The sequence below is a fragment of the Pseudomonas sp. GG8 genome, from assembly GCF_052976945.1.
Window position 1 is genome coordinate 1,077,447 of sequence record NZ_JBRIIP010000001.1, and the last position, 57,061, is coordinate 1,134,507.

A 57,061-nucleotide genomic window follows, 5' to 3' on the forward strand; every position below is an offset into this window, starting at 1 on the left:
TTTGAGCAACAGCAGCGAGCGATCTTTGGGCGAGGTCTGTGACCAGCTTTCAAAGGCCGCATCGGCAGCCCGCACGGCGGCGTCGACCTGGGCTTCACTGGCTTCGTTGATTTCGACCAACACCCGACCCAAGGCTGGGTTGAAGACAGACTGGCTGGGACCTTCGCCAGCGACGAGATGGCCATTGATCAACAGTTTTGTTTGCATGGTTGATTCCTCTTCAGGCAATTATTGTCGTCGAGCAAAAAAACGGTAGAAGCCGCCGAAGGCCGTTCCGGCCTTATCGCAGCCTTCGGCAGCTCCTACAGGGGATTGTTGGTGTTCTTTATTTACCGCCACTGCCCGCCACGCTCTCGCCGCCGCGTGTCAGGTAATAGGCGCCGAGGATCGGCAGCATGGTCACCAGCATCACCAGCATGGCGACCACGTTGGTCACCGGTACGTCGCGTGGGCGACTGAGTTGGTTGAGCAGCCAGATCGGCAACGTGCGTTCATGGCCGGCGGTAAAGGTGGTCACGATGATTTCGTCGAACGACAGGGCGAACGCCAGCATCCCTCCGGCCAGCAATGCCGAACCGAGGTTGGGCATGATGATGTAGCGGAAGGTCTGCCAGCCGTCTGCACCCAGGTCCATCGACGCTTCGATCAGGCTGTGGGACGTGCGGCGCAAGCGGGCGATGACGTTGTTGTAGACAATCACCACGCAGAAGGTCGCGTGGCCGACGATGATGGTGAACATCCCCGGTTCGATTCCCAGGGTCTTGAAGGCCGAGAGCAGGGCGATACCGGTGATGATCCCCGGCAGGGCGATGGGCAGAATCAGCATCAGCGAAATGCCGTCCTTGCCGAAAAAATCCCGTCGGTACAGCGCAGCGGATGCCAGCGTGCCGAGGACCATGGCGATCAACGTGGCGATGCAGGCGATCTCCAGCGAGAGCTTGATGGACTCCAGCACATCGGGGCGCGAGAACGCCACGCTGAACCACTTCAGGGTGAAACCCTGGGGTGGGAAGCTGAAGGCGGCATCTTCGGTGTTGAAGGCGTACATGAAGATGATGAAAATCGGGAAGTGCAGGAACACCAGCCCACCCCATGCGGCCAGCTTCAGGCCAAGGGAGGCTTTTTCCCCCTGCAACGAAGGTTTAGAGCGCATCGAAGGCCCCCAGTCGTTTGACAATGGACAGATAAACAGCGATCAGCACGATGGGCACCAGAGTGAAGGCTGCGGCCATGGGCATGTTGCCGATAGCGCCTTGTTGGGCGTAGACCATGCTGCCGATGAAGTAGCCGGGTGGACCGATCAGCTGCGGCACGATGAAGTCGCCCAAGGTCAGGGAAAAGGTGAAAATTGAACCGGCAGCGATTCCTGGCACCGACAGCGGCAACGTCACGTTCATGAAGGTCTGGCGTGGCGTGGCGCCAAGGTCTGCGGAGGCTTGCAACAACGACGGGGGCAAGCGCTCCAGTGACGCCTGGATTGGCAGGATCATGAACGGCAGCCAGATGTAGACGAAGACCATGAAGCGCCCCAGGTGCGAGGTCGACAAGGTGCTACCGCCCACGCCGGGAATACCCAGGATGAACTGCAACACCGGTTCCAGCCCCATGTGCTGAACGAACCACTGCGCCACGCCGCCTTTGGCCAACAGCAGGGTCCAGGCATAGGCCTTGACGATGTAGCTGGCCCACATTGGCATCATCACGGCGATGTAGAAAAATGCCTTGGTCTTGCCCGTGGTGTAGCGCGCCATGTAATAGGCGATAGGGAACGCGACGATGCCGCTGGCAATAGACACCGCCACCGCCATGCCCAAGGTGCGCTTGATGATGTCGAAATTCGCCGGACTGAACAGGGCCGCGAAGTTGGCCAGGGTCAGTTCAGGAGTAACTGCCATGGTGAAGTCGTCGAAGGTATAGAAGCCCTGCCACAACAGGGTCAGCAGCGAACCGAGATAGACCGCGCCGAACCAGAGCAGTGGAGGGATCAGTAGCAGCGCAAGGTAGAGATTGGGGCGGCGATAGAGCAGGTTGGAGAAGCGCCGCAAGGGCGATTGTCCGGGCTGCGTCGCCGGGTGGGAGATGGCCTGGCTCATGGTCACAGACCCTCGCCCGCGGCCGGTTCGTGCAGCGTGATCATCGCCTCACGGGCCCAGCGTGCGGTGATTCGCTGACCGGTCTGGTAGTGCGTGCTGGTGTCCAGCCACTGGTTGTTGGCCTGGCTGATATTCAGGGTCTGGCCGTTGTCGAGGGTGAGTTCGTAGCGGGTGGCGCTGCCTTGATATTGAATATCGTGCAGCAGGCCGCTGACCTGGATCTCGTGACTGCCAACCTGGCCTTCGGCAAAGCGGATGTGTTCCGGGCGAATCGAAAACGGTTGAGCGATGCCGCTCAATTGCAGGGCCAGCTCGCCGTGCAATACGTTGGAGGTGCCAACGAACTCGGCGACAAAGGTGGTGGCCGGCTTCATGTACAGATTGCGTGGGGTATCGACCTGCTCGATGCGCCCTTTGTTGAACACCGCCACGCGGTCGGACATGGACAGGGCTTCGGTCTGATCGTGAGTGACGAAAATAAAGGTGATGCCGAGTTGGCGCTGGAGCTTCTTCAGCTCGCCTTGCATCTGTTCGCGCAGCTTCAAATCGAGGGCGCCCAGCGGCTCATCGAGCAGCAGCACGCGGGGCCGATTGACCAAGGCGCGTGCCAGTGCAACACGTTGACGCTGGCCGCCGGAGAGTTGCACCGGTTTGCGGTCGCCGTAGCCATTGAGCGCGACCATGGCCAAGGCTTCCTCGGCACGCTTGAGACGTTCGGCTTTACCGACGCCCTTGACCTTCAAGCCATAGGCAACGTTGTCCCGCACGTTCATGTGCGGGAACAACGCATAGTCCTGGAACACGGTGTTCACATCACGCTGATAGGGCGGCAGGCCTGCCGCCTCTTCGCCATGAATGCGGATTGAGCCTGCGCTCGGCTGCTCGAAACCGGCAATCAAGCGCAGACAGGTAGTTTTGCCCGAGCCCGACGGGCCCAGCATGGAAAAGAACTCACCGTCCTGAATATCAATGGAAACCCGGTCAACGGCTTTCACTTCGCCGAACTGACGGGAAACGTGGGTGAACTGGACTGCAAGCGTCATGGTGTGTAGCTCCGAAAATGCGGGTGAATCATTTGCGACTGCTTTGCAGTCGCTCGCGGGCAAGCCCGCTCCTACAGGGACAGCGCAGATTTTGTAGGAGCATGGTTTGCCTGCGGTAAGGTCCGCAGGACCTTCAGACGGACTCAGCGACCGCCCATGATCGCGATGTAATCCTGGGTCCAGCGGCTGTACGGCACGAACTTGCCGCCTTCAGCTTGCGGGGTTTTCCAGAAAGCGATCTTGTCGAACTGGTCGAAACCATTGGTCGCGCACCCTTCGGCACCCAGCAGTTCGCTGGCCTTGCACGCTGCGGGTACTGCTGGCAATGAACCGAACCAGGCGGCAACGTCGCCCTGGACTTTAGGTTGCAGCGACCAGTCCATCCACTTGTAGGCACAGTTCGGGTGCTTAGCGTCGGCGTGGAGCATGGTGGTGTCAGCCCAGCCGGTAGCGCCTTCTTTTGGAATGGTCGAGGCCACAGGCTGTTTGTCAGCCTTGAGGCCGTTGACCATGTAGCCCCATGAGCTGGAGGCCGCGACGCCTTCGTTCTTGACGTCACTCATCTGGACGGTGGCGTCGTGCCAATAACGGTGGATCAACGGCTGTTGTTTGCGCAGTAGGTCGAGGACCGCCTTGTACTGGGTTTCGTTGAGTTCATACGGGTTTTTAATCCCCAGTTCAGGCTGGGTCGACTTCAGGTACAGCGCGGCATCTGCGATATAGATCGGGCCGTCATAAGCCTGCACACGGCCTTTGTTGGGTTTGCCGTCTGGCAGGTTTTGCGCTTCGAATACCACGCTCCAGCTGACGGGCGCGACCTTGAACACAGTGGTGTTGTACATCAGCACGTTCGGGCCCCACTGATAAGGCGTGCCGTAGGTTTGTTTGTTGACCACGTACCAAGGACCGTTCGCCAGGCGCGGGTCGATGTTCTTCCAGTTCGGAATCAGCGCGGTGTTGATGGGCTGGACCCGCTTGCCGACGATCAGTCGCAGCGACGCATCGCCTGATGCCGTCACCAGGTCATAACCGCCCTTGGCCATCAAGCTGACCATCTCATCGGAGGTGGCGGCAGTTTTGACGCTGACCTTGCAGCCGGTCTCTTGCTCGAAGCCGGTTACCCAATCGTATGCCTTGTCGCTTTCACCCCGTTCGATGTAGCCCGGCCACGCGACAATATCGAGCTGGCCCTCGCCGTCGCCTACGGTTTTGAGCATCTCTGCCGCGGAGACACCGCAGCTGGTGAACATACCGGTGACTACAGCGCTGAGTACTGCGGTCTTGAGCACTGACATGGGATTCCCTCTTCTTTAATTATGGTCGGGGCAGTTTTGAACGGGTACGACATGCCCTTTTCGGGCTGATTATTAGAGTGCTGTAAAGCGTAGTGCAGTCATTCGTCTTGAGCGTTGTTCAGCTCAAGTCTTGCCCGTGACGCGCCATGATGTGGCGCACCACGCTGTAATCCTGCAACGAGTCGCTGGATAAATCCTTGCCATAACCCGAGCGCTTGAGGCCGCCGTGGGGCATTTCGCTGACCAGCATGAAATGGCTATTGATCCAGGTGCATCCGTACTGCAAGCGCGCGGCCACTTGCATGGCCTTGTCCAGATTCTGGGTCCAGATCGACGACGCCAGGCCGTATTCCGAGTCGTTGGCCCAGTCCACCGCTTGCTCAAGCTGATCGAAGCGGGTCACGGTGACGACCGGACCGAACACCTCGCGCTGGACGATCTCGTCGGTTTGTTTGCAGCCGGCGAGCAGGGTCGGCTGATAGTAGAAGCCTGCCCCGGAATGCACCGCTGCGCCCGTAATGCGCTCGATGTGTGGCTGGCCCAATGCACGCTCGACGAAGCTGGCGACCCGATCACGCTGGCGGGTGCTGATCAGCGGACCGATTTCATTGTCGGCGTCACGTTTGCCGGCAAAGCGCAGGCTGCTGACCGCCGCGCCGAGTTCGGCCACCAAGCGATCATGAATGCCTGTCTGTGCGTAGATTCGGCACGCGGCCGTGCAATCCTGCCCCGCGTTGTAGTAGCCGTAGGTGCGCACGCCCTCAACCACCGCCTGAATGTCAGCGTCGTTGCAGACGATGACCGGGGCTTTGCCGCCCAGTTCCAGGTGCGTGCGTTTGAGGGTTTTGGCGGCTGCCTGAAGGATTTTTTGTCCGGTAACGATGTCACCGGTCAGCGATACCATGCGTACTTTCGGGTGGCTGACTAAATGGCTACCGACACCTTCACCGCCGCCGCAGATGATATTGATGACCCCGCGCGGCAACAGCTCAGCCAGCGCCGGGGCCAGCGCCAGGATCGACAGTGGTGTGTGTTCGGACGGTTTGAACACCAACGTGTTGCCCGCCGCCAGTGCCGGGGCGATTTTCCAGGCGGCCATCATGATCGGGTAATTCCACGGCGCGATGGACGCCACCACGCCAATCGGGTCACGCCGAACCATGCTGGTGTAGCCTGGCAGGTATTCGCCGGAGAGTTGTCCTGTCTGGCAGCGCACGGCGCCAGCGAAAAAACGGAACACGTCGACCGTCGCGCTTAAGTCATCCTGGCGCGCCAGGTGCAGGGGCTTGCCGCAGTTCAGCGATTCCAGGCGGGCGAGCTGATCGGCTTGTTTTTCAATGACGTTGGCAATGGACAGCAGGATGTTCGAGCGTTGTTGCGGTGTGGTTCGAGACCAGCTGGCAAAGGCGCGGTGGGCGGCGAGGATTGCGGATTCGACTTGTTCAATGCTGGCTTCGGCAATATGAGTCAGTACTTCGCCGGTGGCTGGATTGAGGATCGGTTCGACGAAACCTTGGCCTGCGACCAGTTCACCGTCGATTAACAGTGCCGTGAACAATGGGGTCGGTTGCGCGCCGGGCATGTTGGGTGCTCTCTTTTTTTTTGTGGCCGTGGGGTCCATGGGCTTGCTCCTTGGCGCGCCCGGCCATCTATAGCCACAGAGACTAGTGCGCGGGCGAGAGGTCGACAAATGCTAAATACTGAAAGCTGCGTTCGATTAAATAGATAGCCTGCGCCCGGTATGAGGTTGCTCGCGGGCGACGCTCAAAAAGGGGTCGACCAACGCGGGTCGTGCCGTGCCTCGGCGCCATGCCAGGCCTACGTCCAGGGTCTGGCTGAGGTCCGCCAAGGGGCGCGCTTCGATGATGTCGCCCTCCAGCGACCAGGGCCGATAGGTCATGTCTGGCTGGATGGAAACCCCGAGTCCGGCTGCCACCAGGCTCCGGACGGCTTCGGTCGAAGCTGTGCGCAGTGTGATGTGCGGTTGCAGGCCGGCTCGCGACCACATGCGCTGGGCATTCATGTCCATTTCATCGACATTGAGCTGAATTAACGGCTCGCGAGCGACGTCTGCCAGGTTAATGCTGTCGTGTTCCAGCAGGGGGTGCTGCGCAGGCAGCCAGACCCGGTGCGGTGAGTGGGTGAGTACTTCGGTTTGCAGGGCGTAGCGGTCTTCGAGGTTGGACAGGATCAACACCCCGACATCAATCTCGCCGCTGACCAGCAAATGCTCGATATACGGGCGCTCGTCTTCCATTACGCGGATGTCGACGTTGGGGTAAGCACGCTGAAAACGAGTCAACAAGTCCGCCAGGTAATAGCCCGCCACCAGGCTGGTCACGCCGACAATCAACTGGCCTGCTACCTGGTCGGTGCTTTGTTGCAGGCTGCGCTTGGCGTTGTCCACCGTGGCCAGGATCAAGTGCGCCTGGCGCAGGAACTGGTGGCCCTGATGGGTCAGGCTCATGCCCTTGGCATGGCGGTTGAACAGCGTGACGCCGATTTCCTGTTCCAGTTGCTGGATCGCCAACGTCAGCGTGGACTGGGAAATGTACACCGCCTGTGCGGCGGCCGAGATCGAACCGGTTTCCGCGACCGCGATGAAGTGACGGATCTGGCGCAACGTCATCATGAGAGGGCAGCTCTGGCGAGGTTGTTGATTGGTTTTTTAGATGTTTCAGAGTGTATATCTTTTTAAACGATAGTTGAGCGAGTGACGCTGCCTGGAGGGCCATGCAACATTTCGAAGCACTCCTCAAACCTGCCAGGACACACTTCGTTCTACTCTGCTGGCCACGAAACGACTGACAAGTTCTGGAGGCTTTCCCATGAATACGCGTGGCTTACTCGATCAACTGCTTAAGTCCGGGCAGGACCTGCTACAGAACAAAACTGGCGTACGAACGGGCAATCATTCCGATAACAGCGCCCCCGCTGCGGGCGGTTCAGGGGGGTTAGGCGGTTTGCTCGGTGGGGCGGGCGGAGGGTTGGGTGGGTTCCTGTCCGGTGCGGGCGGCGGAGCATTGGCGGCTGGTGCGATGGGTTTGCTGATGGGTAATAAAACCGCACGCAAGGTGGGCGGCAAGGCGCTGACCTACGGTGGTCTCGCGGCGCTGGGGGTTTTGGCCTACAAAGCCTATGGCAATTGGCAAGCCAATCAAGGCACAGCCCCACACTCCGAGCCACAAACTATTGACCGGCTGCCAGCGCCGCAGGTAGAAGAGCACAGTCAGGCGATTCTCAAGGCACTGGTGGCTGCGGCCAAGGCGGACGGCCATGTTGATGACCGTGAGCGTCAGTTGATAGAGGGTGAATTCACCAAACTGACCAACGATCAGGAGCTGCGGCATTGGTTGCAGGCCGAACTCAACAAACCTCTCGATCCGGCAGAAGTCGCTCGAGCGGCGAACACGCCGGAAATGGCCGCCGAAATGTACATTGCCAGCGTGATGTTGGTGGATGAGGAGCACTTTATGGAGCGCGCCTATCTTGACGAACTTGCTCGCCAACTCAGGTTGGACCCTGCACTCAAGGTAGAGCTTGAGGCGCAGGTGCGGCAGGCTTCTGATAAAGGGTGAGCAACCAGCTGAAAGTATGTCGGAAACACCCGTATTAGCCTTAAGGGGGCTGGGCTATACTCAGCCTGCTTTGGGCCGTCTGTTGGTCCACTTCTTGAACTCGGCGGATGCTGCCGGTGTTGAACTCTTGAGGGCTGACTGTGAAGAACTGGACGTTGCGCCAACGGATTCTGGCGAGTTTCGCTGTGATCATCGCCATCATGTTGTTGATGGTTGTCGTGTCGTACTCCCGACTGCTTTCTATTCAGTCCAGCGAGGAGCAGGTCCGCACTGATGCTCTGCCGGGCCTTTATTACAGCACCACCATCCGCAATGCATGGGGCACTAGTTACGTTGTCACCTTGAAGCTGCTCGGCGAAGACGAAGGTCGGCCGCTTACGACGGCTGAACTTGAGCAGTTCAAGGCTAACGAAGCCATCCTCGAAAACGAAGTGAGCAACTATAAGAAAACCATTTTCAGCTCAGATGACCAGGTCCGCTTCGATTCATTTGAGAGGCAACATGAGGTTTATCGGAAAGCCCTCGATGACGTTCTCGCGCTTTATCAAGCCAATGATTTTATCAAGGCCCGCAGTGCGCTCAACACGCAGCTGTCCCCTGTCTGGAATCTGGGTCGCGATCTTATCAATACGTTGATCACCGAAAACAAGAAACTGGCTGACCATGCGGCCGAATCAATTAGCGTCTCGGTGACTGACGCGAAAATCAGCATGGGTATTTCCCTGCTGATCGCCCTGGCTGCTGCCGCGAGCTGTGGCTTGCTGTTAATGCGCGCAATCATGGCGCCGATGCAGCGCATCGTGCAGATTCTCGAGGTCATGCGCACCGGTGACTTGAGCAAGCGCCTGGACCTGGACCGCAAAGATGAGTTCGGTGCAGTCGAAACTGGCTTCAACGACATGATGACCGAGTTGACGGGCCTGGTTTCACAGGCCCAGCGTTCGTCGGTACAGGTCACCACCTCGGTGACCGAGATCGCCGCGACCTCCAGACAGCAACAGGCCACGGCCACCGAAACGGCTGCCACCACCACGGAAATCGGTGCGACCTCCAGAGAAATCGCCGCCACGTCCCGTGATCTGGTGCGCACCATGACCGAGGTCACCTCCGCCGCGGATCAGGCTTCGATCCTTGCAGGCACCGGCCAGCAAGGCCTGGCGCGTATGGAAGAGACCATGCATCAGGTCATGGGGGCTGCCGATCTGGTCAACGCCAAGTTGGCGATCCTCAATGAGAAGGCCGGCAACATCAATCAGGTGGTAGTGACCATCGTCAAAGTGGCCGACCAGACCAACCTCTTGTCGCTCAACGCAGCCATCGAAGCGGAAAAAGCGGGTGAGTATGGGCGCGGTTTTGCCGTGGTTGCGACTGAAGTACGTCGCTTGGCCGATCAGACCGCCGTGGCGACGTACGACATCGAGCAGATGGTTCGTGAGATTCAGTCGGCCGTGTCCGCAGGCGTGATGGGCATGGACAAGTTCTCCGAAGAAGTCCGTCGTGGCATGTTCGAAGTGACGCAGGTCGGCGAGCAGCTTTCGCAGATCATCTATCAGGTGCAGGCCTTGGCGCCGCGAGTCCTGATGGTTAACGAAGGCATGCAGGCGCAAGCCACCGGTGCCGAACAGATCAATCAGGCGCTGGTGCAACTGGGTGATGCCAGCAGCCAGACAGTTGAGTCGTTGCGTCAGGCCAGTTTCGCCATTGATGAGCTGAGCCAGGTGGCGGTGGGGCTGCGCAGCGGCGTCTCGCGTTTCAAAGTCTGAGACCGGACGATGATCGAGCACTCAGCCAAGCGTGGCGCCCCGGCGTTACCGCAGAACAAGCTGTTTTTGTTGTTTCACATAGGTGACGAGCGTTACGCCCTGGAGGCGGTCGAAATCGCCGAAGTACTCCCACGTTTGCATCTCAGACCCATCCCCCAGGCGCCACATTGGGTGGCCGGGGTGTTTGCGTACCGGGGCGTGGTGGTGCCGGTGATTGATCTCAGTGCGCTCACCTTTGGCCGCCCGGCACAGACTCGAACTAGTACCCGTCTGGTCCTGGTTCACTATCGCCCGGACGCTGACCGATCCGGTCAGTTGCTCGGCCTGATTCTGGAGCAGGCCACTGATACCCTGCGTTGCCCGCCTCGCGAGTTCAAGGAATACGGTCTGGATAATCGACTGTCACCCTATCTCGGCCCGGTACGCGAAGACAAACAAGGGTTGCTGCAATGGATTCGGGTCCAGGACCTGCTCAGTGATTCGGTGCGCGAGCTGCTTTATCCTGCCCAACCCTTGAATATCGAGCTGTTCGAGGAGGCGCCATGAGCAATGACGCGCGTTTCTTTTCCTTCCTCAAGGACCGCATCGGTCTGGACGTTGCCTCGGTCGGTGAAGCGATCATCGAGCGCGCCGTGCGCCAGCGTTGCGCCGCATCGAGCGCGCAGGACAGTGACGGCTATTGGCAGTTGTTGCAGACGTCGGCCAGCGAGCAGCAAGCGCTGATCGAAGCGGTGATTGTCCCCGAGACCTGGTTCTTTCGTTACCCGGAATCGTTTTCGACCCTGGGCAAGCTGGCGCAGACGCGACTGGCGGAACTGATGGGCTCGCGACCGCTGCGTATCCTCAGCCTGCCCTGTTCCACGGGCGAAGAACCCTATTCGATTGCCATGGCCCTATTCGATGCCGGGATTTGCCCGCAACAGTTTCAGGTCGATGGCATCGATATCAGTCCCTTGTCCATCGAGCGGGCAACGCGGGCGATTTATGGCAGAAACTCGTTTCGCGGTGAGCAAATAACCTTTCGTGACCAGTATTTCAGTGCTGAGGTCGATGGTTTTTTACTCAATGAACGGGTGTGTAACCAGGTCAACTTTCAGACGGGTAACGTGCTTGATCCGACGTTGTTGGCGGCGAGACCCGCTTATGACTTCGTGTTCTGCCGCAATCTGTTGATCTATTTCGATCTGGCGACCCAACAACGCGTTTTCGAGGTGCTCAAGCGCATGACCCGCGAAGAAGGCGTGTTGTTTATCGGTCCGGCCGAGGGCAGTCTGCTGGCGCGTTTGGGCATGCGTTCAATCGGTATTGCGCAGTCGTTTGCTTTTAGCCGCTGCGCGGAAAAAGCCGAAGTGCCGCCTGCTGCTGTTGTGCCCCTGTCGCTTCCAACCCCGGTGCCAGCGACCTTTACTCGTTCGCGGGCCAGTCTGCCGTTGCGGGCGAGCCCCCGATCGTTTGCGTCAAGCCCGCCGGTCCTTGCAAGCGCCAGAGCTGTACCCACTCCGGCAGGGGGCCTCGACAATGAAGCCGCCAGCTTGCTGGCAAACATCGCAAGCCTGGCCAACGAGGGTAAAAGTGCCGAGGCGCGCGCGGCCTGCGAGCGCTACCTGAAACTATATGAGCCGGTAGCCCAAGTGTTTTATTGGCTGGGACTGCTCAGCGATCTCGGCGGCCAGACGGCGGAGGCGCAGGGTTTGTATCGCAAAGCGTTGTACCTGCAGCCACAACATTCCGAGGCATTGGCGCAGTTGGCGACTCTGCTGGCCTCTCAAGGCGATACCGAAGGTGCCCGCCGTTTGCAGGACCGGGCTGCCCGTGGCCTGAGCAAGGAAGGACGTAATCGATGAGCGGCCAGCTGAGCGAACCAAGCCTGACCCAGCAAGACCTTCAGGTAATCGACGATTGCTGGAACCGTATTGGTATACATGGCGAGCGTTCTTGCCCATTGCTGGCCGAGCATATTCATTGCCGTAACTGTTCGGTGTATTCAGCTGCCGCCACGCGCCTGCTGGATCGCTACTCCCTGGCCCAGGAACATCGGGTGCAGGGCCATACCCTTGAGGCTCACAGCGAGATCAAGACCCGCTCGATCCTGGTGTTTCGTCTGGGCGAAGAATGGCTCGGGTTGCCCACCCGCTGTCTGGTCGAAGTGGCGCCGTTGCAGGCCATTCATTCTCTGCCGCATCAACGCTCGCGGGCGTTGCTTGGCGTCGCCAATGTACGGGGCGCGCTGGTGGCCTGCCTGTCGCTGGTTGAGTTGCTGGGCCTGGACAACTCGCCAGTGGTGACGCCCTCGGCGCGGATCATGCCGCGTATGCTGATCGTCGCCGCTCAGGGTGGCCCGGTCGTGGTGCCGGTGGACGAGGTCGATGGCATCCATGCCATGGATGAGCGTGAACTGGACTCGGCATCCGACGCGGGTCATCAGACCCATGCCAGATTTACCCAGGGCGTTCTGCAGTGGAAAGCGCGCAGTTTGCGCCTGCTCGATGAAGATCAACTGCTGTCGGCGGTGAACCGGAGCCTCACATGACCCCAGAACAAATGCGCGATGCCTCGCTGTTTGAGTTGTTCACGCTGGAAGCCGAAGCACAAACCCAGGTCCTCAGTGCCGGCTTGCTGGCGCTGGAACGCAATCCCGCGCAGGCAGAGCACCTGGAAGCCTGCATGCGCGCCGCCCATTCGCTCAAGGGCGCGGCGCGGATTGTCGGGGTCGATGCCGGGGTCAGCGTGGCCCATGTAATGGAAGATTGCCTGGTCAGCGCCCAAGAATTCAGGTTGCGCCTGCGGCCCGAGCATATCGATGCTTTGCTGCTGGGTACCGACTTGCTGATGCGCATCGCCACGCCAGGCAGTACGGGCGTTAGCCCTGCGGATATCGACGCGTATGTGCTGCAAATGAACGCGTTGCTGGCGCCAGGTGCCGCCACCGGCGATTCAGCGTCGGCAACGTCTGCACAGCCGTCGCTTGAATCGCTTCTGTCCATGCCCGAGATGACCACTATCGATTTATTGGCCGCTGCACTGCGCCTTGATACTCCTGCGCCGTACACCGAGCCGGACCCGGTTTCTGTCCTTGCTTCTGTCGTGGCTGAGGCGCCCCGTCAAAACCAACGGATCGCTGAAGGCGGTGAGCGCGTCTTGCGGGTGACGGCCGATCGCCTGAACAGCTTGCTCGACTTGTCGAGTAAGTCGCTGGTCGAAACTCAGCGGATCAAGCCGTATCTGGCGACAATGCAGCGGGTCAAGCGTCTGCAAAATAAAAGCGCGAGGACCCTCGACAGTCTGGATGTGAGCCTCAAAGAGTCCGGCGCAAGCGTCGAGGCCCTGGAAATACTCGAAGAAGCCCGGCGTTTGCTGTCCGAAGCCCAGGCGATGCTGACCCAGCAGACCTCTCAGTTGGATGAGTTCGGTTGGCAGGCCAGCCAGCGTGCGCAGTTGATGTACGACACTGCACTGGCCTGTCGGATGCGCCCCTTTGCCGATGTGCTGGTCGGTCAGGCGCGCATGGTCCGCGACCTGGGCCGCGAGTTGGGTAAGCCTGTGCGCCTGGAAATCGAAGGCGAAAAGACCCAGGTTGACCGTGACGTGCTGGAAAAGCTTGAAGCGCCCTTGACCCATTTGCTGCGCAACGCGGTGGATCATGGCATCGAATTGCCCGAGCAGCGGCTGCTGGCAGGTAAGCCTGCAGAAGGCGTCATCCGGCTCAGGGCGTCCCATCAGGCCGGCCTGTTGGTGGTGGAAGTCAGTGACGACGGCGCGGGTGTCGATCTCGATCAACTGCGTCGCAGCATCATCAAGCGCCAGTTGTCGCCCGCTGAAACCGCTGAGCAACTGAGTGAAGATGAGCTGCTGAGTTTTTTGTTCCTGCCCGGCTTCAGTCTGCGCGACAAAGTCACCGAAGTGTCCGGGCGTGGCGTTGGCCTGGACGCGGTGCAGCATATGGTCCGCCAACTTCGTGGGGCGATCGAAGTCGAACAGGGCGCAGGGCAGGGCAGCCGCTTCCAACTGACAGTGCCACTGACCCTGTCGGTGGTCCGCAGTCTGGTGGTCGACGTCGGTGGGGAGGCGTATGCATTCCCCTTGGCGCACATCGAACGCATGCGTGATGTGCAGGTCAGCGAAGTCGTGCAGTTGGAGGGGCGTCAGCATTTCTGGTACGACGACCGTCCCGTAGGACTGGTGGCCGCCAGCCAGTTGCTTCAGCGCCCGCAAAGCCAGCCTGTCGGTGACGTGCTCAAGGTCGTGATCATTCGTGAGCGGGATGCCGTATATGGCGTGGCGGTCGAGCGTTTTATCGGTGAGCGCACGCTGGTGGTGCTGCCCCTCGATCCGCGACTGGGCAAGGTCCAGGATATTTCAGCCGGGGCCTTGCTCGACGATGGCTCGGCGGTATTGATCATTGATGTGGACGATATGCTGCGTTCGGTGGAGAAACTGCTCAACACCGGACGTCTGGAGCGCATCGGCCGGGGCGGCCAGCAAGCCGATGCCGTAGCGCGCAAGCGGGTGTTGGTGGTCGATGACTCGCTGACGGTGCGTGAGCTGGAGCGCAAGTTGCTGCTCAATCGTGGGTATGAAGTGGTGGTGGCGGTGGATGGCATGGACGGCTGGAATGCCTTGCGTGCCGAAGACTTTGACTTGCTGATCACCGATATAGACATGCCGCGCATGGACGGTATCGAGCTGGTTACCCTGTTGCGTCGGGACAGTCGTTTGCAGTCCCTGCCGGTGATGGTGGTGTCATACAAGGACCGAGAAGAAGATCGCCGTCGAGGTCTGGATGCCGGTGCGGATTATTACTTGGCTAAAGCCAGCTTTCATGACGACGCTTTGCTCGATGCCGTGATGGAGTTGATCGGAGGTGCGCAGGGATGAAGATCGCTATCGTCAACGATATGCCCATGGCCGTGGAGGCCCTGCGCCGGGCCATCGCTTTCGAGCCCGCGCATCAGGTGGTCTGGGTCGCGGCCAATGGCGCCGAAGCCGTCGAGCGCTGTGCGCAGCTGACGCCGGACCTTATCCTGATGGACCTGATCATGCCGGTCATGGATGGCGTCGAAGCGACCCGACAGATCATGGCCGCTACACCGTGCGCCATCGTCATTGTTACCGTGGACCGACAGCAGAATGTCCATCGGGTGTTCGAAGCCATGGGGTACGGCGCGCTGGATGTGGTCGATACGCCCGCCCTGGGCGCAGGGAATCCCAAGGACGCAGCGGCCCCGCTATTGCGCAAGATCCTCAATATTGACTGGTTGATCGGTCAGCGCGACAGTTGCGTGCGCACGGTCGCCACGCCTTTGCGTGCGAGCGTACAGCGCCAGGGTCTGGTGGCTATCGGCTCTTCCGCGGGCGGCCCGGCAGCGCTGGAAGTTCTCCTGAAGGGCCTGCCCGCGTCATTTCCTGCGGCTGTTGTGCTGGTTCAGCATGTGGATCAGGTTTTTGCCGCCGGGATGGCTGAGTGGCTGGCCAGTGCGTCTGGTTTGCCCGTGCGTCTGGCCCGTGACGGCGAGCCGCCAGAGCGGGGAACAGTCTTGCTGGCGGGCACCAATCACCATATTCGCTTATTGAAAAACGGTAGTCTGGCGTACACCGCCGAGCCCGTAAACGAAATTTATCGGCCCTCGATCGACGTTTTTTTCGAGAGTGTGGCCAGCTATTGGAGTGGAGATGCGGTGGGTGTGTTGCTAACGGGGATGGGGCGCGATGGTGCTCAAGGGCTTAAGTTGATGCGACAGCAGGGGTTTTTGACCATCGCTCAGGATCAACACAGCTGTGCTGTGTATGGCATGCCCAAGGCGGCTGCCGCGATCGATGCAGCTGTCGAAATTCGGCCACTGGAAAAAATTGCGCCCAGATTGATCGAGGTGTTCGGCTAATGACTTTTCAGGCGTGTTCACGACCAGTCAGAGAGCAGGAGCCCCGGCATGCATGATTTGCAAATAGATGGTTTCAAGAAGACCGACGAGAACTCGGCGATGGTGCTGTTGGTCGACGATCAGGCAATGATTGGTGAAGCGGTGCGCCGTGGGCTGGCCAACGAAGATAACATCGATTTCCACTTCTGTGCCGACCCGCATCAGGCGATTGCCCAGGCTATTTTGATCAGGCCGACGGTGATTTTGCAGGATCTGGTCATGCCGGGCCTCGATGGTCTGACCCTGGTGCGTGAGTACCGCAACAACCCGCTGACCCGCGATATTCCGATCATCGTACTCTCGACCAAGGAAGACCCGCTGATCAAAAGCGCGGCCTTCGCGGCCGGTGCCAACGATTATCTGGTCAAGCTGCCGGACACCATCGAGTTGGTGGCGCGCATTCGTTACCACTCTCGCTCGTACATGACTCTGTTGCAGCGTGATGAAGCCTATAGAGCCTTGCGCGTCAGTCAGCAGCAGTTGCTCGATACCAATCTGGTGTTACAGCGCTTGATGAACTCGGACGGCTTGACTGGCCTGTCCAATCGTCGGCACTTCGACGAGTACCTGGAGCTGGAGTGGCGCCGGGCACTGCGTGAGCAAAGCCAGATCTCGTTGTTGATGATTGATGTGGACTACTTCAAGGCCTTCAATGACAACTTTGGCCATCTTGAAGGTGACGAAGCACTGCGTCAGGTCTCCAGTGCGATTCGCGAGAGTTGCGGTCGATCTTCCGATCTGCCAGCGCGTTACGGTGGGGAAGAGTTTGCCCTGGTGCTGCCAACCACCTCACCAGGCGGTGCGCGGCTGCTGGCCGAAAAGCTGCGCCAGACCGTGGAGGGCCTCAATATCCCGCACATTTTCCCTTTGCCGGGCTCGATCCTGACTATCAGCATCGGCTTAGCCACCATGATCCCGCAACCGGGCTCCAACAGTCGCCAACTGATCATGGACGCCGACAAGGGTTTATATTCCGCGAAGAACAATGGACGCAATCAGGTGGTGGTGGGGGTTAGCTGATCCGTTGCGGCATCGGCGGTGGAATCGTGCAGCGCAGAAACTCCCGTAAGGCCTGCCCAATGGACTGCCTTAGCGGTCGGTGGTGAGTTATACTCGTCGGCTTTCAAAAGTTCGCCTACGAGTGCTGCCCACCATGGAAATCAACCCGATCCTAAACAGCATCAAGGACCTGTCCGAGCGTTCTGAAACCATTCGGGGGTATCTTTGACTACGATCAAAAGCATGAGCGTCTGACTGAAGTCAATCGCGAGCTTGAAGATCCTGCTGTCTGGAACAACCCCGAGTACGCACAGAACCTGGGCCGCGAGCGTTCCTTGCTGGCGCAGATCGTCGACACCCTGGACGAAATGTCCTCTGGCCTGGTCGACGCCAAAGACCTGCTGTTGATGTCCGCCGAAGAAGAAGATCAGGCTGCCGTGGACGACGTGGCTGCTGAAGTCGAGCGCTTGCGCGAGTCGCTGGAGAAGCTGGAATTCCGTCGGATGTTCAGCGGCGAGATGGACGCCAACAACGCTTATCTGGATATTCAGGCCGGCTCTGGCGGTACAGAGGCTCAGGACTGGGCCAACATCCTGCTGCGCATGTACCTGCGCTGGGCGGATAAACGCGGTTTCGACGCCACCATCATGGAATTGTCCGCGGGTGAAGTCGCCGGGATCAAAGGCGCGACTCTGCACATCAAGGGTGAATACGCCTTTGGTTGGTTGCGCACCGAGATCGGTGTGCACCGCCTGGTGCGCAAGAGCCCGTTCGACTCGGGCAACCGTCGCCACACCTCGTTCTCGGCCGTGTTCGTGTCGCCGGAAATCGATGACAACATCGAAATCGACATCAACCCGTCGGACTTGCGAATCGACACCTACCGTTCCTCCGGTGCCGGTGGTCAGCACGTTAACACCACCGACTCGGCGGTACGGATTACGCACATACCGTCCAACACGGTGGTCTGCTGCCAGAACGAACGTTCCCAGCACGCGAACAAAGACACCGCGATGAAAATGTTGCGGGCACGCTTGTATGAGCAGGAAGTGCAGAAGCGCAATGCCGCTTCGCAGGCCCTGGAAGACACCAAGTCGGATATCGGCTGGGGTCATCAGATTCGCTCGTATGTGCTCGACCAGTCGCGGATCAAGGATCTGCGTACCGGTATCGAAAGAAGCGACTGCGTCAACGTGCTCGACGGCGATATCGATGAGTACCTTGTGGCCAGCCTCAAGCAAGGGCTGTAATCCCAAGCCCTGATACAGCAGCCCCGATTCAAGTCCCTCGTCCTGATGGCGAGGGCAACGAACCTGCGATGGAAAATTTAAGACATGAGCGACCAACAACTCGACCCGCAAGACCTGCAACAGGAAGAAAACAGCCTGATCGCCCTGCGCAAGGAAAAGCTTGCTGCCGAGCGCGCCAAGGGCCAGGCCTTCCCCAACGACTTCCGCCGCGACAGCTACTGCAATGATTTGCAGAAGCAGTATGTCGACAAGACCAAGGAAGAGCTGTTGGCTGCAGCGATTCCGGTCAAGGTCGCGGGTCGCCTCATGCTCAACCGTGGCTCGTTCATGGTGATTCAGGACATGACGGGTCGCATCCAGGTCTATGTCAACCGCAAGACGTTGCCAGAAGAAACCCTGGCGGCGGTCAAAACCTGGGACCTTGGTGACATCATCGCCGCCGAAGGCACCCTGGCGCGTTCCGGCAAGGGCGACCTGTATGTCGAAATGACCAACGTGCGGCTGCTGACCAAGTCCCTGCGCCCGCTGCCGGACAAGCACCATGGCCTGACCGATACCGAAACCCGCTATCGTCAGCGCTACGTTGACTTGATCGTCAACGAAGAAGTACGCCACACCTTCCGCGTTCGTTCGCAAGTCATTGCGCACATTCGCAGCTTCTTTATGCAGCGCGATTTCCTTGAAGTGGAAACGCCGATGTTGCAGACCATCCCGGGTGGTGCTGCGGCCAAGCCTTTCGAAACGCATCACAATGCACTCGACCTGGACATGTTCCTGCGTATCGCGCCAGAGCTGTTCCTCAAACGTCTGGTGGTGGGCGGGTTCGAGCGTGTATTCGAGATCAACCGCAACTTCCGTAACGAAGGCGTTTCGACTCGGCACAACCCCGAATTCACCATGCTTGAGTTCTATCAGGCATACGCTGATTACGAAGACAACATGGACCTCACCGAGGAGTTGTTCCGCGAGCTGGCACAGCTGGTTCTGAACAGTACCGACGTGCCTTATCAGGGCAAAGTGTTCCATTTCGGCGAACCGTTCCAGCGTATTTCGGTGTTCGCGTCGATCCTCAAGTACAACCCGGACATCACTGCGGCCGACCTTGAAGACATCGACAAGGCGCGTGCTATCGCCAAGAAAGCCGGTGCTGCCGTTAAAGGCTTCGAAGGTCTGGGCAAGTTGCAGACCATGATTTTCGAAGAGCTGGTCGAGCACCAACTGGAACAACCGACCTTCATCACCGAATACCCGTTCGAAGTGTCGCCGCTGGCACGTCGCAACAATAACAACCCGAACGTCACCGACCGCTTTGAGCTGTTCATCGGTGGCCGCGAAATCGCCAACGCCTACTCCGAGTTGAATGACGCGGAAGACCAGGCCGAGCGCTTCCAGGCTCAGGTTCGCGACAAGGATTCAGGGGACGATGAGGCCATGCATTACGATGCTGACTTCGTGCGTGCGCTGGAGTACGGCATGCCGCCAACGGCCGGTGAAGGTATCGGCATCGACCGGCTGGTGATGCTACTCACCGATGCACCGTCGATTCGTGACGTGATTCTGTTCCCGCACATGCGCCCACAAGCGTAAAAATGTGAAGAAGCCGCCTCGCAAGGGCGGCTTTTTTGTATTCGTCAGACAACCCGCGTGAAGCCATTCGCAGCGGGACGCGTAATGGCAAGCTTGCTCCCACAGTAGACCGCAGTATCTCTGTAGGAGCGGACGTGTCCGCGAAGGCGTCCGTCCAGGCTACAACCAAAAAGGAAAACCTGTTGTGAACCGTGCGATCGCTCAAAAGGGGGCTGCTGGCGTTGCCACAGCCGTAGCGCAGAGTGTTCAGTATCAAGGTCGCAAGGCCATTCGACAGGGCAGTGAGCAGCGCCGACAGGAGATCCTCGACGCGGTCATGCGCATTGTCGTTCGCGATGGCGTGCGAGCCGTGCGTCATCGTGCGGTGGCCGCCGAAGCCAGCGTGCCCCTGTCAGCCACGACCTATTACTTCAAAGACATCGATGACCTGCTCACCGATGCTTTTGCCCAATACGTCGAGCGCAGCGCGGCCTACATGGCCAAGCTGTGGGAAAACACCGAAGTGATCCTGCGTGAAATGGTTGCCCGAAGCGATGGCAGCCCTGGCGCTCGAGCCCGCCTGGCCGATGAAATCGCCCTGATGACCATGGAGTACGTGCGTCGCCAATTGATGACGCGCCGCGAGCATCTGATCGCCGAGCACGCCTTCCACCATGAGGCCTTGCTCAACCCGAGACTGGCCCTGCTGGTCAGTGCACATCAGGAGATTTTGCTGCAAGGTACAGGTCAATTCTTCCAGGTGATGGGGTCTTCGCAACCGCATCAGGATGCACAAGTGTTGACGGGGATAATCAGCCGGATGGAATATCAGGGCCTGCTCCACGGCCCGCAGCCTCACGCAGACGAAGAAATGCTCGGCATCCTCACCCGCCACCTGCATCTGGTGTTGGGGACCACGACACCTGTTTGCGAGTGAATATGCGTATGTTCAGGAAAACCCGATGAAAGCTTGGCGCGTGGCCATTGCCTTGTCGTTCGTGTTATTGAGCGGCTGCCTGGTGACCTTCAAGGACCCGATACCCGCCAACGATGCGGCACCCAAAGCCATGCTTGGCAAATGGGCCAGCAAAAACGCCTGGGGTGAAGCGCTCGAACTTGAAGTCACGCGCACGGGCGTCCATCAGTACCAGGCCGTCAGCTACCGCACGGGTGATCGCAAACACCGCGATGAATACGCATTCACCGTGTCTCGGCATGGCAGTCGCTGGTACCTGTCGGCGGGTTTGCCGCAGAAATACGGTGCTAATTTCGTCATTGCAGGTTTCGAGTTGACCGAAAACCATGAACTGGTGGTCTACAACCTCGATGTCGATCGGGTCAATCAGCTGATCGAACAGAAAACCCTGGCTGGCGAAACGCTGGAAACCGAGAAGGGCGATGGCGTGCTGATCACCAGCCCTCTCGATCAGGTATTTGCCTATCTCGACGATCCGGCCAACTCCGATGTTTTTCTCGAAGTGGCGCGGTATCAGCGCTTGCCCAAGTAGGGCGACACGCCTAACCAAACAAGGAGTTCAGGGTGGACGATTACCAGCAGATTATTCGTGCCTTGTCAGACCGCATTGTCGTGGCTCAGACACCGATTCGTGTCCTTGACGCGGTGAAGTGGGACGACAGTATTCGCAAAGGTTTTCTCGAGGCCAAGGGCAAGAAAATGCCCGCCGTGGATCGCGCTTATTATGACAACCGGCCACTGGCGTTCGACTCCAACGCGGTGAAGCTGGAATTCCAGAACATCGAGCGTGACATCACCCGCCAGTTGGGTCAGTTCAACCCGGTCGGGCAGATCATGCGGCGCATGTGCAAGGAGTACCGGATGGTCATCCGTATGCTTGAAGCGCGTGGCACAGCGGATTTCGGCCTGATTTCCCAAGAGCTTTATGGCGCTGCGTCGGATGCCTTCCATGCGGGCGACCCGACGCTCGCGGATCTGGGCCTGATGCTCTCCGATTACCTGAATAATATCGCCGGGCGCGGGGACCTTAAGGACGAGCCGAAAACGCTCACCGCCAAAGATGCGGTGAGTATGCTGCAAACCCGTTTGAACAAGGTGTTTGGTGAAGCGGAGGAGACCATTCGTGTGTTCGAATCCGATGGCATCGTCGCCGACGCGGCGGCCGGTGCCGATTACATCAAGATCCGCTCCGATGCGATGTTTAACGAGCGAGACGTGCGGGCGCTGGAAGTGCACGAAGGGCTGGTGCATGTCGGCACGACCCTCAATGGCCAGAATCAGCCGATCTGCACGTTCCTGTCCAAGGGGCCGCCGTCGTCCACGGTGACCCAGGAAGGCCTGGCGATTCTGATGGAAGTGATTGCTTTCGCCTCATACCCAAGCCGCTTGCGTAAGCTGACTAACCGCACTCGCGCCATCCACATGGCCGAGGAGGGCGCTGATTTCTTGCAGGTTTTCGAGTTCTATCGTGAGCAAGGCTTTGGCATGTCCGAAAGCTACGGCAACGCTAGTCGCGTATTCCGTGGTTCGGTGCCCGATGGTCTGCCATTTACGAAAGACTTGTCCTACCTCAAGGGCTTCATCATGGTTTACAACTACATTCAGTTGGCCGTGCGCAAAGGCAAGCTTGAGCAGATACCGTTGTTATTCTGTGGCAAAACCACCCTGGAAGACATGCGCGCCTTGCGCCAGTTGGTCGATGAAGGGTTGGTGACGCCGCCGAAATACCTGCCTGAACAGTTCCGGGACATGAACGCCTTGTCCGCATGGATGTGCTTCTCCAACTTCCTCAACCATTTGAGCCTGGACCGGATTGAGGCTGACTACTCGAACATCCTGTAGGCCTCATGGCGAGCAAGTCAACCACATCAAAAGGGAATTGAAGCGTGAAGTTATTGGGCATCCTCACATTGCTCCTGACCCTCACCGGCTGCAGTTCCTTACTGTTCTACCCTGAGCCGGGCCAGCCGTTTACTCCTGATAGAGCCCACCTGGCCTATCGCGACGTGACCCTGACGGCGGCTGACGGTACCCGGTTGCATGGCTGGTGGCTGCCGGCCAAGGCCGGGGTTCCGGTCAAGGGCACGGTGCTGCACTTGCATGGCAATGGCGGCAATCTGGCCTGGCACCTGGGTGGCAGTTGGTGGCTGCCGGAGGAGGGCTATCAGGTGCTGCTGCTGGACTACCGCGGTTACGGCATGTCGCAAGGCGAGCCGAGCCTGCAGGGGATCTATCAGGATGTCGACGCCGCGTTTTCCTGGTTGAACCGCGCGCCCGAGGTGCAAGGCAAGCCTCTGGTGGTGCTCGGGCAAAGTCTCGGTGGTGCGATAGCGGTGCACTATCTGGCTGAACATCCGCAACAGCGCGCTCGGGTCAAGGCGCTGATACTTGACGGAACACCGGCCAGCTACCGCGATGTTGCCCGGTATACCCTCAGCACCTCATGGTTGACCTGGCCGTTGCAAACACCGCTGTCGTGGCTGATTCCTGACGCAGACAGCGCGATCAGGGGCCTGCCACTGCTGAGCGGAACGCCGCTGCTGATTTTCCAGAGCCTGGATGATTCGATGGTGCCCCTTTCCAACGGCATCAGTCTGTATCAAGCTGCGCCCCCTCCACGAGTCCTGCAGTTGACGCGTGGCGGGCATGTGCAGACATTCTCTGACCCTACGTGGCGTCAGGTGATGGTGCGCTACCTAGAGGATCCGCAGCACTTCAATGGCCTGCGGCGTCTAGCCGAAGTTCCGAATTACCCCAGCCACTCGGGTGCGCTGCGTGCACAACAGAATTCAGAAATTGAACATTCAGAGAGTCCGCAATGAGCGAAGAACGTAACGCAATTCCCATGGTCATCACCGGTATCTGCACCATTCTGGGCACTGTCGGTGTCCTCTGGTACTACGGCTACCTGCATTTCGCCAAGCCTGAGGACGCGCTGTTGCTCAGCGAGTTCACCATGCTCAAGACCATCCCCGGGGAGGATTACAAAATTGCTCTGGAGCCTGCTGCCGAAGTGGCGCAGTGCATTGACGGCGTTCTGGTGCTGTTCAACACCGAGCAGAAAGGCCTCAGCGGCGTGCTGATCAACAGTAAGAAACAAGCTGTGCGCTGCGCTGGCGAAGAAACACCGCAGCAGTTGCAGCCATAACGCCGTCGCCCGACCGACACGTACAGATCGAGCTTTACCGCTGAATCGGGTAAGGCACTAAAAAGCCCCGCCTGCGGAATGAACGCAGGCAGGGCTTTTTAGGTTACGTCAGTCGATTAATGCATCGAAGAACGCGGAGCTACAGGCTGGTTATCGTTGGAAATGGTGACTTCCACACGCCGGTTCTGTGCGCGACCCGAGTTGCTGGTGTTATCGGCAACCGGGTATTCCTTGCCATAACCCTGGGCCACGATGCGCTCAGGGCTGACACCCATTTTCACCAGAGCCATTCTTACCGAATTGGCACGGCGCTCGGACAAAGACTGGTTATACGCCGCCGAACCGCTGCTGTCGGTGTAGCCTTCGACAATCACTTTGCGGTCCGGATTTTCCTGAAGGAATTGGACAAGCTTGTTGATGTCGACCAGACCGCTGGATTTCAAATCAGCCTTGTTGAAGTCGAACAGCACATCGCCGAATGTCACCACGGTCCCGCGCTCGGTTTGCTTCGCGTTCAGGCTGGCTTGCAGTTGCTTGATCTGGGCATCGCGCGCATCCAGACGCGCTTGGGCACGTTGTCCGGCAGCGTTTTTCAGATCGCCTTCGGCGGTGCGCAGGTTAATGGTTTGCTTGGCGACTTCGACCCGCTGATTGGTCAGGTAAGCCAGTTGATCGACCCTCTTCTGGTCTTCTTTGCTCTGGTAGGCCTTGTCAGCCTTATCCAGCCAATCGCTGGCGTCCTTGGTTTCCAGCGCAGCCACTTTGCTGGCTTGCGGGTTGGCTTGCAGGGCCGAGAAGTTGGTCCGTGCTTGCTCAAGATTCACGTTTGGCTGTGAAGAGCAGGCTGCCAGGCCAACGCTGAGCGCCAGAAGGGCAGGGATCATCAGTTGTTTATGCGTCATTTTTTTCGTCCTTTAAATCAATTGCGAAGCACGTGATTACGAATGCACGAGGGAGTGGGCGAGGCCGCGCTTATTGCGAGGTACGCATGCCTTCCTCTCGTAATTCATCAACGCCTTGATGGGCATCCTTGACCGCTCTCTCGGCTTTAGCCGCTTGAGCCTTGCGTTCAGCTACGCGGGCGTCCCATTCAGCCTGTTCGGCCAAACGTTTGGCTTCGTCGTATTTTTTGTCGTGCATGGCCATTTCTGCTTGCTTGAGCTTGTCCTGCGCCGATTTCATTTCCACGGCGGCAAACTCGGGTCCGCCAGCACTTACGGCGCTGTTCACGGCCGATTGAGTCACGGCGTACTGCTCGGTCGGTGGATTGCCAGCACAACCGGCCAGTACCAAGCTGCTGCCGAGGGCCAGCGCAGCAAGTTTCAACCCGCGCAGGTTGCTAAACGAGGTGTAGGCAGTGCTGATCTTCATGGTGTTCAACTCCATTGGGTAACTCCTGAGAACGCTTGATTTTCCATGACAGTCATGTGCCTGACGCGTGTGCAATAACAGTGTCCATGCCAACTGCTACCAGGGCTTTTCCTGTGATGGCTATTGGCTGTGACCTATTCGTTTTTTGAATAGTTCAGTCAGGTTTTTAAATGGATGATGTTTTTGGATCCATTCTGCGGAGGCTCTAGCGTGAGACTCATGGGGGCGCGCGCAGGCACGCCGGCCGCAAAAGGCAGCCGGTATGTGAGGGTCAGGAAGGGATGGGAGCTATGTTTCGATCAGTGGTTTTGCGTGTCGGCCTGTTCGGTCAGATCATGCAGATAACGTCGCGACAGCGCGAGAAAGCGCGGGGTAGGACCAATGTCTTCGTAGAGTGGATCACCCTCTTCATCGGTGGCCACGACATGGTTGCCTTTCACGTAGGGGAAGCTGGTTTCGAGCTCTTCGAGTGCAGCACCAATCAGTTCGCCGAGCAACTCTTCGGGAAGGCGTTTGGGGTACATCTCGGAAATAGCAGCCAAGCGAGCGGCTGATTCGACGTCCAAATGAATCGCATAGCCGGTATTGGTCAGGCGTCCCTTTGCATTCTGTTCCCAGTGTTGTGCGAGTTCACGGATTTTCATATGGACCTCAGGGTTATTAACCCACTTGTGGCGGGTGCAATCGGGGCAGTAAGCCGTTGTGTGGCTCATTCTTGAGATTAGCTCTATCTGCGTAGAATGTTAGCCACAGAACAACAGCATACGGTTGCGCGCTTGTCAGAGCTTGCTGCTCTGTGCACTCTTGCTAGATCAGATTTTTGCGCGCTTGTTCAGTCTGATTTCTGTCACGACTGAGCAGTACCGGTCCAGAAACGCTGGAGAGAAGGGCTTATGGCTGATATCGATGTACGTTTGCGTGAGGACGTTCACCTGTTGGGTGAGCTGTTGGGCAACACCATTCGTGAGCAACACGGGGCTGAATTTCTCGACAAGATCGAGCGTATCCGCAAGGCGGCCAAAGCCGGGCGCCGTGATTCGGCGGCGGGCACCGAGCAGCTGAGTTCAAGCCTGGACGAGCTGAGTGAGGATGAACTTTTGCCGGTGGCAAGAGCGTTCAACCAGTTTTTGAACCTGGCCAATATTGCCGAGCAATATCAACTTATCCACAGGCGCGATGATTCCCAGCCTCAGCCCTTTGAATCCCGCGTACTGCCTGAATTGCTTGAGCGTCTGAAAAAAGCCGGGCATAGCCCCGAGGCCTTGGCTCGACAGTTGGGCAAGCTGGAAATCGAGCTGGTGTTGACCGCTCACCCGACCGAAGTCGCACGACGGACGCTGATTCAAAAGTACGACGCCATCGCCGAGCAGCTGGCGGCGCTTGATCATCGCGACCTGAATGCCGCCGAGCGCGAACAAATCACAGTGCGCTTGCAGCGATTGATCGCCGAAGGCTGGTACACCGAAGAAATTCGCCGCACACGCCCGACCCCCATCGATGAGGCGAAGTGGGGCTTTGCGGTGATTGAGCGCTCGCTGTGGCATGCCATCCCCCATTACTTGCGCAAGGCAGATCGTGCTTTGCATGCCGCGACCGGGCTGCACTTGCCGCTGGAGGCCGCACCGATCCGTTTTGCCTCGTGGATGGGCGGTGATCGCGACGGCAACCCGAATGTCACCGCAGCGGTCACCCGCGAAGTCTTGCTGCTGGCGCGCTGGATGGCTGCGGACCTTTACCTGCGTGACATCGAACAACTGGCCTCTGAACTCTCTATGCAGCAGGCCAGCGCCGAGTTACGCGCGGCGGCGGGTGATAGCGCCGAACCCTACCGAACCGTGCTCAAGCAACTGCGTGATCGCCTGCGAGCGACCCGTAACTGGGCGCAATCTTCCCTGGCCGTCACGCAGCCGGCGCCCGATAACATTCTGCAGAACAACCGTGATCTGCTAGAGCCGCTGCAACTGTGTTTTCAGTCGCTGCACGCGTGCGGCATGGGCGTGATTGCCGACGGTCCATTACTGGACTGCCTGCGGCGCGCCGTCACGTTCGGTCTGTTTCTGGTGCGTCTGGATGTGCGCCAGGACGCCAGTCGCCACAGCGCGGCAATGACTGAAATCACCGACTATCTGGGCCTCGGTCGTTACGAGGAATGGGATGAAGAAACCCGCATCGCCTTCCTCCTGCGCGAACTGAACAACCGGCGGCCGCTGTTGCCGAGTCACTTCAAACCGGCTGCCGATACCGCCGAGGTCCTAGCCACGTGCCGGGAAGTGGCGGCGGCACCGGCAGCCTCATTGGGCTCCTACGTGATCTCGATGGCGGGCTCGGCCTCCGATGTGTTGGCGGTCCAACTGCTGCTCAAAGAGGCCGGGCTGCAACGGCCGATGCGTGTGGCGCCGTTGTTCGAAACCCTGGCCGACCTGGATAACGCGGGTCCGGCGATCCAGCACCTGCTCAGCCTGCCGGGCTATCGCTCGCGCCTGCATGGCCCGCAGGAAGTGATGATCGGGTATTCCGACTCGGCCAAGGATGCCGGCACTACGGCGGCTGCCTGGGCGCAATACCGGGCGCAGGAAAACCTGGTGGAGATCTGCCGCGAGCAACAGGTCGAATTGCTCTTGTTCCATGGTCGCGGCGGTACCGTCGGGCGTGGGGGTGGTCCTGCGCATGCGGCGATTCTGTCGCAACCGCCGGGGTCGGTGGCCGGGCGTTTCCGCACCACTGAGCAGGGCGAGATGATTCGCTTCAAGTTCGGCTTGCCGGACATTGCCGAGCAAAACCTCAACCTGTACCTGGCGGCGGTGCTCGAAGCGACCTTGCAGCCACCGCCCATGCCAGAGCCTGCGTGGCGGCAGATGATGGATCACTTGTCGGCTGACGGCGTCAGCGCATACCGCGCGGTGGTGCGCGAGAACCCTGAGTTCGTTGAGTATTTCCGCCAGGCAACCCCTGAGCAGGAATTAGGCCGCTTGCCGTTGGGCAGTCGCCCGGCCAAGCGCCGCGAAGGTGGGGTGGAGAGTCTGCGTGCGATCCCATGGATCTTCGCCTGGACCCAGACCCGCCTGATGCTGCCCGCCTGGCTCGGCTGGGAAGCGGCGCTGAGTAAGGCGCTGGAGCGTGGCGAGAGCGACCTGTTGGCTCAGATGCGTGAGCAGTGGCCTTTTTTTCGTACCCGAATCGATATGTTGGAGATGGTCCTGGCCAAAGCCGACAGCGATATTGCCCGAATGTATGACGAACGGTTGGTGGAGGCCCGTCTGCAACATTTAGGCGCGCACTTGCGCGACCTATTGTCGCAGGCGTGCACCACGGTCCTGGGACTCACGGGCCAATCTCGCCTACTTGCACATAGCCCTGAAACGCTGGAGTTCATTAGTCTGCGCAACACGTATCTGGACCCGCTGCATTTGCTTCAGGCCGAGCTTCTGGCCCGCTCGCGCAAGCGAGAGGCGACTTTGGACAGTCCTTTGGAACAGGCGTTACTGGTGTCTGTGGCGGGCATCGCTGCCGGATTGCGCAACACAGGTTGAGGGTGTCGGGCGCTACCCGGGGTGGGCGGCGCCTGTCATAAAGTGGCAAGATAGTGACCTTTGGCGACGCATCCTTATAAGGTTGCACCCCGTCGCAACTTTTGGCGGGGGTACTTTTGGGTGCCGGTACGCCACGAGTTGCTGCGACTTTTGGTAGCTTGTGTGGGGATAGTCTGCTGTGTATCTTGATCAGCCTTTAGCCAATCTTCGGCTGAATCCCTTTTTTGAGATTGGCCCCATGAGGCGAGTCTGACAATATCCATATAAAAATTGAGGAGCACATCGATGCGCGTGATTCTGCTGGGAGCTCCCGGGGCCGGTAAAGGTACTCAGGCACAATTCATCACCGAAAAATTTGGTATCCCGCAAATTTCCACTGGCGACATGCTGCGCGCGGCAGTCAAGGCCGGTACCGAATTAGGCTTGAAAGCCAAGAGCGTCATGGACAGCGGCGGTCTGGTCTCCGATGACCTGATCATCGGCCTGATCAAGGACCGTATTGCTCAGCCTGACTGCGTCAATGGCGTCCTGTTTGATGGCTTTCCACGCACCATTCCCCAGGCAGAAGCCTTGGTAGAAGCTGGCGTGGAGATCGACAACGTGGTCGAAATCGCAGTCGATGACGAAGAAATCGTCAAGCGTATTTCCGGTCGTCGTGTTCACGAAGGCTCCGGGCGCGTTTATCACCTGATCTACAACCCGCCAAAGGTTGAAGGCATGGACGACGTTACCGGCGAACCTCTGATTCAGCGCAAGGACGACGTCGAAGCGACCGTGCGTCATCGTCTGGAGGTCTACCACGCTCAAACCAAACCGCTGGTGGCCTTCTACCAGAAGCTCAGCGCTGCGAATGGCAAGCCCAAGTGCAGCCATATCGAGGGCGTTGGTTCAGTTGAAGGCATTACCGCCAAGGTGCTGGCTGCTTTGAGCTGATAGCGCTTTTGGGAATGAACTACGGCCCGCTTGCGGGCCGTAGTTGTTTATACTGTTGCACTTTTTTGATCATGACGGAAACACCGATGACCACCTTGCTGGCCCTGGATACCGCCACTGAAGCCTGCTCTGTCGCCTTGCTGCACGATGGCAAGGTGTGGAGTCACTACGAGGTGATTCCGCGCCTGCACGCCCAGCGCCTGTTGCCGATGATCAAGGATCTGCTGGCCGAGGCGGGAATTGCCCTGTCCGCCATCGACGCCATTGCCTTCGGCCGTGGTCCCGGCGCGTTTACCGGTGTGCGGATCGCGATTGGTGTCGTTCAGGGGTTGGCTTTCGCCCTGGAGCGCCCAGTGTTACCGGTGTCGAACCTGGCGGTACTGGCGCAACGCGCTTTCCGTGAACACGGTGCCCGACAGGTCGCTGCCGCCATCGATGCGCGCATGGATGAAGTGTATTGGGGCTGCTACCGTGAAACAGCGGGTGAAATGCGTCTGGTCGGTGCCGAAGCAGTGTTGCCGCCGGAACACGCCGGTTTACCTGTCGATTCGACGGGCGACTGGTTTGGCGCAGGGACTGGCTGGGGCTACGCTGATCGGATCGCGGTCAAGCTGGCAGGGCAGGATGCTGGAATGCTGCCCCATGCGCAGGATTTGCTGACGCTGGCCACCTTCGCCTGGCAGCGCGGTGAAGCTATTGTGGCCGATGACGCGCAACCGATTTACCTGCGTGACAAAGTGGCGACACCCAAAGCTCGACCACTCTGAGTTCCTATGTCACCTGTAACTGATGCAAATGCGACACTTTATCGGCGTTTTAGAACCTTTTGAGCAATATGTGGTCTAGTAATCGTTCGGATATTTGCCAAGTATCGTCCGTGCAGCTAGATTGCCATTATCAAAAGCCGAGTACGCATCAATGCGCATAGACGGACCCTCATCACGCTCCTACCCCATAAAGCGCAAGCCTCGCAAAGGCACTGCGACGGTTGAGGGTTCCTTCGAAGAAGTGGACAGCGAGATCGAAGTTCCGTCCAAAGTGCCTGCCAAGTCGTCCCGCGCACAAGCTTCAGCCACGAGCAACGTCCCGGCTCGCCAGCAAGACATGATATTCCCCCGTTCCGTCAGCAATCGCGTCGCCTATGCGCTGGCCAGTTATCTCACCACGGCCAGCTTTGTCGATTGGGATCTGGAAGTGTTGGGCCTCGATCTTCACGTTTGAATTCTCACCCACTTCCGTATTACCTCGGTTGCCCGTCCTGGAGTGAAAACGCCTGGCGTGAGTCGCTGTACCCCGAAAGTGCCCGGCCCAACGATTTTCTGGCTCTGTACGCGCAGGTGTTCAACGCCGTTGAAGGCAATACCACGTTTTATGCGCGGCCCTCGCCGGTCATTGTTCAACGCTGGGCGCAAAGCCTGCCTGAAACCTTTCGCTTCACCGCCAAATTTCATCGCGACATCAGCCACGGCGGCGACCTGCGTCAACAGCTGCATGCCGCTGAGGACTTCATCCAGCTGCTCGCACCGCTGGGCCAAAGGGTCGCGCCCCTGTGGCTGCAGTTGCCCGCCAGCTTCGGGCCAGCGCGTCTGGCTGAGTTGGTCAGCTTTATCGATGCTATTGAGCGACCGCTCGCGGTCGAGGTCCGTCACTTGGCATTTTTTGCCAAGGGCGATGAAGAGCGGATGCTCAATCGATTACTGCTGGACCGGGGTGTGGAGCGTATTTGCCTCGATCCCCGTGCGCTATTCAGCTGTGTATCGACCGATCCCGCCGTGCTGCATGCGCAATCGAAAAAGCCCAAAGTCCCTCCACGCCCTGCTGCCCTGACACAATTCCCTCAGGTGCGCTTTATCGGCCATCCATTGCTCCAGGCCAACGACCCGTTTCTTGTGCCGTGGGTGGAGAAAGTAGCGGGCTGGATTGAAGAAGGGCGCACGCCATATGTGTTCCTGCACACCCCCGACAACCTCCAGGCGCCAGACCTTGCTCGGCGTTTTCACCAGCAATTGATGGCTCGTCTGCCGGGATTACCGCCACTGGCGACGTTGCAAAGAGAGCCCGTCGCGCAGCAACTTGGCTTGCTGTAAGGTCGACAGTTTCGACTATAAACCGTCAGTCTCCAAGGAGTGTGCAAATGGATTCGCAGTTACTTCGCGCCCAACGTTTCAAGTCCTTGCATGAACGAGAGGGGGCTTTTGTCATCCCCAATCCCTGGGATGCTGGCTCGGCCAAGTTGCTCGCTTCGCTGGGTTTCGAGGCGTTAGCCACGACCAGTGCGGGTCTTGCATTCACACTGGGGCGTGCCGACGCAGAAGGTGCGGTCAGCCGGCAGGAGACCATGGATAATGTCGCCGCAATCGTCAACGCCACGGCATTGCCAGTGGCCGCGGACTTGGAAAACTGCTTCTCTGACAGCCCCGAAGGCTGCGCTGATACGATTCTGAAAGCCGCTGCATTAGGTATCGTTGGCGGCTCGATTGAAGATGCCAGTGGTCATGCCGACAACCCGATCTACGCCTTCGAATTGTCAGTGGAACGGGTCAAAGCTGCCGTTGCCGCAGCGCGCAGCTTACCTTTCCCCTTCATGCTAACCGCCCGTGCCGAGAACCTGCTGCACGGCCGTCTGAACTTCGCGGATACCTTACGCCGTATTGAAGCCTACGCCGAGGCGGGTGCGGACGTACTATTCGCGCCGGGGCTGCGTACGCGCGACGAAGTCATCGCTGTAGTACGCGCCGTAGCGCCAAGGCCGGTTAACGTAATAATGGGGCTGAGCGGTGTGACGCTCTCGGTTGCTGATTTGAGCGCTTGCGGGGTCAAGCGGATCAGCGTGGGCTCATCTTTGGCAAGGGCTGCCTTGGGCGGCTTTTATCGCGCGGCTCAAGAAATCAGTCAGCAAGGCACCTTCACTTATGGCCAACAGGCGTTGCCGTTCGCTCAATTGAATACACTGTTCAGCGCGTAGTGTTCGACGCGGTGGTTACGCAGCCATGCGCAGGTTTTGCAGAATAATAGGCCGAGCCCAGCCGTTCTCGTAATCCAGATGACGTTGCTGAGCAGTGATGGTCTCTGGCTCGAGGGGCAGGGCGGGCTTGTCTGCCAGGTCCCATTCGAGTTCGGCGATGGGCAAGTGCAACGGACGCGGTTGGGGGCCGAGGCCAGGGTGTGTATCCGCCTGAGGAGGGTTGAGCACCAGTGGGCGGACCCAGCCACTTTCGAAATTCAGCTGCCGCTGCTGCGCGATCATGTCTGCGACAGTGAACGGTTCGGCCGGCTTGTCCAGCAGGTCGAGTTCAAACTCGGCAATGGGCAGGTGCAGATGTTCTGGGGGGGTACGCTGTACGTCGGCAACCGCGCAGTCGCGCTGATCGACGATCTGCCCAAGGGTGTCAGTGCCACTCAGCGGTTCGCCGCTGGCGTTTGCTGCAAGGGTGCTGAACTCAGTCGAAACCTCGGTGTTATCGCCGATTTGCTCGGCCATCGCACGGGCAAACGCATCCTGCCAGAGCTGGGTAACGCCGCCCAAGGCTCGGGAATTGCGGAGGCTGTAGTCGCCTGCGTGCGACAAATAGCCTATCGGTGAGGGTTGAATATCAGACATAGCGCTCAGTTGACCGTCCGGCTCTGGCAAAATGCCGGATACTCCTGTTATCGGCCAATGTTGCCGATCATTAACAAATTAGTTGAGCGTATGGGCACATGAGTGAGCAACACACGGGCAGCCGCATCCGGGTTGAAACCCTGACAAGCAACGGACACGCGCAGGCGCTGGACTGGGCACAACGTCTCGGCCTGCCGTTAGAGGACGTCGAAGCAGAATTCGCCCTGCAAGTGACGGACGATGGTTTGCAGCTACAGCAACTAGGCGCCGACTCTTCGGGCCCGGTGCGAGTGGATTTTGTCGAAGGGGCTGTGGCTCATCGACGCTTGTTCGGTGGTGGCAGTGGGCAAATGATCGCCAAAGCGGTCGGCATCCAGCCCGGCGTTCGCCCTCGAGTGCTGGATGCGACAGCGGGGTTAGGCAAGGACGCGTTCGTGCTGGCAAGCCTAGGGTGCAACGTGAGCCTGATCGAGCGTCAGCCGATCATCGCCGCCTTGCTTGAAGATGGCCTGGCCCGTGGCCTGCGGGATCGTGAAGTGGGGCAGATCATCGCCCAGATGCGTCTGTTGACCGGCAACTCCATCGACTTGATCCGCGCCTGGGAGGGCGAACCACCGCAAGTGATCTACCTTGACCCGATGTTTCCTCATCGAGAAAAAACCGCGTTGGTGAAAAAGGAAATGCGCCTGTTCCGGCCGTTGGTGGGCGATGACATGGATGCGCCAGCGCTGCTGGAAGCTGCACTGGCGCTCGCCACTCACCGGGTCGTGGTCAAACGCCCACGCAAGGCGCCGTGCATCGACGGGCCAAAGCCGAGTTATGCGCTGGATGGAAAGTCCAGCCGCTACGACATCTACCCGAAGAAGGCGCTGAAGGGCTGATATCGCCTTAGCTGCCTTCGGTAGTCCGCAGGAGCTGCTGAAGGCTACAAATGATCGTCAGGGCCGATAAGCCCGCATAAACAAGCTCACGACTTCCTGAACATGCGCTTCAGCGTCGTGCTCGTCCGGCAGGTCGCCGCAGCCGATCAGCAGGCGAAAATTGCATGCGCCCTTGAGCAGGCACAGAAAGTGCTCGGCAGCGAGGTTTGGTTTGTCGATGCTCAGGCTCCCGGCTTTGTCGATCTGGGTCAGAAAGCGCTCCATCTCCAGCAGAATTCGCTGGGGGCCGGCCTCGAAAAAAATCTGCGATAGCTTAGGGTCCTGGCTGCCCGGTGCGACCATCAATCGATGCAGCGCCAACGAGTCAGGACTGTTGATCAACGCGTAAAAGCCCCGACCAATCTTCAACAGCAGTGCCTCTACAGGCATGCCATGGGGTATTTCGAAAAACAGCTCGGGCAGTTGCTCCTCACAGCGCGCCACCACCGCAGCGGAAAATAACGTCTCTTTATCGGTGAAATGGTTGTAAACCGTCAGCTTGGAAACCCCGGCTTCTGCGGCCACGGCATCCATACTGGTACTGGCGTAACCGTTGCGCACGAACAGGTTTTTCGCGGCGTTAAGAATGGCTTGGCGCTTTGCCAAGTCCTTTGGGCGGCCGGGGCCCGAAGCGCTTAATGGGGGACGGAGTAATGAATTGTCAGGCATCGTCGTTTTAATAGTGGACTGGTGAGTTTGGTATTTCTTACTATACGCTTGAGTACAATAATTAAAGCATCCTTTGCCAAAGGTCCATCACCATGTTTCGCGATGCCTTGTCCTTTACCCTGCCGATCAGCCTGGTGTTTTTACTGGCTGCCTGTGGTCATGAAGAACCTGTTCTGCCCACCGTGCGCCCGGCCATGGTCGTTCAGCCGCAGCCTTCAGCGCAGTCGATGGACAGCTATCCCGGTGAAGTCCGCGCCCGGTTCGAGCCGGAATTGGCGTTTCGTATCGCCGGCAAGGTGACCAGGCGTCTGGTAGAAGAGGGCGCGAGGGTCAAGGCCAATCAGCCGCTGGCCGAGCTGGACCCGCAGGATGTGCGCCTGCAGCTGGAAGCGACCCGCGCTCAGGTGACTGCCGCTGAAGCCAATTTGCAATTGGTCCGCTCTGAGCGTGATCGCTACAAAACGTTGATGGATCGGCAACTGGTCAGTCGGTCTCAGTTCGACAATGCCGAGAACCTGTTTCGCGCCGGTGAGGCTCGGCTCAAGCAGATCAAGGCCGAATTCAATGTCGCTGATAATCAGGCCGGCTACGCGGTGCTGCGCGCGCCACAAGACGGTGTGATCGCTCGGCGTCTGGTCGAAGTCGGGCAAGTCGTGGCGGCGGGGCAGACCATGTTTACCCTGGCGGCCGACGGCGAACGCGAAGTCCTGATCAGTCTGCCAGAGCAAAATTTCGGGCGTTTCAAAACCGGTCAGGCAGTCACTGTCGAGTTGTGGACGCAACCCGGTCAACGTTTTCCTGGCCGCATCCGTGAGTTGTCGCCTTCTGCCGATCCACGTTCCCGTACCTTCGCCACCCGCATCGCTTTTGCCGAGGGCAAAGTGCCCGCCGAGTTGGGACAGAGCGCCCGCGTATTTATCCAGACCGAACACACTGTCGCCCTGTCGGTACCGTTGTCAGCGCTGACTGCCGAGAACGGCGTCAACTACGTGTGGCGGGTCGATGCCGATAACACACTCAAGCGCGTTCCGGTGCGAATCGCTGCCTACGGTCAGGACAGCGTGCCCGTTCTCGAAGGCCTCAAAGCTACGGATTGGGTGGTGGCAGCCGGTGTCCATGTGCTGCACGAGGGCGAGCAGGTACGGCCGGTGGATCGCGGTAATCGAGAAGTGAAACTGGCGGCGAAGGAGTAGGCACGGATGCGTTTCAATCTTTCCGAGTGGGCACTGCGCAACCGCCAGATTGTCCTGTTTCTGATGTTACTGCTGGCGATTGTTGGCGCGGTTTCCTACACCAAGCTTGGTCAGAGTGAAGATCCGCCATTTACCTTCAAAGCGATGGTCATCCGCACCAACTGGCCCGGCGCGAGTGCCGAGGAAGTTGCGCTGCAGGTGACCGACCGCATTGAGAAGAAGCTGATGGAGACCGGCGAGTACGAGCGCATTGTCTCGTTCTCACGGTCCGGTGAGTCCCAAGTGACGTTCATGGCGCGTGACTCCATGCACTCGGCGCAGATTCCCGATCTCTGGTATCAGGTCCGCAAAAAAATCAGCGACATCCGTCACACCTTGCCACAGGGTATACAGGGGCCATTTTTCAACGATGAGTTCGGCACTACGTTCGGCAATATCTATGCGCTGACGGGCAAAGGTTTTGACTACGCGGTGCTCAAGGACTACGCCGACCGCGTGCAGATACAGCTGCAGCGGGTCAAAGACGTGGGCAAGATCGAACTGTTGGGGTTGCAGGACGAAAAAATCTGGATCGAGCTGTCGAACGTGAAGCTGGCGACCCTTGGGCTGCGCTTGCAGACGGTGCAGCAAGTTCTTGAAGAGCAGAACGCGGTGTCGGCAGCGGGTTTTTTCGAGACCCCCAGTGAGCGCATTCAGTTACGGGTAACCGGTCGCTTCCAGTCGGTGGACGAGATCAAGAATTTCCCGATTCGAGTGGGCGATCGTACGTTCCGCATCAGCGACGTGGCCGAGGTTTTTCGCGGCTTCAACGACCCGCCTGCGCCGCGCATGCGTTATATGGGTGAAGACGCCATCGGCCTGGCCGTGGCGATGAAAGACGGTGGCGACATTCTGGTACTGGGGCGTGCCCTTGAGACCGAATTTGCCCGGGTGCAGAAAAACCTCCCTGCGGGCATGCAGCTGAGCAAAGTGTCGGACCAGCCAGCAGCGGTGAAAACCGGGGTCGGCGAGTTTGTGCAGGTGCTGGCTGAGGCGTTGGGCATCGTGCTGCTGGTGAGTTTTTTCTCCCTGGGCATGCGCACCGGGATGGTTGTCGCCCTGGCGATTCCGTTGGTGCTGGCGATGACCTTCGCCTGCATGTACTACCTGGGGATTGGCTTGCACAAGATTTCCCTCGGCGCGCTGGTGCTGGCGTTGGGCTTATTGGTGGACGACGCGATCATCGCGGTGGAGATGATGGCGATCAAGATGGAGCAGGGTTACGACCGGCTCAAGGCTGCTAGTTTCGCTTGGACCAGCACCGCTTTTCCGATGCTCACCGGCACGCTGATTACGGCGGCGGGCTTCTTGCCGATTGCCACGGCGCAATCAGGCACCGGGGAATACACCCGTTCGATCTTCCAGGTGGTGACCATCGCCTTGTTGGCGTCCTGGGTTGCAGCAGTGGTATTTGTGCCCTATCTGGGCGAGCGGCTGTTGCCGGACCTGGCGAAGATCCACGCTGCCAAACATGGCGCGGGGGCACCCGACCCTTACGGTACGCCCTTCTATCAACGCGTGCGGCGCATGGTGGGTTGGTGTGTACGGCGGCGTAAAACGGTGCTGGTACTCACCATTGGCCTGTTCGTGCTCTCGGTGGTGATGTTCCGTTTCGTGCCGCAGCAGTTTTTTCCGGCGTCGGGGCGACTGGAGCTGATGGTCGATTTGAAGCTGGCCGAAGGCGCGTCGTTGAGCAACACGGCTGAGCAGGTCAACCGGCTGGAGCAGATGCTCAAGGATCATCCGGGCATTGATAACTACGTGGCCTACGTCGGCACTGGTTCGCCACGGTTCTACCTGCCGCTGGATCAACAGTTGCCCGCCGCCAGTTTCGCGCAGTTTGTGGTGCTGGCAAAAACCATCGAAGACCGGGAAGTTCTGCGCACCTGGCTGATCAAAAACCTCAACGAGCAATTTCCGACCCTGCGCTCTCGGGTGACTCGCCTGGAGAACGGGCCGCCGGTGGGATACCCGGTGCAGTTCCGCGTGACCGGTGAACACATCGAGGAAGTCCGCGCTCTGGCGCGTAAAGTCGCGGTCAAGGTTGGCGAGAATCCACACGTGGCGAACGTCCATCTGGACTGGGAGGAGCCGAGCAAGGTTGTGAACCTCAACGTGGATCAGGATCGGGCGCGGGCGCTAGGGGTGAGCACTGCCGATCTGTCGAGATTTCTGCAAAGTTCGTTGACCGGTTCCAGCGTCAGCCAATACCGCGAAGAGGACGAGCTCATCGAGATTCTGTTGCGGGGCACCCCTCATGAGCGCAAGGATCTCGCCTCGCTGCCGAGCCTGGCGATCCCCACCAGCAACGGCACCAGCGTCGCCTTGTCGCAGATCGCGACCCTGGAGTACGGCTTCGAAGAGGGCATCATTTGGCACCGCAACCGCCTGCCGAACGTGACCATCCGCGCCGATATCTATGGCAAGGAACAACCTGCGACCCTAGTCCAGCAGATCCTGCCGACACTGGACGGCGTGCGTGCCGAGTTACCGGACGGCTATTTGCTGGAAGTCGGGGGCACAGTCGAAGACTCGGCGCGGGGACAGAACTCGGTCAAGGCCGGTGTGCCGTTGTTTATCGTGGTGGTCCTGACCTTGTTGATGCTGCAATTGCGCAGTTTCTCACGCACCGCCATGGTCTTTCTCACCGCACCGCTGGGTTTGATTGGCGTGACTTTGTTTCTGATTGTCTTTCACCAGCCGTTCGGTTTCGTCGCAATGCTCGGCACCATCGCCTTGTCGGGGATGATCATGCGTAACTCGGTGATTCTGGTGGACCAGATCGAACAGGACATCGCCGCCGGGCTGGATCAATGGCAAGCGATCATCGAAGCCACCGTACGGCGTTTCCGGCCCATCGTCCTCACGGCACTGGCGGCCGTGCTGGCGATGATCCCGCTGTCACGTAGCGTGTTTTTCGGCCCGATGGCCGTGGCGATCATGGGCGGTCTGATCGTTGCGACCGCACTGACCCTGTTATTCCTGCCTGCGCTGTATGCAGCGTGGTTCAGGGTGAAGAAAGGGGAGCTGCAGGCGCGTTGATTACAGCGCGCCAAACACCTTTTTCGCCAGACTGGTCGCGGCGCCTGCCGGGTTTTGGCGGAGGGCGGCTTCTTGTTTGCCGATCATTTCGAACAGGCCATTGAGGGCCTTTTCGGTCACGTAACCTTCGATGTTGGCGTCTTTGGTGTCGACGACGCCCAGGCTGGCGGCCTGGGCGGCGAACGCGTTGTATTTTTGTGCGACACCCACTTTATCGGTGGCGTGTTTGACGATGGGCAGGAATTTGACGCGGATCTGTTCGCGGCTGGTCTTGCTCAGGTATTGGGTGGCTGAATCGTTGCCGCCACTGAGGATGCTCTTGGCATCCTCCACGCTCATCTTCTTCACGGCATCGATCAGCAGCGCCTGGGCTTGCGGTACAGCGGCTTCGGCGGCCTGGTTCATGGCGGTCTCCAATTCATCGACCTGCGCGCCCATGCCGAACTGCTTCATCTTCTTCGCAACCTTGCCGAGACTGCCCGGCAACTCAATGCGCACATCCTTGTTATTGCTGAAACCGCCTGGCGTGCCCAGCTGCTTGACGGCAATCTGCGCGCCTTGGGTCAACGCATCCTTGAGACCGCCAGTGGCGTCCGACTGGGACAGGTCGCTCAGGGACAGGGCAAACACGCTGGTCGACAGCAGCAGGCCTGCGCACAGGCCAGCGAAGGTGATGGAAGGGCGGAGCATGGCAGCATCCTTTTCAAAGGGATCGGATTGATAAAAGGGTGGCGCGGGTTTACAGGCCCGCGCCAAGGGATCACTGAACAGAATCCAGGCGAATGCGCAGCGGCTTCTGATCCTGGCCATCCAACTGTACGACATACTGCGCGGTAGTGATAAACAAGAGTTTACCCTCCAGTTCAATGCGCGCGCTGACCGAATAACGGTGGCCCTGCTGTACGTGTTTCGGATCGTATTCCAGGCTGAAAGGCAAAGGCACCTGGCCTTTGATCGGGCCACTTTGTCTGGCCAGCACGACCACCGGAGCATCGGCCTTGGACACGTCGTGTAGGCTGACATTCAAGATCGCCGTGGGCGGCAGGGCGATGCGTTGCAGGTAAAAAACTTCCCCGTCGAGGCTGGCTTGAGAGGATGGCTGCGAGATACTGCACGCGCCGAGCAGGCTGGTCAGAAGGATAAGTGCCAGGTTTTTCATTGGAATCTCCTTATCGATGGCGTCAGAAGAAGCCCCACGCCATCGACAGGAATTTAAAGGATTTAGCTGGCAGGGTCAGCCTCTGTTACATCTTCGCTGCGATGCAGGGCCACTTGGCGGATCGACAAACGGATCTCGGCGGGCAAAACCCGCTTGGCCGCGCCTTCCGCCAACTCGCCCAGAAGCTCGTGGTAGCTTAGCTTGCCCGCAGGGTCTTTGTGCAGGACGCCGAGGTCGAGCAAGGTCTGGATGAAGTGGCGGAACAGGCTTTTGTCGAAGAACTCCGGTGCGTTGAGGCCATGCAAAATCGACAGCCGCTGAGCCATGACCGTGCACAAGTCTTCCAGTTCTTCGGCGCTGATACTGTTCTGGCCACTGTTGAGCAGCAATGAAATCGCCATATAGAAGCGTTGCAGCGTCTGGGCAATGACCCGTGACAGCAGGGTCAGCAGGACGAAGTGACGCGAACTCGGGGCCGGGCGCAGGTAGACGTTATTTTCAAAGCGCAACAGGCCTTGCTCGACGAAGGCTTCGAGCCACTGGTCGATCACCGCATCCAGCTCCTCCAGCGGCCAGCGAATGAACAGCTCTGATTGCAGGTACGGGTACAGTGCCCGGGCATAGCGCAGGATCTGTTCACGGCTCATCCGCGACGAACTCTGGAAGAAACTCGCCAGCAGCGAGGGCAGGGCCACGATGTGCAAGACGTTGTTGCGGTAGTAGGTCATCAAGACCGCGTTCTGCTCATCCAAGTAGAGGATTTTGCCTAACGCATCCTTTTGCTCGGACAACAGGTTCATGCCCTTTACGTACTCGATCAAGGCCTTGCCGTCACCTTCGGGCAGCGTGGTGTGTGGCGAGTAAGGCACCCGACGCAGCAGGGTCAGGTACAGGTCGAGAATCCGCGCCATGGCTTGATCGTCCAGCGCCAGCTTATTGGTGGACAGCAAGGCCAGCGCCACCAGATTGACCGGGTTGATCGCGGCCGCTTCGTTCAGCCCTTGAGCCACGCGCTCGCCGAGGCGCTGAGTAGTCTCGTTCAGCCAGCCGGGGCGGTACTGCGACCCCAGCGCTTGCTCGCGCCAATTCGGTTGTTCGTGATCGAGGAACTCAGCCAGTTTGATTGGCTCGCCGAAGTTGACCGACACCTGGCCGAAGCGCTGCTTGAGTGCGCCAATCACTTTGAAAATATCGAAGATCGACTCTTTCTTTTTAGCCGCACCGCGCAGCTCGCCCAGGTAGGTGCGGCCTTCGAGCACGCGCTCGTAACCGATGTACACCGGAACGAAAACGATCGGCATCCGTGAGTTGCGCAAAAAGCTGCGCAAGGTGATCGCCAGCATGCCGGTTTTGGGTTGCAGCATGCGCCCGGTACGCGAGCGGCCACCTTCGACGAAGTACTCGACCGGGAAGCCCTTGGTGAACAGCGTATGCAGGTATTCATTGAAGACGGCGCTGTACAGCGGGTTGCCCTTGAACGTACGGCGCATGAAAAAGGCGCCGCCGCGACGCAGCAGGCCGCCGATCACTGGCATGTTCAGGTTAATGCCCGCGGCGACGTGGGGCGGTGTCAGGCCATTTCGAAACAGCAGGTAGGACAGCAGCAGATAATCAATATGGCTGCGGTGGCACGGGACATAGATCACTTCGTGACCCTGGGCGACATCCTGCACGCCTTCGATGTGACTGACCTTGATGCCGTCGTAAATCTTGTTCCAGAACCAGCTCAGCACCACTTCGAGAAAGCGGATCGCCGAGTAGGTGTAGTCCGAAGCGATTTCGTTGCCATAGCGCAGGGCATTTGCCTGGGCTTTGCTCTCGGGGATGTTCTCGCGCTTGGCCTCTTCGAGGATGGCCTGCTTGACCAGCGGCTCGTCCAGCAGCCCCTTGACCAGATTGCGGCGGTGCGACAGGTCGGGGCCGATGACGGCGGTTTTCAGATTGCGAAAGTGCACCCGCAGAATGCGCTGGGTCATTCGCAGGGTGCGTTCGTGGCCCTTGTTCTCTTGGACCAGTTCGCGCAGATGGATCGGTGCGGAAAATTGCACACGGGTCTTGCGGCCCAGAATCAGAATGCTGACCAACCGGCGCAAGCGCCCAGTCACCGCCCAGCTGTCTGCGAACAATAGCTTCCAGGGGCTCGACTCACTGTCAGGCGACTGACCCCAGAACACACTGACCGGGATGATCTGTGCATCTTCGGAGGCGTTCTGGCTGATGGCACTGACCAGCCGCTCCAGGGTGGGCGGTGCGCCGCGTTTGTCCTGGCGGCCCAGCCAGTCGGGCTCGGGTGTCAGGTAGAAGAATGCCGCGGGCTCCAGCAGGTTTCCCACGGCTACCGGCAGAATCGGTCGCGGCAGCCCGGCTTTGCGGCACTCGGTATCGACCACCGCGAGGTCGCTTAATGAGGGTGATTGCAGGGCGTAGAACACCGGGCGGCTGCGGTCGAGGTTGAGGGTAAAGGACGACTGGTTGATGGTTTCCGAGCGAACCCAGAGGTACAACAGTCGGCGCAGGGTGCCAAACACAAGACGGCGGAACGGGGAGCGGGTCATACGGCTTCTGCTGAATAAGGGGGAAACGAGCAGCTGCTCGGGGGCGACAGTGTGCCGCATCTGCTGAAGATCGGCAAAAAACGACGCCGTTTATGTGGATTTCGCCGTTTTTAATGCTGGCTTATACTCGGCCGTCAAATAATAAAAAACAGGAGTAACGATCCAATGTCAGCACGTGAAACAGGCAGTGTGAAGTGGTTCAACGATGCCAAGGGTTATGGCTTCATCCAGCGCGGAGATGGCGTGGACGTATTCGTGCATTACCGCGCCATCCGCGGGGAAGGGCATCGTTCACTGGCTGAGGGCCAGCAGGTCGAATACGGATTGGTCGAAGGCCAGAAAGGCTGGCAGGCAGAGGATGTCGTGGGGCTATAAAGTGAGCAGTCTGCACACAGACTTGTAGGAGCTGACTTGTCTGCGAACCAGGCAACTCGGTCTGTCAGGCACACCGAGTTGCGACCTTCGCGGGCAAGAACCAGGCGTGCCCCCAGTTCCTGCACTGTGCGATGTCAGGCTCAGTTCGTGTGCCAGACGATTTCTTCTTCGCCGTCGCTACTGATGCGAATCCAGCGGTCGGCGGCTTCGTCGCTCTCTTCCTCGATCCATGTGCCCGGTGCGCAGCGAACTTCAACGTTCAGTGCGGTGAAGGCAGCGCGGGCACAGGCGATGTCGTCGTCCCATGGGGTCTTGTCGCTTTCCAGGAACAAGCTGTTCCATTTGCCGACAGCCTTGGGCAACCAGGTCACGGTCACGTCACCGGCTGTGCATTTGTACGTCTGACCTTTCTTGACCCAGGGGGTGCAGGGGCCCAGCGCGGCGCTGAGCCAGGCAGCGATGGCCATGTAGTCGACGTCAGCGTCTTTCAGGTAAATCTCGATATCGGGTTGGCGCATGGATGCCTCGTAATTGATTGAAAATCCATTCGCGGATTCATTCGGCTGCCCCGCACAGGCAAGGCAGCATCGATTCGGTGTGTGTGGATTCGCAGATTATTGAAGCACGAAATAATCGTAACGCATCGAAACCGTCACTTCGAACGGCTCCGGCTGCTCAATGACATTGGCCCGGCGTTCGGCGCTGGCGCGCCAACCGTGGGGCGTCATGGCCAGCAAGTTGGCACGGGCTTGAGCATCGACCAGGCTCAGGGTAAAGCGCAAGGTCTCGCTGTGCTGCAACTGCATATCAGCGGGCACTTGCATCAGGTGTTTGTCATCGACGTACTCACGCACTTCGTCGTAGAGCCGCTCACGCAGCTCCATCAGGTGTTCGCTGGTCGGGCCGACGCGCATCAAGCCGCCGCCGGTGCTCAGCAGGCGTTTGGCTTCGTGCCAGTCCAGCGGGCTGAACACGCTGGCAAGGAACTGGCAGCTGTCGTCGGGCAGTGGCACGCGGGCCATGCTGGCGATCAACCAAGTGATTTTTGGATCGCGCCGGCATGCACGCTTGACCGCTTCGCGGGAAATATCCAGCGCATAGCCATCCGCATCCGGCAGGGCCGCAGCGATTTGCGCGGTGTAATAACCCTCGCCACAACCGATGTCCAGCCAACGAGCGGGTGCGCGTTCGGCGGCCAGTTCCGCCAGGCGCTTGGCGACCGGCGCATAATGGCCTGCATTGAGAAAGTCGCGCCGTGCCTCGACCATGGCCTGATTGTCGCCAGGGTCGCGGCTGTTTTTGTGTTGAACCGGCAGCAGGTTCAAATAGCCTTGGCGCGCACGGTCGAAGCGGTGACCAAGGGGGCACACCACGCCGTTATCAACTGCGCTGAGCGCTGCTGCGCAAATCGGGCAAGTCAGCATCATGCGAGCAATTCGACCAGAGTCTGGTAGTAAATTTCGGTCAGGACATCGAGATCGCTGGCCAGAACGCGCTCATTGACCTGATGGATCGTGGCGTTGACCGGGCCCAGTTCGACGACTTGCGTGCCCATCGTGGCGATAAACCGCCCGTCCGAGGTGCCGCCGCTGGTCGATGCCTGGGTGTCGCGCCCGGTGACGGCCTTGATGCTTGCGGACACTGCGTCGAGTAGCGCGCCGGGTTCGGTGAGGAACGGCAGGCCGGACAAGGCCCATTCCACATGCCAGTCCAGCCCATGCTTGTCGAGGATGGTGGCGACCCGCTGCTGCAGGGCCTCGACGGTGGATTCGGTGGAGAAGCGGAAGTTGAACATCGCCGACAACTCGCCGGGGATGACGTTGGTCGTGCCGGTGCCTGAGTTGAGGTTGGAGATCTGAAAACTGGTCGGCGGGAAGAAGGCGTTGCCGTTATCCCAGTGCTCTGCGGCCAGTTCGGCCAACGCCGGTGCTGCCAGATGGATCGGGTTCTTCGCCAGATGCGGGTAGGCCACATGGCCCTGGATCCCGCGCACGGTGAGTTTTGCACCCAATGAACCGCGACGGCCGTTTTTGACCATATCGCCCACCAGTGTGGTGCTCGACGGTTCGCCGACGATGCACCAGTCCAGGCGCTCTTTACGTGCCGCCAGTCGCTCGATCACCGCCTTGGTGCCGTGGTGTGCAGGGCCTTCTTCGTCGCTGGTGATCAGGAACGCCACCGAGCCTTTATGGTTCGGGTGATCGCCGACAAAGCGTTCAGCCGCCACCAGCATTGCCGCCAGGCTGCCTTTCATGTCAGCCGCGCCACGTCCGCACAGCATGCCATGCTCATCGATCAATGCGTCGAACGGATCGTTCTGCCAGGCCTGAAGCGGGCCGGTCGGCACCACGTCAGTGTGCCCGGCGAAGCACAGCACCGGGCCTTCGTGGTTGCCATGGGTGGCCCAGAAGTTATCCACATCCTCGATACGCATGGGTTCCAGTTTGAAACCGGCATCGCCCAGGCGTTGCATCATCATCGCTTGGCAGTCGGCGTCGATCGGCGTGACCGATGGACGACGGATCAGGTCGCAGGCGAGTTGGAGAGTGGGCGAAAGGTCGGCTGGGGCCGTCATGAAAGGACTCCGGTAACAAGGTTCTAGGCGCGGAAAAGGCGCTTATCTTAAAGCAAAACGGCGACCCAAAGGCCGCCGTTTAACGTTACGCAGTAACAGGTCAAACAGTTGCGGGTTCCGCCACGGCTACCGGCTTGGGCAGCGAAGACAGGAAGGCCATGATCAGCGCCGCCAGGTACGGCAGCGATTGCACCAGAAGCATGGTCACCCAGAAGCGCATGTCGGCGCTCGGCAGGCCCTGTACCAGGCAGATACCGGCGGCCGCGCCCCACAGCAGCAGCATGATGAAAACTTCTTCTCGAGCTTCCGAGAGGGCGACCAGAAAACCATGACTGGCTGCGTTCTTCGGTGTACGGAAGAATGGGATGCTGGTGGTGAAGAAGCCGTAGAGCACCGCTTTGGCGATGGTGTGCGACAAGGCGAGCCCCGCCAGCGCCGCAAAGAATGCGTCCGTGAGGTTGACCCCCACTGCACGGCGGTACAAGAAGATGATCTTACCGACCTTGAACACGAACAGGGCCAATGGCGGGATCGCGAAAATCAACAACGGCGGATCGACACGGTTAGGCACGATGATCATCGCCGCCGACCACAGCAACGCGCCGACGGTGAAGAAGATATTCATGCCATCGGCGACCCACGGCAACCAGCCCGCGAGGAAGTGATAGCGCTGCCCACGGGTCAGCTCGGTATCTTTACCGCGCAGCAGGCTCGACGTGTGGCGCTTGATGATTTGAATCGCGCCATACGCCCAACGGAAACGCTGCTTTTTGAAGTCGATGAAGGTGTCCGGCATCAAACCCTTGCCGTAGCTGTTGTGCGAATAGGCGGCCGAATACCCTTTCTCGAATATGCGCAGCCCCAGCTCGGCGTCTTCACAGATGCACCAGTCCGCCCAGCCCAGTTCTTCAAGCACCGAACGTCGGGTCATGGTCATGGTGCCGTGCTGAATGATCGCGTCACGGTCGTTACGGGTGACCATGCCGATATAGAAGAAGCCTTTGTATTCCGAGTAGCAGAGCTTCTTGAAGGTGCTTTCGTTCTGGTCGCGGTAATCCTGCGGCGACTGCACCACGGCGATTTTCGGGTCGGCGAAGTGCGGGACCATGTGTTTGAGCCAGTTGCGGTCGACGCAGTAATCCGAGTCGATCACTGCAATCACTTCAGCGTCCGGCGCCGTGTGCGGGATCAGGTAGTTCAGTGCACCACCTTTGAAACCGGCCAGTGGCGCGACATGGAAGAACTTGAAGCGCGGGCCGAGCATTTCACAATGGGCCTTGACCGGTTCCCAGACCGCCGGGTCTTTGGTGTTGTTGTCGATGATCAGAACTTCGAAGTCCGGATAGTCGAGAGCGGCCAGAGCATCCAGGGTCTGTTTGACCATCTCCGGTGGCTCGTTGTAGCAGGGCACGTGTATCGAGACTTTCGGTCGATACGCATTGTCAGTGTCCACGGGCAGGAATTCGCGGCGTCGCTTGTGGGTCCAGACCGCTTCAGCCAGTTCGTGGGCCTCGGTCAACAGGACGATGAACACGCCCATGGCGCCAAGTGCCAGCAAGAAGCCTACGGTCAGACTGAACCAGGTGCTGTATTGCTGACTGTAGTCGTAACCGATCCAGACCAGCACCGAACCACACAGGAACGCGGTAAAGGTCAGGAACGTGCGACCCCGCTGGCGTAGCGCCGAACCGTCGATCAGGAGCAATGCCAGGGACAGCAGCGCCAGCACCACGGAGCCAATCGCCAGAACCCGCCACTGCGGAATCGCGACAACCGGCCCTTCAAAGTTAAATTTCTGCTGGCGCGCAGCGTTATACACGCCCCAGTAGGCGCCCACCGAGCCTTCATCACTGGCTTTCCACGGCTGATCGAAGGCCTCGATCACGAAGTAGTTGTAGCCCTGGCGGTTGAGTTTATTGACCAGCGTACGCAGGTAAATGGCTTGATCCGCCTGAGTTGCCTCGGCACCGCCACGCATACGGCCATTGCTCGGCCAGCCAACCTCCGACAGCAGCAGCGGCTTTTTCGGGAATATTTTTTTCAGTTCACGGGCGCGATCAAGTACGAATTGACCGGCTTTGTCGACTGGAATGAATTCCCAATAAGGGAGGATGTGCGCAGCGACCAAATCAACGTGCTTGCCCAACTCCGGGTATTTTTCCCAGATGTGCCATTGCTCGGAGGTGGTCACCGGTACTTTGACGGCGGCACGCACCCGGTCCAGCAGGACGCTCAGTTGTTTGACCGTGATTTCGCGACGGAACAGGGCTTCGTTGCCCACCACCACGCGAACCACACTGCGCGATGAGTTGGCCAGCTCGATTGCTCGGACAATCTCGCGCTCGTTGCGCGCTTCGTCGGGGCTGATCCAGATCCCCAGAGTCACTCGCAGACCGAACTCTTCAGCGAGCTTTGGGATGTCCCCCAGCGAGCCGTCGACAGAGTAAGTCCGAATACTGTCGGTCTGCTTACTGATCAACTCCAGGTCCTGACGCATTTCATCGTCGGACGGGTAGATGCCTTCCTGTGGGTTTTGTCCCGAACGGAAAGGTGAGTAAGAAAAGCCGGAGATCTGCTCGGGCCAGTCGGGAGCGGTAACCGGACGATTGATCAGCGCCCAGAAACCGGTGAATAGCGCGGCAATTGCCACGACCACCACCAAATTGAGTCCAAATCTACGCGATGACATAAATGCTTTTGGTTCCAAAGGGTGGAACGAGGGATTAGCCGACGAGCGCCGGTCGGCGCGCATCCTACTCTGGGCTTTATAGGGCTGTACAGCCAGCCGATTGGCTATTGGTCAACGGCCACGCGACTAAGTTCGCTGGCAGGTCGTCTTGTCGTCCAAAATACTGGGTCTTGCAGGCAATATACAACAGAGTGTCAGGCATACAGGGTTACGTTGATCGCGACGGCGGCTCATCAGGATAAAGATGCTCTGAGCCCCATAGCGACCTATAATGCGCGCCGGTTTTTGGGGTAATGGTCATGAACACAGAAGATCCGCGGTTTGCTGGCGTCGCCCGTTTGTACGGCATCGAGGGCCTGGAGCGGTTGCGCGCAGCCCATGTGGCGGTCGTCGGGATCGGCGGTGTCGGCTCGTGGGCGGCGGAAGCGATTGCCCGTTGCGGTGTCGGCGAAATCTCCCTGTTCGATCTGGATGACGTCTGCGTCAGCAACAGCAACCGTCAGTTGCACGCATTGGAGGGCACCATCGGTCGGGCCAAGGTCGAGGTCATGGCCGAGCGCCTGCGCGCCATCAATCCCGATTGCACGGTGCATGCCGTGGCTGACTTCGTGACCCGCGAGACCATGGCCCAATACATCACGCCTGATATCGACTGCGTGCTCGACTGCATCGACAGTGTCAACGCCAAGGCCGCCCTGATCTCCTGGTGCAAGCGGCGCAAAATCCAGATTATCACCACCGGTGGCGCAGGCGGACAGATTGACCCGACGCTGATTCAGGTCTGCGACCTCAACCGTACCTTCAACGATCCGCTGGCCTCCAAAGTTCGCTCGACCTTGCGCCGTGACTATGGGTTCTCGCGCACCGTGACTCGCCACTACAGCGTGCCGTGTGTGTTTTCCACCGAACAGTTGCGGTATCCCAAGCCAGACGGGAGCATTTGCCTGCAAAAAAGCTTCGTTGGCGATGGGGTCAAGCTGGACTGCGCGGGTGGGTTTGGTGCAGTAATGATGGTGACCGCGACCTTCGGTATGGTCGCGGCGACCAAGGCGGTGGACAAGATTGTCGCGGGCGTGAGACGTCCGGCGGATCGCGCCAAGCCTGTTCAGGCGCTGCCAGAGGCCAGTTGACGCATCCGCTGCAGCACCGCGTTCAAGCCGTTGCTGCGTGAGGGCGAGAGGTGTCGGCTCAGGCCCAACTGATTGAACCAGTTCGGCAGATCCACCTGTTGCAAGTCTTCAGCCGAGAGGCCGTTGACTCGCGCCAACAGCAAGGCCACCAGCCCCCGAATCAAGCGTGCGTCACTGGCTGCGCGAAACTGCCAGTGGCCGTCCGTCACGCTGCCGAGCAACCAGACCTGGCTTTCACAGCCATGCACACGATGTTCTTCGGTTTTTTCGTTGTCACTCAGGGCTGGCAGGCGTTCGCCCCATTGCATCAGCAGACGTGCGCGTTGTTCCCAGCTGTGGGATTGGTTGAAGGTTTCAAGGGCTGTTTGTGCGTCGACAGGCAGGCTCATCGCAGCAGTTCCAAGGCTTGATCCAGCGCGCTGAAAAAGCGCTCGAGATCGTCGGAGTCGTTGTACAGCGCCAAGGACACCCGGATTGCGCCTGGCAGGCCGAGGCTTTTGAGTAACGGCATGGCGCAATGATGCCCTGCGCGGACAGCGATCCCCTGTTCGGTCAGCAAGTGCGCCAGGTCGGCGTTGTGCACGCCTTCGACGACGAAACTCACCAGCGCCAATTGCGGAGCACCCAGAACGCGAATGCCTTCACGTCTGTTCAAACCGTCCAGCAGCAATTGATGCAGAGCCGCTTCATGCGCAACCACGGCCATGTGGTCGAGGCTTGCCAGATAGTCGAGGGTCGCGCCGAGGCCTATCACGCTGGCAATCGGCGGTGTACCAGCTTCGAATCCCAAGGGCGCAGGGCGAAATCTGGCGGTGTGATAATCGGCGGTCAGCACCATCTCGCCACCAAACTGCCAATGATGCAGGCGCGCGAGCGCTTCATTGCGGCCATACAGCACGCCAAGACCCTCGGGGCCATACAGTTTATGACTGGAAAATACATAGAAGTCGCAGCCCAATGCTTGCACGTCATGCCGGCCATGGACCACGCCTTGGGCACCGTCCACCACCGTCAATGCGCCATGGGACTTGGCCATGCTCAGCAACGCGGGCAGTGGCTGCCAGGCGCCCAGCACGTTGGATAACTGGCTGACTGCCAGCAAACGGGTGCGGGGGCCGATCAGTACGGCGGCGGCCACAAGATCAATCAGGCCGTTGGTGTCGAGCGGCAAGATGATCAACTTCAGATCGCAGCGGTGCGCCAATTGCTGCCAAGGCAACAGATTGGCGTGATGCTCCAGCGCGCTGATGACAATCTCATCACCGGCAACACACTCGTGCTCCAGACCATATGCCAACAGATTCAGGGCTGATGTTGCCCCGTGGGTGAAGACGATCTGTGCAGACTCACCCGCATTCAGCCAGTGGGCAATCTTGCTGCGGCTGCTCTCGAACGCCTGGGTGGCGTTGGCGCCCGGCAGATGCTGTGCCCGGTGCACATTAGCCGCGCCATTGACGTAGTAATGATTAAGCGCGTCGATCAATGCCTGGGGTTTTTGGGTCGTTGCGGCATTGTCCAGATAGGTCTGGCCTTGCCGTTGCAGTGCGGCGATGGCTGGAAAATCAGCGCGCCAGGGGGAGGGCAGGGGCATGTTATTCAGCTCAATAGCCGGCTTTTAACGCTACGTATGCAGCGCTAAAAGCCGACGCGGGATCAATCAGTTGTGAGCGTGCAGCGTTGCGTTCAGTTCAACGGCCGACTTGTGGGTTTTGCATTCCACGGCGCCGGTCTGCGAGTTACGACGGAACAGCAAGTCTGGAAGGCCTGCCAGGTCGCGGGCCTTGACCACTTTCACCAATGCGTTTTTCTCGTCGAGCAGCGCGACTTTGGTCCCGGCAGTAACGTACAGTCCGGATTCCACCGTATTGCGATCACCCAATGGAATGCCAATACCTGCGTTGGCACCGATCAGGCAGCCTTCGCCGACCTTGATGACGATGTTGCCGCCACCCGACAGCGTGCCCATGGTCGAGCAACCGCCGCCCAGGTCGGAACCCTTGCCGACGAATACGCCCGCCGAGACACGACCTTCGATCATGCCCGGGCCTTCGGTGCCGCCGTTGAAGTTGACGAAACCTTCGTGCATGACCGTGGTGCCTTCGCCGATGTAAGCGCCCAGACGCACGCGTGCACTGTCAGCGATGCGCACACCGCTCGGCACTACGTAGTCGGTCATTTTAGGGAATTTGTCGACGGAGAACACTTCCAGAAACTCGCCTTTCAGACGCGATTCCAGCTGATGCTCAGCCAGTTCGCTCAGGTCCACAGCGCCTTGGCTGGTCCAGGCGACATTAGGCAGCAGAGGGAAAATCCCGGCCAGGCTCAGGCCGTGAGGTTTGACCAGTCGATGCGACAGCAAGTGCAACTTCAGGTAGGCCTCAGGTGTTGAGGTCAGTGCCGCGTCTTCGGCCAGCAAGGTTGCTACCAGCGGCTTGTGGCTTTCGGCCAGACGGGTCAGCAAGGCGGCTTGGCCAGCATCGACGGATTTCAGCGCGTCAGCCAGTTTTGAAGCCTGATCGGTATTGAACGCGATGGCCTGATTACCGCCGGTGTAACCCAGTAAGGGTGCGATGGCTGTAATGATTTCTGCCGACGGATTGATCAACGGCTGTGCGTAGAAGACTTCCAGCCACGCGCCTTGACGGTTCTGAGTGCCGATACCAAACGCCAGGCTGAACAGGGTAGTGGACATGCAAATACCTCTTACTGAATTCTCTAACTGATTAAAAGGGGGCTTCAGTAGCGCTCTGGCTTACTTGAAGGCCGCCGCATACAGATCGGGCTTGAAGCCAATCAGGGTTCTGTCACCGAGATCAAGCACTGGACGCTTGATCATCGAAGGTTGCACGAGCATCAGTTCTATTGCCTTGGCTTGGTCGAGATCGGCTTTTTGTCCGTCGTCGAGTTTGCGAAAGGTAGTCCCTGCCCGGTTTAAAACGACCTGCCAACCATGTTCGTCGCACCACTGAGTCAGGTGCTCACGGTCGATACCTACCGCTTTGTAATCATGAAAATCGTAGCTCAGGTTTTTTTCATCGAGCCAGGTGCGAGCTTTTTTCATGGTGTCGCAGGCCTTGATCCCGAAAAGGCGTAAGCCCTTGTTTTCATTGGAGGAATTTTCCATCCCCGAAACTCCCCGCGCCGTCCAAAAAAATCAACGGGTGATTATGCCACGTCCGTCTATTTGGCGCTTCGGCTGTCTCTTTCGGGATCAGTTGGCGATCTTAACGAAATTTCGATATTCGATCGGGTAAGCTCTCCGTCCTTCGCCTCGGACCTGCGAGATACCCACTCGCAGGTATTTCGACTCTGGCACACGACTCCGCTTTTTTTTGGGATTTACTTTCCCCTTTGGTGACTGAATGCGTACTCCTTTACCCACCTTTATTTTATTTGTGCTGGGTTGCCTGTTGTTTTTCTTTGCATTGGGTAATCACCAATTGCAAGGCTCGGCTGAACCTCGCGTCGCGGGCATCGCTATGGAAATGTACCTCGATAACGACTGGATAGTGCCCAAGCTCAACGGACAACCCTTTCTGGAAAAACCGCCTCTGAGTCTGTGGCTAGACTCCAGCGCCATAAAACTATTCGGTGGGACACCGTTGGCTGTGCGACTTGCATCGGCATTCGCTGGCCTGTTCAGTCTGATGTTGCTTTACGCCATGCTGCGCAAGCTCGGACGGCCAGCGACAATCGCCTGGGCCGCCGCGATCTTGATGGCCACCACGGCCAGCTACTTGAGTAACTCCAGGCAGGTCGGTGAGGATGCACTGCTTAGCCTTGGTGTCACATTGGCACTGCTGGCGTTTTTTTATGCCAGCCGCCAACAGGCCGAGCAAAGGCATTTTGCGCTTGGCTCCTGGCTGCTATTTGCATCCGGGATCATGATCGCTACGTTGAGTAAGGGGGTGCTGGGTCTTGCGTTGCCGGGTGTGGTGATCTTTACCTATCTGGTCGCCGAGAGCGTGCTTGAAAAACGGCTCACTGTTTCGCGCTGGTTGCGTCCAGCGCTGTTTACTGTGGTGGGTCTGATACCGCTGCTGGTATGGCTGGGTCTGCTGTATCAGCGTGGCGGCATGCAGATGCTGGGTGATGTGCTCTGGGCCAACAGCGTAGGCCGTTTCAGTGGCTCATTCGAAGGCGCCGGGCACTTTGAGCCGTTTTATTACTATCTGGTCAAGCTGCCGCAAGCGTTTCTGCCATGGAACCTGCTGGTCTATTTCGGCCTTTGGCACTTTCGCAAAGCCTTGGTGAGTAATCGCTACCTATTGTTCTTCAGCCTGTGGCTGGTGGCACAGTTCATCTTGCTGACCCTGGCCTCCAGCAAACGCATGGTCTATTTGATGTCGCTCACTCCCGCAGCGGCCGTGCTTGCCGCTGAATATGCTGCGGTGTTGCTTAAGGGGTTGCAGGAGCGTGCTCCGTCTTCGGCCTTTGCGGACAGGTTGTTACGCCATCGGCGCGTGTTGGTGCTCGGGGTCCTCGGCGCGGTGATTTTGGGCTACTTGGCAGCGGCTTTGTGGCTGGCACCACGTGCGGACCGCAACGAGTCCTTTGTGCCGTTGACTGCACAGGTCAAGGCTCTGCAAGCCAATGGGCAGCATGTCGTATTGTTCAAACCTAGCGAACGGCTGGCTGGCGCCACTGTGTTCTATAGCCAGAGCCGGCTTGAGGCCTTGCAGTCCGAGGCTGAGTTGACTCAGTTTCTCAGCGCAACGCCCGGCAATGTCGCAATCATGGAAAGCCGTAGCGAGCCTGTTGCACCCTTGAAGGTGGTGGAGAAAATCACTATCGGCCAGCGCGACTATTATTTCGTCGGGCAATAAGCAGGTTTATCGAATGCGCTACGGCGCATTCGATAAAGCTTACGGCAGGTGCAGCAGCACGTAGTCATTCTTGTCGAATCGACCACTCAGCAGGGGCTGGAGCGCCGCGAATCGAGTGCTTTGCAGTGCCTGGTAATCGGTCTTGTCCATGACCAGCCAGGCAGGTCCCTGCACCACTTCGATGCCTTCAGGTGTATCAGTGAATATCGGCTTCAGGTCCTCGGGAATGTTGACCATGAACTTGATGGCCTTCGCGTCTTTACCCATGCTATGTAGAACCACAGGCGCCGGGTCACGCTGGATCAAATCACGTGCGGCCAAGGTAAAACTGCGGGTGTCGTAAAGCTCACGTTCTACGGGTTCGAAGACCAGTATGTAGCACGACCACATCGCCAGTACTGCACAGATTGCCAGGCCGACAGTTCGCCATTGCTGCTTGAACAGCAGGGCCAATGCAGCGATCTGCAGCACTGCCAGTACAGTCAATACCACGTTTATTGACCCCAGCTGTTCGGGAAAGCGCTGACGTGCCACCAGTAATCCAGCGATCAACAAGCCCGGCAGCAGCAACAAAATCCCCAGCGTCAAGCCACGCAACCAGGCAAATAAACGCCCTTCGACTGCCTGAAAAGGATAAGCCGCGATAATCGCTGCCATCGGTATCATCGGCAGCATGTAGCGTGCTTTTTTAGCCTGAGGTATGGACAGCCCTATCATTACGATCAGCCCGGCGGCGGTGCAAAACTGCAACAGTCGAAGCGCTGAAGTCTTGTGCTGGCGCCCTGCAAGCAATGTGACAGCCAACACCAGAATGGCCAGCGGGTATGCCAGCGCGTAGTTGCCAACCGAGCTGGTGAAATAGTACAGCGGGCTGCTCGATCCTTCCGAGCCATCCATGCGTGAACTGAATTGCATGCGCACGACTTCATGCATAAATGCCGAGCCACCACTGATGTCGGCAAGCAGCAACAGCACTCCGATACACGTTACCAATATCGCGAGGGCCATTAACCCAAACGTGAAAAAACGCCGCCACTGACCATTCAACAGGTAATAGCTACACAGCATGCCCGTCGGTACTACTAACCCTATCGGGCCGCGAATGGCGAACCCCAGCACCAGTAACGCCAGGATCAAAGCCATGCGCCTGGGCGCCTCGAAATGGTCTGCTGCGTAGCCCAGATAGAAGATGGCGAAGGCGACTGTCGCGAGCATCTGATCCAGTGACACAGCACGCGTTTCAGTAATGAAGTTATTGCTCAGCAAGAGCAGGGCAATACTAAGCAAAGCCCACTGACGCGAATACGGAGCGATCAGGCGGTAGATCAGCGACACCATCACCGCTGACGCGATGGCGGTAGGCAACCAGGCCGTCAGGCTGACCACTCGCCCTAAAGGCAGGGAAAACAGATAGATGAAAAATGTAGAGGTTGCAGAGTAGTCTGCATAAGGCTGGCCATAGGTTGTAGGGAAAAAACCTGGGCCATGGCGCAACATTTCTTCAGCAAACAATATGAAGCGTGAATCGAAACCGATCGCGGCCTGCTGGTAGTCTCCTGCAATGAACAGCAGCAGTGCCAGAACTCCCAGGCCGATAGATTGCTGGCGCAGGATCATCAAAGACGCCGTTGAGGGCCTTATCAAGGGTAGGGATGCCAATGTGAATCTCCAAACAAAGATAAGACCATCAGAGCATCCCCCCGAAAGGAGCGCTCACAGACACTCGTCATTCATGAGATCATAGCCCGCTAAAGGCAGGCTCCGATCGCTAGGTTACTCGGGCGTGTTGCTGTCGGCGTTCCATTGTTGCTGGGGGATCGGCAGGTTGCGAGAATCGCCACGTCCCATTGGGAAGTAGTGGAAACCCTTGCGTGCCATTCTCTCGGTGTCGTAGAGGTTGCGTCCGTCAAAAATGACCGGTGTTTTGAGACGCTCCTGGATGAGTTTGAAGTCTGGAGCCTTGAACTGTTGCCATTCAGTGCAGATGATCAAGGCATCGGCGCCGCTCAGTGCTGACTCTGGTGTACCCATCAGGGCCAGACGAGGGTGATCGCCATAGATGCGTTGTGTTTCCTGCATGGCTTCTGGGTCATAGGCACGTACATCCGCGCCAGCTTCCCACAATGCTTCCATCAATACGCGACTAGGGGCATCGCGCATGTCGTCGGTATTGGGTTTGAATGCCAGGCCCCAGATCGCGAAGGTTTTGCCCTTCAGGTCACCTTTAAAGAAGGCGTTTACACGCTCGAACAGCTTGGTTTTCTGCCGTTGGTTGATGGCTTCCACGGCCTCTAACAGATCGCTTGAGCAATGCGCCTCTTGAGCGCTGTGGATCAAGGCGCGCATGTCTTTGGGGAAGCACGACCCGCCGTAGCCGGCGCCAGGGTAGATGAAGTGATAACCAATGCGTGAGTCTGCACCGATCCCCAGACGCACGGCTTCGATATCGGCGCCGAGGTGCTCGGCCAGTTCGGCGATCTGGTTGATAAAGCTGATCTTGGTCGCCAGCATGCAGTTGGCGGCGTATTTGGTCAGCTCGGCGCTACGCAGATCCATGAAAATGATGCGGTCGTGGTTGCGGTTGAACGGTGCATAGAGATCGCGCATGACCTCGCGTACTTCTTCACGTTCGCAACCGATCACAATGCGGTCTGGTTTACGGCAGTCGGTGACCGCCGAACCCTCTTTAAGGAATTCGGGGTTGGAGACGATATCGAACTCCAATGGGCGTCCGGCCAATGCTTTTTCCGTATGAATGCGCAGGGCGTCGCCGGTGCCCACGGGTACTGTGGACTTTTCGACGAGGATCAGCGGTTCGACGCGAT

The 57,061-nt window shown here is 58.8% G+C and carries 52 protein-coding genes (2 of these 52 only partly in view); 27 read left to right on the forward strand and 25 right to left on the reverse strand.

The features are described 5' to 3' along the window. The 7 genes from ACVBEG_RS05265 to ACVBEG_RS05295 form a co-directional block, all read right to left on the reverse strand. Positions 1 to 207, reverse strand: partial view of a gamma-aminobutyraldehyde dehydrogenase gene (locus tag ACVBEG_RS05265; RefSeq protein ID WP_323566377.1) — the 5' end (the start) only. It extends 1,218 nt beyond the left edge of the window; 207 of the gene's 1,425 nt are visible here — the first part of the coding sequence; its start codon is at positions 205 to 207; its stop codon lies beyond the left edge, outside the window. Between the two features lie 118 nt (positions 208 to 325). Beyond that, entirely contained in the window at positions 326 to 1,135 is an 810-nt protein-coding gene (locus tag ACVBEG_RS05270; RefSeq protein WP_374028615.1) for an ABC transporter permease, read from the reverse strand. 7 nt (positions 1,136 to 1,142) lie between these two features. Further along, a complete protein-coding gene (locus ACVBEG_RS05275; protein ID WP_322178171.1) occupies positions 1,143 to 2,093 on the reverse strand; it encodes an ABC transporter permease in 951 nt (316 codons plus the stop codon). 2 nt (positions 2,094 to 2,095) lie between these two features. Then, on the reverse strand, positions 2,096 to 3,136 hold the full coding sequence (locus tag ACVBEG_RS05280; RefSeq protein WP_322178172.1) for an ABC transporter ATP-binding protein: 1,041 nt from the start codon (positions 3,134 to 3,136) through the stop codon (positions 2,096 to 2,098). 143 nt (positions 3,137 to 3,279) lie between these two features. Then, a complete protein-coding gene (gene ydcS, locus ACVBEG_RS05285) occupies positions 3,280 to 4,431 on the reverse strand; it encodes a putative ABC transporter substrate-binding protein YdcS (protein WP_322178173.1) in 1,152 nt (383 codons plus the stop codon). Between the two features lie 118 nt (positions 4,432 to 4,549). Then, on the reverse strand, positions 4,550 to 6,013 hold the full coding sequence (locus tag ACVBEG_RS05290; protein ID WP_447108442.1) for a gamma-aminobutyraldehyde dehydrogenase: 1,464 nt from the start codon (positions 6,011 to 6,013) through the stop codon (positions 4,550 to 4,552). A 135-nt stretch (positions 6,014 to 6,148) separates the two neighbouring features. After that, positions 6,149 to 7,063, reverse strand: coding sequence for a LysR family transcriptional regulator (locus tag ACVBEG_RS05295; RefSeq protein ID WP_322178175.1), 915 nt, complete (start codon positions 7,061 to 7,063; stop codon positions 6,149 to 6,151). Between the two features lie 196 nt (positions 7,064 to 7,259). Here ACVBEG_RS05295 and ACVBEG_RS05300 point away from each other — a divergent pair, with 196 nt between their 5' ends. The 15 genes from ACVBEG_RS05300 (at position 7,260) to ACVBEG_RS05370 (ending at position 23,629) form a co-directional block, all read left to right on the forward strand. Continuing rightward, on the forward strand, positions 7,260 to 8,009 hold the full coding sequence (locus ACVBEG_RS05300) for a tellurite resistance TerB family protein (protein ID WP_447107428.1): 750 nt from the start codon (positions 7,260 to 7,262) through the stop codon (positions 8,007 to 8,009). 140 nt (positions 8,010 to 8,149) lie between these two features. Continuing rightward, a complete protein-coding gene (locus tag ACVBEG_RS05305) occupies positions 8,150 to 9,772 on the forward strand; it encodes a methyl-accepting chemotaxis protein (protein ID WP_447107429.1) in 1,623 nt (540 codons plus the stop codon). A gap of 9 nt (positions 9,773 to 9,781) precedes the next feature. Further along, complete coding sequence (locus ACVBEG_RS05310) at positions 9,782 to 10,318, forward strand: chemotaxis protein CheW (protein WP_447107430.1); 537 nt, start codon at positions 9,782 to 9,784, stop codon at positions 10,316 to 10,318. Beyond that, positions 10,315 to 11,616 carry a protein-glutamate O-methyltransferase CheR gene (locus tag ACVBEG_RS05315; protein WP_322215243.1) on the forward strand — a complete coding sequence of 434 codons (1,302 nt, stop codon included), beginning with the start codon at positions 10,315 to 10,317 and terminating at the stop codon, positions 11,614 to 11,616. Before ACVBEG_RS05310 ends, ACVBEG_RS05315 begins: the two co-directional genes overlap by 4 nt. Then, entirely contained in the window at positions 11,613 to 12,302 is a 690-nt protein-coding gene (locus tag ACVBEG_RS05320) for a chemotaxis protein CheW (protein ID WP_322215245.1), read from the forward strand. Before ACVBEG_RS05315 ends, ACVBEG_RS05320 begins: the two co-directional genes overlap by 4 nt. Beyond that, a complete protein-coding gene (locus ACVBEG_RS05325; RefSeq protein ID WP_447107431.1) occupies positions 12,299 to 14,647 on the forward strand; it encodes a response regulator in 2,349 nt (782 codons plus the stop codon). The genes ACVBEG_RS05320 and ACVBEG_RS05325 overlap by 4 nt, the downstream gene beginning before the upstream one ends. Next, positions 14,644 to 15,651, forward strand: coding sequence for a chemotaxis-specific protein-glutamate methyltransferase CheB (cheB, locus tag ACVBEG_RS05330; protein WP_447107432.1), 1,008 nt, complete (start codon positions 14,644 to 14,646; stop codon positions 15,649 to 15,651). The genes ACVBEG_RS05325 and cheB overlap by 4 nt, the downstream gene beginning before the upstream one ends. A 48-nt stretch (positions 15,652 to 15,699) precedes the next feature. Continuing rightward, the gene (locus tag ACVBEG_RS05335; protein WP_323566021.1) at positions 15,700 to 16,710 is read left to right on the forward strand and encodes a PleD family two-component system response regulator; all 1,011 of its coding nucleotides are present in this window, start codon (positions 15,700 to 15,702) and stop codon (positions 16,708 to 16,710) included. A 133-nt stretch (positions 16,711 to 16,843) separates the two neighbouring features. Continuing rightward, a protein-coding gene (gene prfB / locus ACVBEG_RS05340) for a peptide chain release factor 2 (RefSeq protein WP_322178184.1) occupies positions 16,844 to 17,939 on the forward strand; the annotation gives its coding sequence in 2 pieces (ribosomal slippage) (positions 16,844 to 16,915 and positions 16,917 to 17,939; 1,095 coding nt in all). Positions 17,940 to 18,023: 84 nt separating this feature from the next. Then, positions 18,024 to 19,526 carry a lysine--tRNA ligase gene (gene lysS / locus ACVBEG_RS05345; protein ID WP_219061188.1) on the forward strand — a complete coding sequence of 501 codons (1,503 nt, stop codon included), beginning with the start codon at positions 18,024 to 18,026 and terminating at the stop codon, positions 19,524 to 19,526. Positions 19,527 to 19,710: 184 nt separating this feature from the next. Next, positions 19,711 to 20,442 carry a TetR/AcrR family transcriptional regulator gene (locus ACVBEG_RS05350; RefSeq protein WP_322178185.1) on the forward strand — a complete coding sequence of 244 codons (732 nt, stop codon included), beginning with the start codon at positions 19,711 to 19,713 and terminating at the stop codon, positions 20,440 to 20,442. Between the two features lie 25 nt (positions 20,443 to 20,467). After that, on the forward strand, positions 20,468 to 21,013 hold the full coding sequence (locus ACVBEG_RS05355; protein WP_322178186.1) for a hypothetical protein: 546 nt from the start codon (positions 20,468 to 20,470) through the stop codon (positions 21,011 to 21,013). A 32-nt stretch (positions 21,014 to 21,045) separates the two neighbouring features. Then, positions 21,046 to 22,323, forward strand: coding sequence for a flavohemoglobin expression-modulating QEGLA motif protein (locus ACVBEG_RS05360; protein WP_322178187.1), 1,278 nt, complete (start codon positions 21,046 to 21,048; stop codon positions 22,321 to 22,323). Positions 22,324 to 22,367: 44 nt separating this feature from the next. Further along, positions 22,368 to 23,303: an alpha/beta hydrolase gene (locus ACVBEG_RS05365; RefSeq protein WP_322178188.1), complete on the forward strand. Its 936-nt coding sequence runs from the start codon at positions 22,368 to 22,370 to the stop codon at positions 23,301 to 23,303. Then, the gene (locus ACVBEG_RS05370; RefSeq protein WP_322178189.1) at positions 23,300 to 23,629 is read left to right on the forward strand and encodes a hypothetical protein; all 330 of its coding nucleotides are present in this window, start codon (positions 23,300 to 23,302) and stop codon (positions 23,627 to 23,629) included. The genes ACVBEG_RS05365 and ACVBEG_RS05370 overlap by 4 nt, the downstream gene beginning before the upstream one ends. A 116-nt stretch (positions 23,630 to 23,745) precedes the next feature. Here ACVBEG_RS05370 and ACVBEG_RS05375 read toward each other — a convergent pair whose 3' ends face one another. The 3 genes from ACVBEG_RS05375 to ACVBEG_RS05385 form a co-directional block, all read right to left on the reverse strand. Further along, complete coding sequence (locus ACVBEG_RS05375) at positions 23,746 to 24,531, reverse strand: OmpA family protein (protein ID WP_322178190.1); 786 nt, start codon at positions 24,529 to 24,531, stop codon at positions 23,746 to 23,748. A gap of 70 nt (positions 24,532 to 24,601) precedes the next feature. Then, the gene (locus ACVBEG_RS05380; protein WP_322215252.1) at positions 24,602 to 25,015 is read right to left on the reverse strand and encodes a DUF4398 domain-containing protein; all 414 of its coding nucleotides are present in this window, start codon (positions 25,013 to 25,015) and stop codon (positions 24,602 to 24,604) included. A gap of 284 nt (positions 25,016 to 25,299) precedes the next feature. After that, a complete protein-coding gene (locus ACVBEG_RS05385; protein WP_322178192.1) occupies positions 25,300 to 25,644 on the reverse strand; it encodes a pilin assembly protein in 345 nt (114 codons plus the stop codon). Positions 25,645 to 25,893: 249 nt separating this feature from the next. Between ACVBEG_RS05385 and ppc the strand changes: the two genes are divergently transcribed. From ppc to ACVBEG_RS05415, 6 genes are all read left to right on the forward strand, one after another. After that, positions 25,894 to 28,530, forward strand: coding sequence for a phosphoenolpyruvate carboxylase (gene ppc, locus ACVBEG_RS05390; RefSeq protein WP_322178193.1), 2,637 nt, complete (start codon positions 25,894 to 25,896; stop codon positions 28,528 to 28,530). A 285-nt stretch (positions 28,531 to 28,815) separates the two neighbouring features. After that, positions 28,816 to 29,463 (forward strand): adenylate kinase, encoded by a 648-nt coding sequence (adk, locus tag ACVBEG_RS05395; RefSeq protein WP_322178194.1) that lies wholly within the window; start codon positions 28,816 to 28,818, stop codon positions 29,461 to 29,463. Positions 29,464 to 29,549: 86 nt separating this feature from the next. Then, a complete protein-coding gene (tsaB, locus tag ACVBEG_RS05400) occupies positions 29,550 to 30,230 on the forward strand; it encodes a tRNA (adenosine(37)-N6)-threonylcarbamoyltransferase complex dimerization subunit type 1 TsaB (RefSeq protein WP_322178195.1) in 681 nt (226 codons plus the stop codon). A 151-nt stretch (positions 30,231 to 30,381) separates the two neighbouring features. Beyond that, complete coding sequence (locus tag ACVBEG_RS05405) at positions 30,382 to 30,684, forward strand: hypothetical protein (RefSeq protein ID WP_219061199.1); 303 nt, start codon at positions 30,382 to 30,384, stop codon at positions 30,682 to 30,684. Then, positions 30,681 to 31,550 carry a DUF72 domain-containing protein gene (locus tag ACVBEG_RS05410; protein WP_322178196.1) on the forward strand — a complete coding sequence of 290 codons (870 nt, stop codon included), beginning with the start codon at positions 30,681 to 30,683 and terminating at the stop codon, positions 31,548 to 31,550. The genes ACVBEG_RS05405 and ACVBEG_RS05410 overlap by 4 nt, the downstream gene beginning before the upstream one ends. A gap of 47 nt (positions 31,551 to 31,597) precedes the next feature. Further along, the gene (locus tag ACVBEG_RS05415) at positions 31,598 to 32,428 is read left to right on the forward strand and encodes an isocitrate lyase/PEP mutase family protein (protein WP_322178197.1); all 831 of its coding nucleotides are present in this window, start codon (positions 31,598 to 31,600) and stop codon (positions 32,426 to 32,428) included. Between the two features lie 15 nt (positions 32,429 to 32,443). Here the strand turns inward: ACVBEG_RS05415 and ACVBEG_RS05420 are convergent, their stop codons facing one another. Beyond that, entirely contained in the window at positions 32,444 to 33,064 is a 621-nt protein-coding gene (locus ACVBEG_RS05420; RefSeq protein WP_322178198.1) for an energy transducer TonB, read from the reverse strand. Between the two features lie 98 nt (positions 33,065 to 33,162). Here ACVBEG_RS05420 and ACVBEG_RS05425 point away from each other — a divergent pair, with 98 nt between their 5' ends. Then, positions 33,163 to 33,945: a class I SAM-dependent methyltransferase gene (locus ACVBEG_RS05425; protein WP_322178199.1), complete on the forward strand. Its 783-nt coding sequence runs from the start codon at positions 33,163 to 33,165 to the stop codon at positions 33,943 to 33,945. Positions 33,946 to 34,002: 57 nt separating this feature from the next. On the opposite strand, the gene ACVBEG_RS05430 is transcribed toward ACVBEG_RS05425, so the two are convergent. Continuing rightward, positions 34,003 to 34,653, reverse strand: coding sequence for a TetR/AcrR family transcriptional regulator (locus ACVBEG_RS05430; protein WP_322178200.1), 651 nt, complete (start codon positions 34,651 to 34,653; stop codon positions 34,003 to 34,005). 92 nt (positions 34,654 to 34,745) lie between these two features. Between ACVBEG_RS05430 and ACVBEG_RS05435 the strand changes: the two genes are divergently transcribed. Both ACVBEG_RS05435 and ACVBEG_RS05440 read left to right on the forward strand, forming a co-directional pair. After that, positions 34,746 to 35,846 (forward strand): efflux RND transporter periplasmic adaptor subunit, encoded by a 1,101-nt coding sequence (locus ACVBEG_RS05435; protein WP_322178201.1) that lies wholly within the window; start codon positions 34,746 to 34,748, stop codon positions 35,844 to 35,846. A gap of 6 nt (positions 35,847 to 35,852) precedes the next feature. Next, positions 35,853 to 38,927 carry an efflux RND transporter permease subunit gene (locus ACVBEG_RS05440; RefSeq protein ID WP_447107433.1) on the forward strand — a complete coding sequence of 1,025 codons (3,075 nt, stop codon included), beginning with the start codon at positions 35,853 to 35,855 and terminating at the stop codon, positions 38,925 to 38,927. Here ACVBEG_RS05440 and ACVBEG_RS05445 read toward each other — a convergent pair whose 3' ends face one another. From ACVBEG_RS05445 to plsB, 3 genes are all read right to left on the reverse strand, one after another. Next, positions 38,928 to 39,617, reverse strand: coding sequence for a DUF4197 domain-containing protein (locus ACVBEG_RS05445; RefSeq protein WP_323566017.1), 690 nt, complete (start codon positions 39,615 to 39,617; stop codon positions 38,928 to 38,930). Positions 39,618 to 39,687: 70 nt separating this feature from the next. Beyond that, positions 39,688 to 40,086 carry a YbaY family lipoprotein gene (locus ACVBEG_RS05450; protein WP_322178204.1) on the reverse strand — a complete coding sequence of 133 codons (399 nt, stop codon included), beginning with the start codon at positions 40,084 to 40,086 and terminating at the stop codon, positions 39,688 to 39,690. A gap of 62 nt (positions 40,087 to 40,148) precedes the next feature. Next, entirely contained in the window at positions 40,149 to 42,641 is a 2,493-nt protein-coding gene (gene plsB / locus ACVBEG_RS05455) for a glycerol-3-phosphate 1-O-acyltransferase PlsB (protein ID WP_323566016.1), read from the reverse strand. Between the two features lie 165 nt (positions 42,642 to 42,806). Here plsB and ACVBEG_RS05460 point away from each other — a divergent pair, with 165 nt between their 5' ends. Further along, a complete protein-coding gene (locus ACVBEG_RS05460) occupies positions 42,807 to 43,016 on the forward strand; it encodes a cold shock domain-containing protein (protein WP_322215268.1) in 210 nt (69 codons plus the stop codon). Positions 43,017 to 43,156: 140 nt separating this feature from the next. Here the strand turns inward: ACVBEG_RS05460 and ACVBEG_RS05465 are convergent, their stop codons facing one another. From ACVBEG_RS05465 to ACVBEG_RS05480, 4 genes are all read right to left on the reverse strand, one after another. Continuing rightward, a complete protein-coding gene (locus tag ACVBEG_RS05465) occupies positions 43,157 to 43,534 on the reverse strand; it encodes a hypothetical protein (RefSeq protein WP_322178207.1) in 378 nt (125 codons plus the stop codon). Between the two features lie 96 nt (positions 43,535 to 43,630). Continuing rightward, positions 43,631 to 44,440, reverse strand: coding sequence for a putative RNA methyltransferase (locus tag ACVBEG_RS05470; RefSeq protein ID WP_322183061.1), 810 nt, complete (start codon positions 44,438 to 44,440; stop codon positions 43,631 to 43,633). Continuing rightward, entirely contained in the window at positions 44,440 to 45,591 is a 1,152-nt protein-coding gene (dapE, locus tag ACVBEG_RS05475) for a succinyl-diaminopimelate desuccinylase (RefSeq protein WP_322178208.1), read from the reverse strand. Before dapE ends, ACVBEG_RS05470 begins: the two co-directional genes overlap by 1 nt. Positions 45,592 to 45,691: 100 nt before the next feature. Then, complete coding sequence (locus ACVBEG_RS05480; RefSeq protein WP_323569315.1) at positions 45,692 to 48,280, reverse strand: glycosyltransferase; 2,589 nt, start codon at positions 48,278 to 48,280, stop codon at positions 45,692 to 45,694. A gap of 299 nt (positions 48,281 to 48,579) precedes the next feature. Here ACVBEG_RS05480 and tcdA point away from each other — a divergent pair, with 299 nt between their 5' ends. Next, positions 48,580 to 49,410: a tRNA cyclic N6-threonylcarbamoyladenosine(37) synthase TcdA gene (tcdA, locus tag ACVBEG_RS05485; protein ID WP_322178210.1), complete on the forward strand. Its 831-nt coding sequence runs from the start codon at positions 48,580 to 48,582 to the stop codon at positions 49,408 to 49,410. Here tcdA and ACVBEG_RS05490 read toward each other — a convergent pair. From ACVBEG_RS05490 to ACVBEG_RS05505, 4 genes are all read right to left on the reverse strand, one after another. Next, the gene (locus tag ACVBEG_RS05490) at positions 49,386 to 49,799 is read right to left on the reverse strand and encodes a SufE family protein (RefSeq protein ID WP_322178211.1); all 414 of its coding nucleotides are present in this window, start codon (positions 49,797 to 49,799) and stop codon (positions 49,386 to 49,388) included. The genes tcdA and ACVBEG_RS05490 overlap by 25 nt on opposite strands. After that, positions 49,796 to 51,001 carry an aminotransferase class V-fold PLP-dependent enzyme gene (locus ACVBEG_RS05495; protein ID WP_322178212.1) on the reverse strand — a complete coding sequence of 402 codons (1,206 nt, stop codon included), beginning with the start codon at positions 50,999 to 51,001 and terminating at the stop codon, positions 49,796 to 49,798. The genes ACVBEG_RS05490 and ACVBEG_RS05495 overlap by 4 nt, the downstream gene beginning before the upstream one ends. Positions 51,002 to 51,067: 66 nt before the next feature. Then, positions 51,068 to 52,102 (reverse strand): 2,3,4,5-tetrahydropyridine-2,6-dicarboxylate N-succinyltransferase, encoded by a 1,035-nt coding sequence (dapD, locus tag ACVBEG_RS05500; RefSeq protein ID WP_322178213.1) that lies wholly within the window; start codon positions 52,100 to 52,102, stop codon positions 51,068 to 51,070. Positions 52,103 to 52,162: 60 nt separating this feature from the next. Beyond that, positions 52,163 to 52,534 carry an ArsC family reductase gene (locus tag ACVBEG_RS05505; RefSeq protein WP_323566013.1) on the reverse strand — a complete coding sequence of 124 codons (372 nt, stop codon included), beginning with the start codon at positions 52,532 to 52,534 and terminating at the stop codon, positions 52,163 to 52,165. A gap of 238 nt (positions 52,535 to 52,772) precedes the next feature. On the opposite strand from ACVBEG_RS05505, the gene ACVBEG_RS05510 reads away from it, so the two are divergent. Then, entirely contained in the window at positions 52,773 to 54,236 is a 1,464-nt protein-coding gene (locus tag ACVBEG_RS05510) for an ArnT family glycosyltransferase (RefSeq protein ID WP_322178215.1), read from the forward strand. Positions 54,237 to 54,275: 39 nt separating this feature from the next. Here ACVBEG_RS05510 and ACVBEG_RS05515 read toward each other — a convergent pair whose 3' ends face one another. Continuing rightward, positions 54,276 to 55,853, reverse strand: a complete 1,578-nt coding sequence (locus tag ACVBEG_RS05515; RefSeq protein WP_322178216.1) for an ArnT family glycosyltransferase — start codon at positions 55,851 to 55,853, stop codon at positions 54,276 to 54,278. A 156-nt stretch (positions 55,854 to 56,009) separates the two neighbouring features. After that, positions 56,010 to 57,061, reverse strand: partial view of a UDP-glucose dehydrogenase family protein gene (locus ACVBEG_RS05520; protein WP_322215282.1) — the 3' portion only. It continues 325 nt past the right edge of the window; 1,052 of the gene's 1,377 nt are visible here — the last part of the coding sequence; its start codon lies beyond the right edge, outside the window — the gene reads right to left on this strand; it ends in the stop codon at positions 56,010 to 56,012.

Bases quoted from the DNA above. Each gene is read 5' to 3' on its own strand.
- ACVBEG_RS05505 (WP_323566013.1), bottom strand. From the start codon at position 52,534: ATGGAAAATTCCTCCAATGAAAACAAGGGCTTACGCCTTTTCGGGATC.
- plsB (WP_323566016.1), bottom strand. From the start codon at position 42,641: ATGACCCGCTCCCCGTTCCGCCGTCTTGTGTTTGGCACCCTGCGCCGA.
- ACVBEG_RS05440 (WP_447107433.1), top strand. From the start codon at position 35,853: ATGCGTTTCAATCTTTCCGAGTGGGCACTGCGCAACCGCCAGATTGTC.
- ACVBEG_RS05430 (WP_322178200.1), bottom strand. From the start codon at position 34,653: ATGCCTGACAATTCATTACTCCGTCCCCCATTAAGCGCTTCGGGCCCC.
- ACVBEG_RS05510 (WP_322178215.1), top strand. From the start codon at position 52,773: ATGCGTACTCCTTTACCCACCTTTATTTTATTTGTGCTGGGTTGCCTG.
- dapD (WP_322178213.1), bottom strand. From the start codon at position 52,102: ATGTCCACTACCCTGTTCAGCCTGGCGTTTGGTATCGGCACTCAGAAC.
- ACVBEG_RS05370 (WP_322178189.1), top strand. From the start codon at position 23,300: ATGAGCGAAGAACGTAACGCAATTCCCATGGTCATCACCGGTATCTGC.
- ACVBEG_RS05320 (WP_322215245.1), top strand. From the start codon at position 11,613: ATGAGCGGCCAGCTGAGCGAACCAAGCCTGACCCAGCAAGACCTTCAG.
- lysS (WP_219061188.1), top strand. From the start codon at position 18,024: ATGAGCGACCAACAACTCGACCCGCAAGACCTGCAACAGGAAGAAAAC.
- ACVBEG_RS05495 (WP_322178212.1), bottom strand. From the start codon at position 51,001: ATGCCCCTGCCCTCCCCCTGGCGCGCTGATTTTCCAGCCATCGCCGCA.
- ACVBEG_RS05275 (WP_322178171.1), bottom strand. From the start codon at position 2,093: ATGAGCCAGGCCATCTCCCACCCGGCGACGCAGCCCGGACAATCGCCC.
- ACVBEG_RS05405 (WP_219061199.1), top strand. From the start codon at position 30,382: ATGCGCATAGACGGACCCTCATCACGCTCCTACCCCATAAAGCGCAAG.
- ACVBEG_RS05420 (WP_322178198.1), bottom strand. From the start codon at position 33,064: ATGTCTGATATTCAACCCTCACCGATAGGCTATTTGTCGCACGCAGGC.
- ACVBEG_RS05480 (WP_323569315.1), bottom strand. From the start codon at position 48,280: ATGTCATCGCGTAGATTTGGACTCAATTTGGTGGTGGTCGTGGCAATT.
- ACVBEG_RS05470 (WP_322183061.1), bottom strand. From the start codon at position 44,440: ATGCTGACTTGCCCGATTTGCGCAGCAGCGCTCAGCGCAGTTGATAAC.
- ppc (WP_322178193.1), top strand. From the start codon at position 25,894: ATGGCTGATATCGATGTACGTTTGCGTGAGGACGTTCACCTGTTGGGT.
- ACVBEG_RS05315 (WP_322215243.1), top strand. From the start codon at position 10,315: ATGAGCAATGACGCGCGTTTCTTTTCCTTCCTCAAGGACCGCATCGGT.
- ACVBEG_RS05290 (WP_447108442.1), bottom strand. From the start codon at position 6,013: ATGCCCGGCGCGCAACCGACCCCATTGTTCACGGCACTGTTAATCGAC.
- tcdA (WP_322178210.1), top strand. From the start codon at position 48,580: ATGAACACAGAAGATCCGCGGTTTGCTGGCGTCGCCCGTTTGTACGGC.
- tsaB (WP_322178195.1), top strand. From the start codon at position 29,550: ATGACCACCTTGCTGGCCCTGGATACCGCCACTGAAGCCTGCTCTGTC.
- ACVBEG_RS05310 (WP_447107430.1), top strand. From the start codon at position 9,782: ATGATCGAGCACTCAGCCAAGCGTGGCGCCCCGGCGTTACCGCAGAAC.
- ACVBEG_RS05385 (WP_322178192.1), bottom strand. From the start codon at position 25,644: ATGAAAATCCGTGAACTCGCACAACACTGGGAACAGAATGCAAAGGGA.
- ACVBEG_RS05325 (WP_447107431.1), top strand. From the start codon at position 12,299: ATGACCCCAGAACAAATGCGCGATGCCTCGCTGTTTGAGTTGTTCACG.
- ACVBEG_RS05435 (WP_322178201.1), top strand. From the start codon at position 34,746: ATGTTTCGCGATGCCTTGTCCTTTACCCTGCCGATCAGCCTGGTGTTT.
- ACVBEG_RS05425 (WP_322178199.1), top strand. From the start codon at position 33,163: ATGAGTGAGCAACACACGGGCAGCCGCATCCGGGTTGAAACCCTGACA.
- adk (WP_322178194.1), top strand. From the start codon at position 28,816: ATGCGCGTGATTCTGCTGGGAGCTCCCGGGGCCGGTAAAGGTACTCAG.
- ACVBEG_RS05375 (WP_322178190.1), bottom strand. From the start codon at position 24,531: ATGACGCATAAACAACTGATGATCCCTGCCCTTCTGGCGCTCAGCGTT.
- ACVBEG_RS05280 (WP_322178172.1), bottom strand. From the start codon at position 3,136: ATGACGCTTGCAGTCCAGTTCACCCACGTTTCCCGTCAGTTCGGCGAA.
- ACVBEG_RS05515 (WP_322178216.1), bottom strand. From the start codon at position 55,853: ATGATCCTGCGCCAGCAATCTATCGGCCTGGGAGTTCTGGCACTGCTG.
- dapE (WP_322178208.1), bottom strand. From the start codon at position 45,591: ATGACGGCCCCAGCCGACCTTTCGCCCACTCTCCAACTCGCCTGCGAC.
- ACVBEG_RS05295 (WP_322178175.1), bottom strand. From the start codon at position 7,063: ATGATGACGTTGCGCCAGATCCGTCACTTCATCGCGGTCGCGGAAACC.
- cheB (WP_447107432.1), top strand. From the start codon at position 14,644: ATGAAGATCGCTATCGTCAACGATATGCCCATGGCCGTGGAGGCCCTG.
- ACVBEG_RS05335 (WP_323566021.1), top strand. From the start codon at position 15,700: ATGCATGATTTGCAAATAGATGGTTTCAAGAAGACCGACGAGAACTCG.
- ACVBEG_RS05460 (WP_322215268.1), top strand. From the start codon at position 42,807: ATGTCAGCACGTGAAACAGGCAGTGTGAAGTGGTTCAACGATGCCAAG.
- ACVBEG_RS05300 (WP_447107428.1), top strand. From the start codon at position 7,260: ATGAATACGCGTGGCTTACTCGATCAACTGCTTAAGTCCGGGCAGGAC.
- ACVBEG_RS05355 (WP_322178186.1), top strand. From the start codon at position 20,468: ATGAAAGCTTGGCGCGTGGCCATTGCCTTGTCGTTCGTGTTATTGAGC.
- ACVBEG_RS05380 (WP_322215252.1), bottom strand. From the start codon at position 25,015: ATGGAGTTGAACACCATGAAGATCAGCACTGCCTACACCTCGTTTAGC.
- ACVBEG_RS05415 (WP_322178197.1), top strand. From the start codon at position 31,598: ATGGATTCGCAGTTACTTCGCGCCCAACGTTTCAAGTCCTTGCATGAA.
- ACVBEG_RS05490 (WP_322178211.1), bottom strand. From the start codon at position 49,799: ATGAGCCTGCCTGTCGACGCACAAACAGCCCTTGAAACCTTCAACCAA.
- ydcS (WP_322178173.1), bottom strand. From the start codon at position 4,431: ATGTCAGTGCTCAAGACCGCAGTACTCAGCGCTGTAGTCACCGGTATG.
- ACVBEG_RS05445 (WP_323566017.1), bottom strand. From the start codon at position 39,617: ATGCTCCGCCCTTCCATCACCTTCGCTGGCCTGTGCGCAGGCCTGCTG.
- ACVBEG_RS05465 (WP_322178207.1), bottom strand. From the start codon at position 43,534: ATGCGCCAACCCGATATCGAGATTTACCTGAAAGACGCTGACGTCGAC.
- ACVBEG_RS05450 (WP_322178204.1), bottom strand. From the start codon at position 40,086: ATGAAAAACCTGGCACTTATCCTTCTGACCAGCCTGCTCGGCGCGTGC.